This is a genomic window from Bacillus capparidis, assembly GCF_017832095.1.
In the GTDB taxonomy this organism is placed as follows: Bacteria; Bacillota; Bacilli; order Bacillales; family Bacillaceae; genus Bacillus; species Bacillus gobiensis.
The window spans coordinates 1-57,671 of record NZ_JAFDST010000006.1 but is presented as its reverse complement, the minus strand read 5'-3'; the positions used below and the strand labels follow the sequence as shown (position 1 = coordinate 57,671).

Sequence of the window (57,671 nt, the reverse complement as noted above, 5' to 3'; positions counted from 1 at the left end):
GCTGAAATATTTCCTAATCCTGATTTTTGCGGATATACCTTTGAAACGAGAAAAACATCGTCGCGATTTTCTTTAATAGCTTCGCCAACGACTCGTTCAGAATTTCCCTGGCCGTACATTTCAGCAGTATCGATCAGCTTCATGCCTAAATCAAGCCCGAGCTTCAGTGCCTTAATTTCTTCTTGTTTCTTTTTAGGGTCTTCTCCCATATACCATGTCCCTTGCCCAATAGCGGGAAGGCAAGTTCCGTCCGGCAAAGTAACGTTCCGGTTTTCTAGCTTGTTTCGTAATGCTATTTTTTTATCGTTACCCATCTCGAATCAGTCCTTTCTGAGGGTGAAGCAAAAAGCCAACGATTAACCGTTGGCTTTTGCTTTTAGACTATACTTGTTGTTTTGTCGGAGGAGCCATAAATTCAGGACCTACATGCTCGTCAATTGTGGTATCTAAAATTTTGTCAATTGTCGCTTGATCTTCCTCTGTCAGCTTCCATCCGACGATTTCACTTACTGCCTCAACTTGATCAGGACGGCGCGCTCCCCAGAGAGCAATGCCTGTACCCGGCTGGTCTAAAATCCAGCGTACAGCTAAATGAATAACGGACTTTCCGTAGTTTTCTTTAGCTAATTTATCTAATTGATCAACTGCATTTAAATATTGTCTGAAACGAGGGTTCTGGAACTTCGGATCCGAGTTTCGTAAATCATCACCATCAAATTTGTGACCAGGGGTCATCTTTCCAGATAATAGCCCACGGCACAGGCTTCCATATAAAATTGTGGTGATATTATTCTTTTCTGTATACGGGAGAATATCCTTCTCAATATCACGTTCAAAAAGATTATACGGCGGCTGGGCTGTATGCAAAGGAGCTGTTTGACGGAACGTCTCCATTTGATCCGGAGAAAAGTTGCTGACTCCAATGGCACGTATTTTCCCTGCATCATAGAGCTCTTTCATCGCCTCAGCGGTTTCTTCAATCGGCACTGTCGGATCCGGCCAATGGATCTGATAAACATCAATATAGTCCGTTTGAAGCCGTTTTAACGAATCGTCTACTTCCTTCATAATTCGTTCTTTGGAGGCATCTCTGAATGGTTCATCGTTTTTCCAATTCAGTGCGGCTTTTGTTGCGATAAGAATATTATCCCGGTTTCCATATTGCTTCACAGCTTTTCCGACGATCTCTTCAGATGTTCCGAATCCATAGACTGGTGCTGTGTCTATGAAATTAATATCGCGATCCAGGGCAGCATGAATGGTCTTAATCGAATCCTCTTCATTCGTTCCACCCCACATCCATCCGCCAATCGCCCAAGTGCCCAGGCCAATGCGTGAAGCTTTCATGTCTGTGTTTGCTATTTGAGTGAATTCCATGTCTATGCACTCCTTTAAGTAACGTATTTCAGTAAACAAGTTATCATTTACGAATAGATATCGCAAAAATTTTGTTTGCCTCTTATTAAAGTACCCATACTATATATTCTGATTCTTTTATTTACTTCTTTCTTCTTGCCACCACAAGGCTTCCTCAGGATCTTTTAAAATCTCCTTTACTTCTTGCTTCTCTTCAACTGCAGGAGGTGAACCTCTTAGAGATTTGCCGGAAGTGTCTTTAACAAAGTATGTCACTACCAAAATCCCGATAAGGGAAGCAGCAACTAAATAATAAGCAGGAATAAAATTGTTCATCGTTAGATTAATCAGCCATGCCACAACCAGCGGGGTCGTCCCGCCAAACAATGAAGTCGAAAAATTATACGTAATCGATAATGATCCGTATCTTACATCAGTAAAAAATAGTGATGGCAATAACGACGGCATTGTTCCTTGAAAACAAGCTAAAAAAACAGCTAATATCATGACTCCAATAAAGACAAACCAATTATTACCGGTCCCGATTAATAAAAACGATGGAATCGATAATAGAACCAAACCGATCAGCCCGCCTTGGATAATTCGTTTATTGCCAATGCGATCACTGAAATAACCCATCATTAAGACAATTGGTATCATGAGAAACATGACTATCAGTATCAAAAGCAATCCTCTTGTTTCCCCGTAACCAAGTACGGCGCTTAAATGAGAAGGCATATATGACAATACCATGTAATTTACAATGTTATAGGAGAAAACAACTATCATACCTATCAACATTGATTTCCAATGATCGACGAAAATTTGTTTTAAAGATACTCGTTTTTTTTCATCCGTTTTTACTTTTTCCATTGCTTCAAATGCAGGTGTTTCTTCTAAATGGTTTCGCAAGTAAAGGCCGATGATTCCTATTGGCCCCGCGATTAAAAACGGTATTCTCCATCCCCATTCAACCATTTGCTCTTGTCCTAAAAGATAAGTGAGCAATGTGACAATACCGGCACCGGCAATATAACCAACTAAAGTGCCTACCTCTAAAAAACTGGCCATAACTCCTCGCTTTTTATCAGGAGTTGATTCAGCTATAAACGTCATTGCACCAGAATACTCTCCGCCCGTCGAAAATCCCTGAACCAGTCTGGCGATTAATAATAATATAGAAGCCGTCGTCCCAATGGCTGCATAGCTTGGTATCAATCCGATACTTAAAGTAGCCAGTGCCATTAGCACTAATGTAATGGCCAAAATTCTTTTACGGCCTAATCGATCCCCTAACATTCCAAAAAACACTCCGCCGATCGGACGGACCAGGAAGGCAACAGCAAAGGTTGCAAATGTGTATACTAATTGCACGGTACCGTTCATTTCCGGGAAAAATACTTTTCCTAACGTCACAGCCAAATAGGAATAAATTCCGAAATCAAACCATTCCATGGCATTGCCGATGCTTGTTGCCATAACAGCTTTTTTCGTGGCCTTCGTGTCAACAATGGTAATATCATCTTTATGTATTGCCCGATGTGAGTTCATAAAATCCACTTGTTTTTTACTGCTGCTTATTTCATCCAAATTAAATTTCCTCCTTGCTTGTACGCGAACACTCTCCTAACTTCGTTGTATTCTTCCGTATTAGTTGACAAATATCTTCTAATCGAATTTTATTTACTATGCTCTAATCACTACCCCATACTCTGACAAAACAAACTACATATAGAACAGATTTTCATAGAAATTTTATATTAATTCTTCGGAACCCATTTTATATTCTAAATAGAAAAACCCCAACACGAATATTGAGGTTTTAATTCTGCATATACATATGATCGAAAAAGAATGCTTTCTACTGATCTCCGCCAATATCCCACTTGTGATAATCTATGCTGGCATCCAACAAATTTACTCCACCGTATGTAACATCCTTCGAAATGGCTGTAAAATTATAATCTGAATAAAGGGTGAAGACCGGTAAATCCTTATTCCAAATTTCCTGAAGCTCATTATAAATGGCTTTTCTTTTCTCCGGATCTGCTTCTGACTTCCCTTTTTCTAAGAGCTCATCTACCTTAGGATTGTTATACTTCATCAGATTCCAAGTCGCGGTACTTGCATAGATAGCAGATACATCAGGATCTATAGAAATCGCATTCCCCAATAAATATAAATCAAAATCGCCTTGCCTTGCCTTTTGCAAAGAGGTTGGGAAATCGTAAGTCGTTACCTCTACTTTCAAGCCAATGTCTTTTAAATTTTGCGTCAGAATATCTGCTGATTGTTCACGGACCTTATTTCCAGTTGGTACAACAAGTTTTATCGGTTTCGCTACATCCCAACCTGAATTGTTCAGTAATTGCTTCGCCTTTTCAGGATCATATGTATACTGCTTTAATTCCTTATTCAAATATGGACTTAGCGAAGTATACGGTCCATCTATAATTTCACCCGTCCCTTTTAATAGATCATCCACGATAGACTGGCGATTGATCGCATATGCAATTGCTTGTCGAACCTTGGCTTCTTTTATGCTATCTGTATTAAACACCATCATCTGAAAACCAATTGTTGGTTGAATATCAGTGGTAATGTGATCAAAGCCTTCAACCGTTTGATAGTCTTGTACCGGAATTTTTCCCAAGGCAGCATTCATATCAATTTCACCAGTTTGCAGCTGGGATACGACATTTGCACCCACCATGATTTTAATAAACATTCGATCCAGCTTCGGCTTTCCTAAGTAATAGTCAGGATTTTGTTCAAATTCCGCGTACTGATCCTTTTTATATTGTACAAACTTAAACGGACCGCTCGTAACATTCGGTTTTTGCATAAATGGGTGCTGCGATAATTTGGATGGATCAACATTTTCTAAAACATGCTTAGGCAAAATCATGAGTTTAACACCCAGCTGTTCTTTGATTAGATTTGGATCAATCGGTTGTTTTGTTTTTAATTGTAATGTTTTGTGATCGATCACTTTTACTGATGGAATTTCAGTTTCTCCCTCCGGCAGCTTCCCGTTTTCCAGCCCTTCCAGAGAAGAAAGATATGTACCAATATGTGTTTCTACTTTAGGGTTGGCGATTAAATTCAATGTGAAGGCTGCATCTTCCGCTGTTACCGGTTCACCGTCCGACCATTTTGCCTTATCATTCAATTTGATTATATAAGTTTGATTGTCCATTGTTTCAAATGTATCTGCAAGCTTCGGAGTAAACTCCAGGGGACTTGGCATGTCCAAAAGGGAATCAAACATATATCCTTCAACATATTGGGACGCGATGTCAGCCGAATTAATCGGGTTAAAAAGAATTGGAGAATTCACAATTCCGATATACATAGTCTTGTTTTTTTCTTGACTGGAGGATGCTCCACTATTGCATGCGGTAAGTATCAATACTAGAATCATCACTAGAGTAATTAATCGCCTATTCCACCTCATCTTCTTCCCCCCTTATAAGGAATATTTTCTCGTTTATAATCTCACATGATCTGCCAAGGGACTTTCTGCTTTTTCCACGAGATAATGATGCACGATACTCAGCATTGCTTTTCCGGCATTCACCATTGCTCTTTCATCAAAATCAAATTTCGGATGGTGGTGAGGATATATGGCATTTATATTTTGATTACCTGCTCCCGTGAAGAAAAACATTCCCGGCCTCTCCAATAAATATCGACCAAAATCTTCACTGACCAATAAGGGCGGAGCTTCTGCTAACTTGAATTCAGGCAGTGTAGCTTTAATGCGGCTGCAAAAAATATCTGTTTCTTCAGCATGGTTGTATACTCCGGGAACCCCGTGATAATATTTGAATTCGTATTCCGCGTGATGTGCCGCGCATATTCCTTTAATAATTGAATTCATTTCATCCTCTATTTGCATCTGTACTTCTTTATCGTAGGTTCTTACAGTCCCTTTGAGTTCGGCGGAATCAGCGATGATGTTAGCCGCATTTCCTGCATGGAATGATCCGACTGATACAACTGCCGTTTTTTGCGGATTGATTTTGCGGCTGACAATAAGCTGAAGCTGATTAATAATCTGATTGGCAACGATAATCGCATCGACGGTTTCATGAGGCGAAGAACCGTGTCCGCCCTTCCCTTGGATCTTTAGTTGAAAGCCATCTCCGGAAGAAGTCGTGTACCCTTTCGTATAAGAAATCGTTCCTGTCGGAATCGGCGTCCATAAATGATTGCCGAATACAACATCCACCCCATCAAGACATCCATCTGCGATCATTTCGTTTGCACCGCCTAACGATTCTTCAGAATGCTGATGGAGCAGCACAACATTCCCCGATAACTGGTCACGATGATCATTCAATATTTTCGCAACAGCGAGTAAAGTTGCCGTATGCCCGTCATGACCGCAAGCATGCATCACGCCATCAACCTTTGATTTATAAGGAACCTCTTTTTCATCTTGAATAGGGAGTGCATCAAAATCTGCCCGAAGTGCGATCGTTTTTCCAGGCTTTTCTCCTTTAATTGTTCCTACAACACCCATTCCGCCTACACGAGTCCGGATATCAATTCCAAACCCGGATAAAATACCGGCTATCATGTTTGAAGTTTCAATCTCTTGATTTGAGAGTTCAGGATACTGATGCATATGCCTTCTCCATTCAACCATTTGTTCATACATTTCTAGTAATTGCTCATGCCAATGAAAAAGCTTGATTTCTGATTGTCTCTTCATTTTTTCCCGCCTCTTAGTTAATATTCTTAATTTTCATTATTATCTGAATTCATAAGTTAGTATACTTAAATTTAAAATATAAAACAATATAATTTTTTCGAAACACGAAATACTTTTTTTAAAAAATAAAATTTTATTTTTTTATCGAGCTTGAACTAATAATTCTCTTGACATAAGATGACATGTCATTTAATAATAAAATAGTTCTTTGGCCCCACTCAACTCTTTTAATTCTGAAACGTTGAACGCAAAATTATTACTATAAATTCACAACTTTAGTAATGAGGTATTGTTGTAATACCTAGAAAATCTTAAATTTTACAAACAGTATGCCTACAAATATGAATCCTAAAACAAAAGCTAAAAGAGAAAATAATATCTTATTAAGCAAATGAATATCATGTAACCGTTTATTCACCTTATCAATCAAACTGAAAATGAGCATTACACTAATAAATACTATAACTACTGCTATTAAATCAACATGTGTAAACGGCTTATTTATAAATTCATCAGACAGATAAAAAGTAACAATAATTATGCTGATAAATACGAATTGATAAATAAAAAATAGAAAATGCTTCATAAAGCCTCCTTGATTCCTGTATTAATAGTACTTTATGAATAAACTAGTAAATATGAAAAGAGAACTAACAACACAAATAATTCCTGTAGCTTTCTTTTTACTTCTTAAACTTTCAATCCCCATAATAAGAATTGTTACACCTAAGAAAAATTGCAGCAATGGAATTAACATATCATTATCACTTATCAAAGAATAGATTGATAAAATTGCACAAATAGACGCAACCAATAGATAAATTGTTTTGAGCATATAAACCCTCCTCACAAATTATTTATAATCACCATACCCTACAAAATGAGAATCAATGTGACCCGATAAAACGTCGCTTTAACTTTATAATAAAAAATACTAATAGAAAACATTAACTATCTTTTTTCTTTCCAATATTCCTCCACAAGTAATATACAGTCCAAAAACCCATAACTGAAAGCATCGCAAAGAAAAATTTATGTTTTGGGAAGATAGTAAAGCAATGAAATGCCAAGTATTAAGAATGGCGGTATGAGAATGAAGTATTTCTTTTTATCCATAAGAAGTTCCCCTTATTAAGTAATTTGATCTTAATTTTTATTACGGTTTTGGACACTTAAAGTTTCAGATAATGTAGCGAATTCTAATAGTAGTTCTTTATTTTATTATTACTTACATTCCCAGCATATGAACTGTTAGCATGACAATACTGGTATTGAAACATGAATTGGAGAAACAATAGAATCGAATTAGCAAAAAACGGATCAAATCCTAAGGTTTTAGCAGGATTAAAAAACGGGTATTTAGTCATTGTAAATACTAAATTTTCACCCGGATATTGTATTCTGCTTGAATGTGTTTATTACAAATAATTTAACGGTTTCAGAAAGACTAATTTATCCGACATGAGTTGGATAGGTCATGCCGTTTATTTTTATTTGACGATACAAAAATGGTATTTTTTCAAGAAAGGAAGAGATCTATGACAGAACCATTTAGACCCCAATATCATCTAACACCTGTTTCAGAATGGATGAATGATGTTCAACGCCCTATCTATCTTAATGGAGAACATCATCTTTATTATCTTTATAACAAAGATTTTTCCTCAGATGGGAATGGTACAGAATGGGCACATGCTGTTTCTACTGACTTAGTTCACTGGGAGAGAAAGCCCGTAGCGATTGAAAAATATAAAGATTCTGCTGGTGATGCGTGGTCAGGGAGCTGCGTAAGAGACACTGACAACACAGCAGGATTCGGCCATGATGCAATTATTGCAATATTAACGATGCCTCACCCTACATATCAGTGCAATCATCTTTGGTACAGCACAGACGACGGTAATACATTTACACACTACGGTACCGACCCTATTATGCCAAACCCAACAGGAGACTCAGATTTTCGCGATCCGAAAATTATTTGGCACGAACCAACGAAAAAATGGGTAATACTAATGGCGGAAAGTGATAAAATCGGATTTTACACTTCGAGCAATTTAAAAGAGTGGGTATACGTATCATCATTTATAAGAGATGATATAGGTCTTATTGAGTGCCCCGACTTGTTTGAACTTAATGTGGATGATGATCCTAACAATAGAAAATGGGTACTTATGGTCGGAGGAAACGGCTTTAACTATGGACATACTACTGGTTCCTGCTACTTCATAGGCAGTTTTGACGGAACAACATTCCACGCAGAAACTAATGTAGAGTGGTTGGAAAACGGAGCTGACTCTTATTCAGGAGTCACTTGGGATACGCCAAACACGGAGGGCAACTTTCGATATTATATTTCTTGGATGGGCAACTGGGAATATGCGACCAAGGTTCCTTGGGAAAATTTCATAGGAAATGCAAGCATTGTTAGAGAATTAAGATTAAGGTCAACATCAGAGGGGATGAAGCTTTTTCAAATTCCCGTCAGCAGCTTGAGAGAGACATTTGAAGAAATTGCGTTTTTCGATGATCAAACCATACATACCGGAGAAGAAAACATTTTGAAAAATATTCATGAGACATCCTATTCAATTGAATCGACATTTTTTTTAGATGATTCAACTAATGCCAAGTTTGGTATTGCATTAAGGGATGGTATCGGTGAACATACCGATATAGTTTATGATAAAGAGCTCAATGAACTGGTCGTAGATCGCAGTCAAAGCGGGGAAGAACAATTAAATGAATCCATCGCTAATATGAACGTCTACACTAAGACTTATAAAGCTGCAGTGAAACCTATATACGGAAAAATAAAACTCGACATCTTGGTGGATAGAAGTACGGTTGAAGTGTTTGTCAATCATGGCGAACATGTTTTTAGTCTTACCATCTATCCTAAACTAAGTTCAGATGGTCTTCGATTGTGGACAGATGACTGTCTGCACATAGAGTATCTAAAAGTAAAAGCCGTTAAGGAATCTAAGATCTCTTAGCGGAAATATTGAAGTCACTTTGGGGAGGCGAATGTCTCCCCTTTTATTTTGAAAAACTTTTCATAGAATACATTTTTTATGACTTTCACATGAAAAAATTCCTCTTGAACACTAATTTCGTCATCAATTAAAAATCACTTAACAATTCCCATTTTTTTCTTGCATTTACCCTTACCCATAATCGATCTTTCCTTTACCGAGTTTTTACTTTATAGAAACAATTTTAATATTTATGTGTAACCCATTCATTCGATTTGAACATAGCCGCGAGTCTTGCACGTTCTTATCTAATTCAATATGACAAAAAAGAAGTAAAAACAGAGATTAAATTATTAAAGCATATGCTATAATGCAAATTGTTACAGGTATTGTGTACCATGACGTTTATAGCCTTTCGCCGCTCTAAAAAACCTAGAAAATTTTGTACTACTCTATTGACCTAATACCATTATAGTAATGATTGGTACATTTTTATCAGAGAGGAAGAAATTTATGACAGAACATTTTCGGCCGCAATATCATCTGACGCCTTTAACAGAATGGATGAACGACGTACAAAGACCTATTTATATTGATGGAGTACATCATCTTTATTATCTCTACAACAAAGATTATTCTTTAGAAGGAAATGGTACAGAATGGGCGCATGCAGTTTCTACTGACCTAGTACATTGGGAAAGAAAGCCAGTTGCGATAGAAAAGTACAAAGATTCTGCTGGAGATCCCTGGGCAGGTAGTTGTGTTATTGACGTTAATAACACAGCAGGATTCGGCTACAACGCGATTATCGCAATTGTAACGATGCCAAATCCTACATATCAGTGCAACCACCTTTGGTACAGTACAGATGGCGGAAACACATTTACTCATTACGGGACCGAACCAATTATGCATAATCCAACAGGATACACCGATTTCCGTGATCCAAAAATTATTTGGCACGAACCCACAAAAAAATGGATTATGCTAATGGCAGAGAGAGATAAAGTCGGATTTTACACGTCGTACAACTTAAAAGAATGGACATACGTTTCGACATTCGTTAGAGATGATATAGGGATCATTGAATGCCCTGACTTGTTTGAACTTAATATCGACGGTAATCCAGCCAATAAAAAATGGGTGCTTTTGCTCGGTGGAAATGGCTTTAATTATGGTCGTACAACGTGTACATGCTACTTCTTAGGAAACTTTGACGGAACAAAGTTCTATGCGGAAACGGAGATAGAATGGCTGGAAAACGGAGCTGACTCTTATGCTGGAGTAAGTTGGGATGCACCTTATACGAATGGTAATTACCGTTATTTCGTATCTTGGATGGGCAACTGGAATTATGCTTCTGAAGTTCCTTGGGAAACCTTTATTGGAAACGCAAGTATAGTAAGAGAATTACATCTAAGATCAACCTCTGAAGGGATAAAACTTGTCCAAATCCCAGTTGGGAACTTAAAAGAATCACTTAGAGAAATTGCTTTTTTTGGAGAACAGGTCATCTACACAGGGCAAGAAAATCTCCTGAAAAATATTCATGCGACCTCCTTTGCGGTTGAAACAATGATTATTTACGACTCAACGAGATCGAAATTCGGATTCTCTTTGAGAGATGGGTATGTTAATGGAGAACATACAGTATTAATGTACGTTAAAAGTAACAATGAACTTGTCATAGACCGCAGTAAAAGCGGAATCGTTCATATGAATGAATATCTCGCTAATATGAATGAATTCGCAAGGCAGTATAAAGCTACTGTTAAACCAAGAGATGGAAGGATTAAATTAGAAATTTTTGTTGATCGCAGCACTGTTGAAGTGTTTGTAAATGAAGGAGAATCTGTTTTTAGTCTTTCGATCTTTCCAGATATAAGCTCTGACGGCCTTCGTTTGTGGACGGATGATTGTGTCCATATAGAATATTTAAAAGTAAGAGCCGTAAATGAAGCTGAAGCTATGATCTATTAACAATGGAATGTATCCTAATAGTAATATTCCAAGTAACTAGGTTAAGTATCGATTTGCCGATCGAAATTGCAATAAATACATAATAAAAAACGAGTGATGATGAAGGAAGCAAAATAATCAAGGCTGGGATCAAGCAGTACACTTTTTAAAGAGAGCTAATGACAGTTTCTAATACTATTTGTTAGTATACTTGGTCCCAGCTTTTCGGTTTTAGAATTAGAAAGACGTACCTGGACTTCAACATTTTTCATTTCTGCAGTAATTGAATCAAATCTCCCTGCACAAGTTGGACCATCAATCTCTGGAGTTGGATAAAGTCTAAAACGCCAGCTAATTTCATCGGGTATAAAGGCAAAACCCTCGAAACTGTCATAATCGCCAAAAGAAGATGGACGAGGAAGGTGAACAGCAATAATACTAATACTCGTTCGAGGAAAACTCGGTGTTAATTTTACCTTATAGACCAATGCTGCCCCCTTGGCATTAATAAGATTTTTATCGACAGGTTCTAGGACCATACTGCAAGGCATTATAATTGCACTGGTTTGTATCGGATAAAAAATAACGGCAGCCGTTAGGAATATAAATAAAACTAATCGCTTCATAAAGCACCTCCACACAACTTCTTTGGAGATTAATTTGTCCTATTTATCGACTGATTATTATTATCCTTCAAGATTGCATGTAAAAATTTAATCTGAAATTTATCCGTTATTCTAGACATGATTTTAAAAATAAAGTATCCAATACAAAGTGACACAAGAAAACCAAGTAATAAAGTAGACTTAAAATGCTTATATTTTTTCGATAAGATTGGTACTAAAAAACCTAAAGGGATAAACAATAAAATGTTTCCACCTACATTTTTTATTAAGATTTCAATCATAAATATTATATCACCATCGTAGGCTTTACCTATTTGACCAAAATCTTTTAAAATTGATACAAGCGGTATAAGATTTAAGCAATATTTAATATGTTCTATATTATAATCAATCCATAATGCCAGTGGAAATAATGTCACTGAAACAACCATAAGTATGTATAAAACAAAGAGGAATTTAAACTTCCTTCATCCAAGCTGGTTTTTGATATTTGTAATTAACCCCGATTAAAATACTTGCCAAATTGATATAACATATAATTCCAAACACGATAATTATGCTTCCATTTATTAAAAACAATTCTTTCACTACTTTCGTAAATAAGTTTTATTTACAGCTTACACTTCACTTCCTCTATTTTAACATATTTTCCATTATATTAATGGTGGAAGCAGGCAATTAAAGTGAACCTATAATCAGTGTTTTTTAAAATAAAGGAACTAATAAGTTTATCTTTAAACAATGGGAGAGGTATGTATGCAAAACGTAATTGATCATTTAAATCATTTTTTGGATTGTTTTTTGACGTATTAAGAGCAAAGAAAAAAGACCTCAACATATTCGTTGAAGTCTTGATTCTAAAGGATTTTCGATACCGGTGGTCGGGGTCGAGAATACGGGAAAAGCGTTGATTTATCATGGTATTAATCTTATCTAGTGTAAAATATGTGTAAAAAATTTTCTTGTGTAAAAAGGCAGCTAATCGGATTATCAGATAGCTGCCTTTAAGCGTGTGTACCATTACTGTCTTTTTCATTTTATCTACATCAACGAATCTTCACCTACATTAACTGCTTTCATGCACTTCAAACACTCAAGGAAAACGGATAACTTTTTTGTCTCTACATCATAAACGCTTCTTGGAATCATTGACTGCCCACAGCAATATATTTTGTCGATCTCAACTTTCAAGTAATTGATCCCCTTTCTAAATTCGTTAAGCGGTTATACAATTTAGACAGCTTAAAACATAGGAGGTACGCATAGCACTCCGGAAAGGAAGCTGCCGCTTATCAGAAATACTCAAATCTCTTCAAATGAGCCCAGCAGAATTCTCACGCCGCATGTGTCAAAAACCACAGTATCCCGTTGGATCAGCGGCGAACGAAGATGGGTTTTAACAATGCGGATTTTGCTGCACGTATCCTCAACTGCCATAGTAGAGGACTTGTACGATTGGATTCCAGTAAGCGCGCATAAGGTGGAACACAACCTCTCCCCGGGGAGAATCTTATATGGAAAGGCTAGGCTTATTTTACCATGTTTTTCACATTTTTGGCATGAAAAAACTGACCAATACGTGCCAAAAAACGGCACTAAAGAACCCCTCTAGCTTCAATACCAAAGGGGCTGTAACTACTCAATCGAAATCGACAAATCTTCTTCGGATTTCACATCCAAATATCTAAAAGAATGTGTCATTTACCCACTCCGTAAGAAACCAAAAAAAGTAGGCAATTAAAACCTACTTTTCTTAACTATTCTTATTTTTCCTTTTAGGATGATTGAAATAATAATTAACAATTGAAGCTATGGAAAGAACAATAGCACTTATCAAAATAACCACGAAACCCAAATTTTTATTAGATGAACTTAAGCCAAATATAAAACAACCTATATAGATTAAAGTAAACAATATATTTAATCCTCTATACAGTTTGATCCCCCCTTTTTCCATAATTCAATATAAGTTAATTTTCATCCCTTACTTTAGTCGTGGTATTTCCTCTGTAATTAGTGAACTCATAATATACAGTTTTAATTCTAAACTTCTTACCCTTTACAGGGCTCCTTTTAATATATTGTTTAAATGACATATTACCATAAAAGATTTCTCTATAAGAATATGCAGTTCCTCCTAAAAACGCAGCAACCGCTCCAATAGTACCTCCAAAAAATCCAAGACCACCAACTACTACTCCTCCTGCAAATGAACCAGGCCTTCTATCAGGATTTTGATAATAAAGTTTATAACTATCTGGGAGAGAAGTATTAGACATACATTTATAAGCAGGATAACACGCTTCAGCTTTTTTTGACTCTCCAATCATAGAAGTGTTAAAAAGACTAAATACAATTGCAAAAACAATAGCTACCTTTAAAAATTTTTTCATTTAATTTAAACATCCTTTCAAATTTCTGTCTCTCTTAATATATTAACAGAAAATATAGGATATTCAACTATTAATTGGAATTTATAGAATAATTTTCAATTCGAATTATCCAAAATTATATAATGTACACTTCTTCAAAAGTATGTATTCTCCATTAAAAAACTCGTTTTGTGGATCACATAATATTTAATCTCCCCTTTATATTGTTTCAAAAAGTAATTTTTCCAAAAACAAAATAAAGGATTCAAAAAAGACCACCTGTGCAGGACCACTGGACGGTCATACATTAACATGATTCCTCAAGGGGATCGAGGACGCATAATACGGATAAATAAGTTATACGTGAGCCGCAACTCAAAAGTAGTTATTTTATAGATTTAGAGAAAGACAACTCAACTAAAAAGTTGAATAATAACAGAGATGACAAAGTAAGTTAACAGACCCAACATAAAAAAGAAGATATTCTTTTTAATTATTAAACACTCCTATCAAAAAGTTAGAGAATTTAATACGTAACATAAGACTGATTATGACATAGAAACTCCCTAAAGCATATCAATACTTTATGATCCTTCGAAAAAATATTATGAATTATCTATATTAAAAGCGTATCATAGTAAAAATTGATTTACAATAAATAGTATGTTTGGAATAAAGTAATACTCTCATAAACCTTCCAAATACCAACGTTTTGCACTGTAATTTTATTGTAAAACACTGTAGAGCTTCACGAATTTACTATCCCGCTCCGTAGTCTAACAACAAAATCAATAAGATTCTTTAACTGAACCTAAATAATAAAGGCAAATTAAGATTTCTTATATAAGTTTGATTGAAAATCGTGTTTTTGCTTAGAGGAAAATGTCATTTTAGTCTCTTTTATCTCTCTCAAAATACGATTTTGCCGTTTTTATGTCCTTCTCCTTAAAGCTTAGAATAAGCATCATAAATTTGGAGAGGATGATATTTATGAAAAGAAGGATGACCATTGTTGACTTAACTCCTACAGCAAAAGATAAGAGCAGTAAAGTATTTAAAATTTCATACCATGTAAAAGGAGAAACAATTGAAGGTCACTATTTAGAGGTTCAAATGGGAAATGAGTTCGAATGGGTACTTATCCTCAAGAATTGGAAATACATAAATTTGAAAGCTTATAAAAAACACTTAAGGTTCCTTAGCCGCCAGCTCAATTCATTTCTTGAAAGTAAGTATGGATTTCAACGGAAACGAATCATTATTAACCACATTTCAAATTTAAAAGATCCTCATAATACCGGTGGTCTTTCTTTCTTGAAATAGGAACATACGTTCCTATATACAAAAAGGAGATGTGTGAAGTGAATGACATTGAACGTAAAGTCTTTCGAATCATCTTCAATAAGACCTTATCTCACCAGCCAGTAATTCAAACCAAAACTGGTCGGAATGAAAAAGAGCTACGGTAGATCGTAAAGAGCTTGATTGTGCAAAAAAGGATTAAATGGGACAAAGAAAAGAATAAGTGGATTGTATATACGGAAGATGGGTTTATTTTTTGAGGCGGAAAAGATAAAATGAAAAAAATTAGAGGAATTTGAAGATTTATGTAGAAAATCTTGATACAACAAACTGATAATTTTTGACTTTTATAACGGGGGACAATTATGACTAAAGATGCTTATTTTAAATCAACTTCTACATTTATCGAATCAAATCTTTCTTTAAGAAAACCGCAACGAGTAGCTCACAAAAAACTTAAAGAGTCGTTTCAAAATGATTACTACACACACAAAATTATAGTGTTACCAACTGGTACAGGAAAAACAGGATTAATTGGGATTGCACCATTTGAAATAAGTAATGGCAAAGTACTAGTAATAACGCCTAGTTTAATCATCAGGGAAGGAATTTCTGATGATTTTGATACCCGTACTCAATTTAATTTTTGGACAGAACGAAATGTGATAATAGATGATGAAAAATTGCCAAATGTTTATAGATATGCAGGTTATTCAACAAATGGAGATAAGAAAAGAGTAATATCCTACATGAATAACGCTGACATTGTAATTGCAAATATACATAAGGTATACAGTTCTAACTCAAAGAAAGCCTTAGTAAATATTCTTGATGATGATTTTTTTGACATGATAATTATTGATGAAGCACATCATTCTGCAGCTGATTCTTGGTTGAAAACACTTGAGCATTTTAAAGCTAAGAAAATATTAAAGTTAACTGCTACCCCATTTAGATCAGATGAAAAAGCTTTAAAAGGAGATATTATATATAATTATTCAATGGCAGATGCTATTAACAATGGCTATATAAAAAATGTATTTGCTGAGGACTATACAAACGAAAAACTGTCCTTTATTGTAGATGGTAATCAAATTGATAAAGAAAAAGCACTTGAAATAATGGATAAGACATGGGTTACAAGAACGGTAGCTTATTCTAGAGAGTGTAGTAATACCATTGTTGAAATGAGTATAAAGGCTTTAGAGGAAAAAAGAAGGATGGGCAAAGCCCACCATCAAATAATTGCAGTTGCTTGTAGTATAGAGCACGCAGAACAAATTAAGGAGCTTTATGAAGAAGCTGGTTATACTGCCGACTATGTTACTAGTGATCGACCTGATGAGTCTGAAAAAGCAATAATAAATTATAAAAAGGGACAACTAGATGTTCTAGTCAATGTAAATATGTTAGGAGAGGGATTTGATCATCCAAACATAAGCATTGCTGCAATTTTTCGTCCTTTTAGAACTCTTCCGCCATATGCGCAATTTATCGGTCGAGCTTTAAGAAAAATTCCGGGAGACGGAGTAATTGATGAAATTGATAATATAGCTCATGTTATTTATCATAAGGAATTAGATTTAGAAGATTTATGGGACTATTACACTGGTCAGCAAAAAAAGGCATCGATAAGACGAATCATTGGTAGAGAAGTAGAAGATGGTTATTTTCAATCCCGTGATATCGGAGAGGTAAGCACAACAGGCGAGATAATAAGAACTACGCGTGATTTTTTAGGTGACGGATCAGATCTAAAGTATAGCGAATCATTAAAGAAAATTCTTCAAGACAGAGAACGTCTTTTAGAAGAAGAAACAAACAAAATGAAACAAGCAGGAATTTCCGACGAGAGTATTGAAGAATATAAAAAACTTCAAAAACGCAAACTAGAAGGTGAAATTAATACAAAACGTGAAGCTTTGCGCGAGGAGTTAATACGTGAAGAAGTCCGTGTTGCTCACCATGAACATATTACAAATATTATAGTGCAATTATTTGAATCTTCTCCAATTGAATTGGGAGGTAATGAACTTCCAGAAAAATCAACTAGCAATATCTATAAATCAGCTAATACAAATGAAGCTTATGTCATTAAGTACATAAATTTTAATCTAAAACAAAAATTAAAACGTGGGATCGATGAATGGGAAACTTACGATTTTGAAGAAGCACGCAAACTGTTACCCAGTATGACAAAAAAACTCGAAGATAAAATTAAAGGAGCAGAAACTAAATGAAAAGTATACTAGAAAGAGCGGCAGACTTACTAATGTATAATGGACCAACGCTAAGAGAAATTACTAATAAAGCTTTTGAAAGTGGAAATGATTATCGAATCGATAAGGTTAATGGTTTTGATATATTACAAGTAACCACTGTACTCCCTTATGGCATCAAAGCAATTGATAAATACTTTTTTAATAATGAAAATCAACTTGTAAAACAGATATTACTAATAAACAATAAAGAAAAATTAATATTTGATAAATTTGCTGAAGTGCAAAATTTATTAGACCTCAAGGAAATTGAAGATAAAAAAGTATCCTAAATAATTATAGCCCCTCCAACCGGAAGGGCTTTTTAATATCAGGAAGGGAACCTTTTTTTATTTAACTTACGCATATGTCTTCTTCGTTTTCTGTTTGATGGTATTTTATTGTTATTTTCATTTACTTTTTTATTTAATATCTCTCCCCATCTTCCAACTGCTATAAAAATTGTAGACCCCGCAACCAACCAGTAACTTATTTGCTTTGCTAAAGATTCTTGATAAAGAGCATATTCTGTACCGGTAAATAAATAATGCCAGTTAGATACTAGTTGGTTATGTTCCTCTAACAATTTATCAAAATCTTGATCTTCAAGGTATCTTAGTTTATCACCTTCAAATTGCCATAAAATATTTAGTTTTTCGTCTGTGATATAATTCTGTGTATCCCCAAAAGAATTTGTAATAAGAGCCCATGCAACTGATACCAATAATAGAAAATATCCACCTAATTCTATAACCTTACTAACCTTTGGAAAAATTTTAAATAAAGAAGTTAAATATTGAAATACAACTAAAGCTAAAACAAGAAACAACACAAACATTACTATCATTACTAACACGCCATTACCTCCGTTGTTTTTTAATCTTTTTGATTATATTTTATTTTGTTTTTAAAAAACTATATTTTGGAGGATTTTTTAATAAATTATTCTTTGTTAGACACATTTTTATATAACCTATTTTACCCTGATCTTCTTTCCAGCAATAATAACATTTGGATTCTTGATGTTGTTTAAAGACTGCAATCTTTGAACGGAAGTGCTGTATTTCTTGGCGATCTTCGTCAAATTGTCGCCAGCCTTAATGGTGTAGTATTCCTTTTTTGCCATTAGCTTGCTGACTGTTCCAGAAACCTTCAACTCTAGACCAGGATGAATGAGGTTCGGATTCGTGATGTTATTTAAGCTTTGCAGAGCCTTCACAGACGTTTTGAAGCGTTTGGCAATTCCACTTAGGGTATCGCCTCTTTCAACTATATAGACACTGACTTTCGGTGAATAAGGTGTCTTTTCTACAGATGCCCGCTTGATAGAGCTGTTATCCTCAGCTTTATCGACTGAACCTTTGTCGTATTTCGTGAGGTCGTTGGCCTCAATCGTTTTGATCAGCTTCTCCGCATATTTCGGGTCAGTCGCGTACCCAGCTGCTTGGATGGCTGCTGCTGCATGAACATAATTGGTCTCGCCGATGACCTTTTTATATTTATTCCTGTCCCAAGAGACCCCGTTATTGTACAGTGTCGCCAGATCCTTCAATGATTCGTACCAAGACGGATATTTCCGAAAGGCGGCATTCACTCGATAGGGATTACCGTTTTTAAATTCTGTCGTCGGCATCTTGACACTTGAGCCATTATATGCTCCTTTAATACCGAAAAGGTTTTTTCCGCGCTGAGCAAGACCTGATTTTCCCCAATTTGACTCATGAATTGCTTGAGCAATAATGATAGATGCCAGGATGCCGTCTTCTTTATAAATTCGTTTCGCATGTGGTGCGATCTCGTTAATAAATGACATAAAAAACACTCCTTTTATAATTGTAATGAAAAGAACGCCTAATTAAAGGCGCTCATTTTGCAATATCATCTTTCTTTTTTTCCTTATGATCATCTTTCAGCTGGCTAAACCGATCAGAAAGGATTTTTGGGACCTTTATATCCAATCGACCAAGGTTTTCGATCAAGCTAATACCTTCTGTACCAATCAGAAACATGAGTATAGCATACCTGACAAACTTTCCTTCGTTGCCCAAGATAATATCCAGCTGCGTAGCCACAATGACCAAGGAAAACATAGCCCCTTTTTTCATCAAGCCGCGAAATGCACTCTTAGAGGAAACTTTTTTGTCATATAATGCAGCCGAAACGCCTGTTAAATAATCCAAAGTCATTAAAATCACGAACGCGATCAACAAATTATCAATGCCCCCAAGTAAATAAGCGATGGAAGAAACTCCACCGCCTGTAATCGCAACCCATAATGTATCTGTGTTGTGTTTCATTTTTTCTCCGCCCTTTCAATGTTTGTTTGGTAGTGCCCCCGTTTTCGATCCACCTCCTTATTAAATTATTAAAGGTAAAATAAAAAGGACTCAATGAGCCCTTAATTTTTAATTATTTGTTTTTTTACCCTATTCATCCTTAATGAGTCCGCCAGCAACGCCAGTAATAGCTATAACTTCTATTATTTTGTCTGAACTAGTAGGATCGTTACCATCACCATAATATTCATCTAAAGCTTCAATAAACCACTCAATATCAAAGTCTACAGTTTGCCCACCATTACTAACATTCGTTAATATTTCATTAACTATAGAATATTTCGTATCATCATCATAGCCAACCCAGTCAGTTCCATCAGCAGTCTCCAAATTCCATTTTTCCTCTTCTTCTACCTCAACTTCCTCTTCCTCTGCTGTAGGATCTATATATTTTCCATCTTTGGCGCTATCGTCATATACAATTTCATCATCTACATATAATAGATCTAGAGAACTGTCAGAAGAATATTCAACACCATATTTATGCTTGGATGTAGTTAATTCAATAAGGTTAATAAAACATGTGTTTTTTTCACCACAAAAAAAATCACCGTCTTCATATGAGATTCCGTTTGGGATTCCGTTTTTCTGTACTACTTTCACTACAGAAGCCAAAAATTGATACTGCTCTTTTTTAGAAAGATCGTCAAATTTATCCACAAGAGTTCCATTTAAATCATATTCATGATAAGTGGATTCATTACCTTTTTCGGGTAGTTCTTTAAAACCATAGTCTATTGAAACAATAAATCTTTTCAATGTCTCATCATTTGAAATATCAGTAATTACCTGATCAAGGTTCTTAGTGGTAAAACCACATCCCGTTAAAATAAGCAACCAAACCGCGGGGAGCAAATAAAATATTTTTCTCATACATCATTCTCCTATATAATTTTCACCTCTTCTTTTATCGGTTAAATAACATCTATTTTAAAGCTTATTGTTAAATTCTCACATATTTTTTTGTTATGGCATTCTTTAGGTACATCTATCACGAACCACTTTCTAATGCAGTTAACCTTTGCTCGATACTGACTAATCTTAGCTCTAACGCGTCTCTTTGCTCCTGTGTCCAATGCGCAACCTGATTGGCAGTATGCTTGCTGAAACTCATCCTTTGTCGCCTGCTTGACGTCATCCACACTGCCTAAGCCGACTTGCTAGCTGGTCGAATTGTGTTGCATTCTTCTCCGTTCGAGTAATAAAAAAAGAGAGCGAGAATTCGCCCTCTGTGGTTCGTTTTCGTTTGACTTCTTCAAAGTCTGTCAACGGTTCGATGCTGCCGTTTAAGGCGTGTAATGTGAGTTCTGGCATGGTATCACCTCTTTTGTATATAGAAAAAACACTCTATTAAGAGTACTAGAATGGTTAATATCTACTTATTCCAAAATTTCAGCAGCTAACCTTTTTAATTCTATACTGTTACGTGTATATCTGTTTATATTACCTAAGTAAATTCCAGTACCAATTGGAATTTGGGGCTCTCTTCCTATCATAATACCACATTGTAAATTCCTAAATATATTTCTACTAAGTCTTTGATTTTCATCGCCAACAAGTAATCTATCTCCCTTTATTAAAAGTTCTATTCCATTATAAAGTAATCGAGCTTTGTCTATTATCACCTTATTAGGTGAATCAAAAGTAATATTTAATAAAATTTTCCGGAATTTTTCTCTTATGGTCAAGGTCTTTCCAACAAATTGAATATCCCATGGATCAGTACTATACATTAAGCGATTCTCAGAGATCACTAAAATGAGATTATTAAACTGATCGAATACTAGAGCACTTAGCAATAAATGTCCTTTGTCAAGGATAAAACTAAATAAAGGAATTTCATCTATCATTATCGGTATCATTTGGTTTGGAAACTCTTGGGAATCCATTTTAAAAGTATTTCCTCCAATAATGAATTCACATGAATCTCCTTGATAGTATAAAGGCGTATAACTACTCTTTCCATTACGTAAATTAAATGGATTTTTATTATGTTTTTGAATCAATTCTATTGGTAAACGCCCTGCTGTTTTTTCTCTATGGTGTTGAGGACACAGGAGAGTAATATCCTCTGCGACATGTTCCTTTACCTTTGCCCACTCTTTCATATGCTCATAATCATAAATTGGAAGTCCACACATAATACAACCAAAGCCACATCTTTGTCTTACTTCTCTTTGTATTTGATTTGGAATCTTTCTTTTAGGATCGTTTGACATAAAGCATACCCCCAACTCCCATTGTTTACTATATAATGGTAGTACACATAACTATTTCCATATCCGTATAGCTTTATCTCAATTAAATGAACCTCGTTACTGCTGACTAATGCTGTGCAGGATTAGTTCAGGAAAGGTATCACCCACTTTATTACCTAATATGTTCTCTTAATCTTGTAAATTCTTGATTTTCTGTTTGGAACTATATGTCTAAATTCGTTAGACCTTTTATGAACAAAATCTTCACTTCTACTTACGACTTTATATTTTTGATCAGAGCTTGACCATGAATCCTCTGTTATGATTAATATGTTGTCATTTTTCGTCAAGAAATCCCTGATTTGTAATGATGTATATACCTTGTTTACTTCAAGATCCCTTGGTATTTCATCATCATAAATAGACATATCACCATCTCCTTTTCTGTCTATATTCGTCAGAAAAAGGAATTGTCCTTCTTTTGGACTATTACATAGAAATATAAATTTTCTCATTAAAAAAGTAGAAAATTTTTTCTGAAATGATTATGCCTATTCCACAGGCTCGGACTTCGGTGTAATCCTCATCACCGAGTAACGCTGTAGAACAATATCTCCAAGTGCACTCATACTCTTTGAGTTATCATTTAACAAATCCGCAATTTCTTGTGGAATATAGTTGTCCACTTGCGCTGTAATAGTAGTCCCATCAGTCAGCCGCACTTCAACATTTCCTGGTGCCTCACGTTCAGGTACGACTCTAGCGACTTGTTGCCGCTGCACGACAGAACTGCCGATCACAACCACGACCTTTTTTTGATCATTTAACATGTCAGCAAGGGCTTGAACAGAGTAATTTTCAAATGAATCTTTGATTTCGTTATTATCGAACAGTTTTATAGTTACATCCATCGTTGATTCCTCCTTTGATTTTAGACAAAATAAAAAAGCCCTTATTCAGCGCTTTGTGGTTCATTAATAATCTCTGCAGTTGTTAAACCTTCCAATTTCTTTTTCAACTCTTCATATTCGTTTTTCAGTGTTTCCAACTCACGCTTCAGTGTTTTCAAATTCCTTATTTGTGGCCATACCTTTGAACAGTGCTTTTTCATAGCTTAACTTTGATATTTGTTCTTGCAAATCTTCCATCATAAAATCAACTGTACTTTTTTGAGCCATTATTATTTTCCTCCCTATTTCATCACCATAATGTCAACGTAGATATATTCTGAACCGCTGAAGGTTCGATTCCCAGCGACCACAATATCGAATGTGCTTGCGTTGACATTCTCGGTATAAACTAAATTTATATTGTTTATGGATACACATCCTGACTGCCAGCTTGCAGTACAACTAACTCGAGGAACAAAACCTAATCCATGGGATACAGTTCGTCTCATTCGGTTAATCCCGTTTGTGCCATATACCGTATAACGTCCTGACCGTATTGTTCTTTCGGTGTGAACTGGAGACCCATTAAGATTCATCCAACCATGAAAATCGTGCCCTGCAGCACTATAGTCTATTACACCTTCGTAATAAGTGATTTGACCAATAGTATAAGGATCACCACGCCATAAAATAGCTCCATATTCTATGTCTACTAGTCCTGCAGTAAGTTTTCCTGAGAAAGTTCCTGTTGCCCCATTCAATGTTACTGCATTTAAAGTTCCGGCATTGACCGTTCCCAAATTAGCTGTAATCGCTGATAAGGAACTGACGTTTATCTTATCTGCTGTCACGGCATCTGTAGCTAGTGCATCAGTTGTAATAGAACCGTTGACGATTAATTCAGTATTTGTCATCCGCCTGATTATAATATCGTCTATCCATGCTGAACCAACCGTGTTATTGGAATTTAAATCAATAATTAAGTCTGTTGTCTCATTTACGGTAATGACGCCTGTCCTTTTCACCCATGTTGTGCTATATCCATAAGCAACAGCCGCTATTAAAACATTTGATTTGTTTCCAAATCTTAATTTAGAGTTATCCTCTGTTCCATTCCAATCCGAAGTACATTTAAACCAATATTCCACATAAAATTTTTCGCCAGAATTCACTTTTTGTGTTCCTAATAATCTAACTCCTTTATTTCCTGTTCCCCGAGATATTTTTAATGACTTGCTGCCGGAGTGTTTGTCGTACGAATCGATTGTGTATCCTGATGCCAAGCCCCATGGAATAGCATTAGTGTCTTCAAAATCCGAACCAGCAGCTAAATTTGTAAAATCTCCAATAAGCAATTTGTTTGATTTAATCATAACGTTTTCCGGTGAAACATTTATTGCGGATATGACCCCATTTTTCTCTACTCGTGCGGCAATCTGTCCGGCTTGAACGGTTAAGCTTGATTCCGCACTGCTCATCCGACTGGTGAGATCGTTCATGTCAATGTCATAGTCCACTTGTTTGACGCGGATATCGACCTCGTTCGATAATTGATTGATCAAAGATTCAGAAGTCGATAATCGAGAATCTAATCCATCTACCTGACTTTGTGGAACAATCTTAGAAACTCTTACATTTGTAAATCTCCATCTCCCAAAGTTATCCCAGCCGTTTTGTAATACCTGAACTTTAGCACGAACCCATCCGTCAGGTATAGTAATTATGGCAGAAGTGGTGCCCCATGTCGAAGTAGCTTTACGGTACGCTGAATGTACCCATACATTAGTTCCGTCAGCTTTTTGTCCCCAAAAGCCTAACCCTATATCATATTTTCCGTTCTCCATAACAGCACAGGAATCCAGTGATACAAAGAACTTATCGCCTGATTTTACTGGAAAGAAATCACCGCAATTGATGTCACGCCTTTTAATCTCACCAACATACGTAGTAGGGTTCCCGTTATTCGGATTTCCTACCCAATTCAATCCACTCCATCCGACAGAAGAACCTCCTTCGAATGAAGGATTTATGCAATAATTAGTTGAGTCAGAATTTAATGTTACTTTATTGTTCAAATTATTGAAGTCGGATTGAGATACTTTACTTGTAATCTGTCCAGCTTGTACAGATAGGCTTAATTCCGCCTGACTGACTCGTCCTTCAACACTATCAACATATGTCTTATCAGCTTTCAAAGCAATCGCGTTACTGTTTACTGTAATAGAAGCATTCGCTTTATTAATACGCTGATTTACTGAATTAATAGAAGACTCAACTTCTGTTTTAGTCGCCCTAAGCTGAATTTGTTGAGCTGTCTCCGTGAGGAACGTTTCGGCAGAAGAAAGACGAGTATCAATACCGGATATAGCAGCGTCAGTGTCCTCGGGTGCTGGGGTCCAATCGGTAGCACGGTTCCCTTTTTCCAATTTTGGCCGATAGATTGAGAGCGAACTAGGGAAAACTCCAGTTGTATTCTTGTACCTTAGAGTCAAGTACATCTTAACTGTATTTTGAGGAACAAGGACCGTACCGTTTATTCTATACCATTTATCATATGTTACAGATATTTTTCCAAAATCACCTGCGGTGGCAATATCATTATTACTTGAATCAGTGAACTTAACAGCAAAATATATTTCTCCTGTGTGATTAGTATTGAAGCTGGAGGAAAAAGAATATTCTTCTCCAGGGACAACATTAATCATCTGACCTCGATGGTGAAAAGCAACGAGTCCGTCAGAGTTGTTGTTTTCTCCGTAAAGAACCTTTCCAGGAGCGCTAGAATCAACTCGAACTTGTACAGTAGTATTAGAAGTAAAAGCGCCCCATCCGCTTTTGCTCGAAAAAGTTCCAGAGCCGAACAATAAGTTTCGTCCGCCAATCGTTAAATTGGTAAACTCACTCTGACTAACCTTCGTTGCAATCTCATTCTCACTCTGATAAATCCGGCTAGAATGATCATTTAATTCCTGAACAATGCCGTTTTTATCCGTTGTATACGAAGTAACGGAAACCTTATTATTTAAAGCACTGTCCACGTCTAATTTGGTGTAGGTGTTAGCTTTATCAGCCTTAGAAACAAGCTGTCCGTTGACGTAATCCAGCCCAGCTTTCGCGGCAATATCTTGTGTAATCTCTTGCACTTTTTGATTGTACGTATTGATATTGACCTTGCCATCCACAGAGCCAATACTAGGTGTTAATTGCTCCCACACTGAACCAGTCCATCTGTGAAAAGTAAAATCGGTTGTTCTTAACCACAATTGCCCGACAGCAAAGCCGCCACCAGTTGGCTCTACATCATGCCTAACGATGGACAATTCACGTTGTGAAACTTCATTTTCGATTTGTCCGATGGTCTCTTCCACTTGATCCAGTTGATCATTGGTATATTTAATTGCCCCAGAATCATCGGTATACTTAGATGCTTTCGACCAGTCAGCAGAAGAAAACGGCTGCCTTGCTGCTTTTGCAGCTTGACAACGCATGATATCTCCAGAATTACCTTGTGTCCACAAATCCCCTACCTCGTAAGGAGGAATAGGCTGGTTAACAAATACACGCCTTTTTGAATCTGCTGTATCCTGTGCTTTAGAGGCATCCGAAAGTGCTTTTGTAACATCATTATCCGTGAGCCTAGTCCATTGATAATTGGATCCCTCGAGCGTAAAACGATAGGAATAACCTGTTGATGTATTGTAAAACAAGTCACCAAGATGATTATTTTTCTGATCGTTGGTTGTCCAACCACTGGCTGGCACGTTCATCAATGACGGCTCATAATCATAAAACCAAGATGTGATATTGCCGTCTATTTGATTCTGGATTTCTGATAAATCTTGATTATATGTGATGGCATCTACATAGTTTTTGAGCTGTGAATCTGTGTAATGATTTGCCTGATCTCTCGCATAGTCAGCCTTATCTTGTGCGCCGACCGGTGTTTCTGCATTGATATCCTCAGCTTTTAAAGGAGAAAATGGGATCCATCCACTACCGTCCCAGCTGTGTGGAATATCAACAGGTCCACCTGTCTTAATCCAAATAATAGTTGGTTTCCCAGCCGGAGGAGTCGGGCTTTTTATAACCCTTGTCGCATAAAGAGACTGCAAATCTTTCCACAGCCGCATGACATCCTCTTTTTCATATTCAATCACTTCACCAAGGGTGTAGACTTTTTTCGACTCATCAAAAATAGATCGGTCTATTTGGATTACTCTTGAATCCAGGTACATTTCGGGCACAAAGGATTCATCTTTAATTTTGGCTGTATCACCGATTCTAGTTATCTCATGTTCGTAGCCTAAAATATGTTCAAGGGATGCGCCTTCTACCTCATAATTCACAGCTGCGGCGATCCGTTTTTTAAGCTCTGTTTCTCCCAGCTGCTTTAATCGATCCATCGTCATATTTTGATCGTAGGACTCAGGCTCATAAATTTCTATCAGGTGCTGCCCTTTTCGGTTCCAATTCTGAAAAGCTTCGTTGTTTGTAACTGTGACGGTCAGCCGCGTGCCGTCCTCCCGTTCTGGACCGATACAAAATAAAGCCGTAACCACCCGGCTAGGATCAATGGTTCTATTGATATCGATTAAATCTTTGCCAAATGTGATTTCTTTCCCGCGATTCATTCCTTGTTTTGTCAAGAAATCAACATAACGGCCAGTCACTTTATCGCCATCCGTTGTCACCCGAAAGACGAGCTCACATTCAAATAATGAGGCGATCGCTTTCAATGCCTCATAAGCGCTCAAATGCTTTTCTATCGTCCATTTCCGGATGCCGGAATATTCGACGATTCCTACTTGCCATTCAAGTCCTTCGAGTACAAAATCCGCTGCACTTTCTAACGTTTGTCCGTCCCGTTCTGCAGGAGCAATGACTTTTGACTTCTGCAAATCCGTGTAGGAAGCAATCGAATATATTTCTGTTTGCTTGCTTACGCGACTTTCATAAATCTTATCAACGATAAATTCCCTGTAGTCGCCTTCTTCGGCTGGAATTAGCAGGCGGGAACGACCTTGAATCTTATCCATATCGTCAGCATCGGTAGGAGCAATAAAATCGAGGGTTTCGTTATTGAGCGATCGAGAATGTGTGTCCTCAAAGGCAAAATCGACCCATCCGATGAGATTGTCTGTTTGATGATGTAGTACATGTATCATTTAAATCGATCCCTCCACCTGACTTTCACGTGATCGATGGTCTCTGCCGGATTGAAAACCAATGTATTCATCCCTTTTGCCAATTCAAAAAAGCGAGCGCCAAAGTCTTTTCGCATGAACAGTTCACCATTTTTAAAAATTCTCGATGCTTTGTGATCGAAAGTAAACGTGTCTCCGGATTCCCCGATATATTCGACACCATTTTCTTGTTGATTGACGGAAGATACCTCTGCTCCCCGAAATCGTGCTTTACCGGGAGTATTTTTATTGTTCGCTCCAATGTGTAACCCGACTGCCGCTAAATCTTCTTGATATTCGTTATTTAAGTCATTAAACGTAAACGCATATTTTTCACTTGTTAAAATTTCTCCGTTTTCGACTCTTTGCTGTGCAACATGTGCTGTAAATCTTGTCCCCACTTTTTCAATATCGATATATCCTAAGAAACTGCGAAATTTCCATTTTTGGTTGACGAAATAGGTTGATTTACCACCGCTTCTGATATTGACCTCGACTTCAACTTCTGAGGAAGCATGCCTCACTAGTGCCACAAGCTTTCCGATCGGCTGACCAGATGTATTAAGCAGATAAGCTTCGCATCTTGTGATCTGTCCATGATTCGAACTCACATTAAAGAAAACTCGGAAATAGTAATCGGATAGCACCGACCCGATGGATTGCATGACAGCTGGACCATGCCATGCACTTCCCGTTCCATAATCAGTTGCAACAAAATCGCCATTTTGAATGCTAATTGTACCTGTTTTCACACCACCGTCCGGTACATATGAGGCAGATGCCCACCCGGTCATCGTAGGAGTTGATTCCCACACTTTTTGATATTTTTCATATGGTGCTTCTTCTGTTGATTCGGATTTCCCTATCCGCATATAATCCTTTTCGCCAATAATGTCGAGATAAGTGGTCTTATCTTTTAGTTCGACCTCGAACATAGGGGGCGTTGGGAGTGTACCAGTGTTTTCAATTAAGATTCCACTTTGCAAGGTCTCCTGATTGTAGTAGCCAACCGCTTCTGCTGTCCGATATTTATAGGGGTCTGGGCAGATAAATGAAATGACACCTGTTCCATAATAAACTAACTCATCTAAATCAAAACTCCCGTCTACCTGAGCATAATAAATACGGTTTGGCTCATCATCAAAAATGAGTTCTACCGGATCATCGGTTATCAGCCAATCTGCCAAATCTTCTTTCAATAATTGCAAATCCGTCATATTCTCTGCTTCAATAAAAACGGGAATATCTAACGGTCTTGGCTCTATATCTGGAAGTGAATTTAATCCACCCGAGAGCCCAGGAACAGTTAGAATATTTCTCCGAATTGGTGCCCATCCAGGGCGTTTCCTTCCACGTAAAACAGTGAGGTAAGAACGACGTTGCCCGTTAAATGTGAAACTTCCCATTTGTCTTACCTCCCTCTTAAAATGTTTTTAAGCGCATTTCTTTAAAATCTTGCATTTTTGTAATATCATCCAACAACCACCGGGCTAACTCTCGTTTTTCAGGAGTGACAACTTGAATAACGACTGGTTGTTTAACATCGGATTCCGAAGGCTGGCTAGATGGGAGTGGAGATGTCGCAGCTCCTCTCAAATCCAACATTTCTGGACCTTCTTCCCCGACCATTGCCATTCCTGGCGAAAGTGTTACACCACCGCTTGCAAGCATCGGAATGTTCCAGTTGCGTAGGATCGCTTCTGTTTCCGGATTCGGGATGACCTTAGCTCCCTGAGGTAGATGCACCAATTCAGGTCCCTCTTCTCCAACAACCGAAAGTCCACCAGGAGCATTCCTTGTACCTTTTGCAAAGAAAGGCAATGCTGCCCTCATTCCTGCCGTTACTCCTTCCCAAATCGCTGCGAGGGTTACTTTTTTCTTCACGGATTTTCTGACTTTTTCGTTAAGATCATCTGCTTTTCCGTTATCATCAACGTCTACGTTTTTATTTACGTCTTTACCCAATTCACCGGTAAGGCTGGATGCCTTGCCGGTCCCTTCGTCAATCTTCCTGTTCACAGACTGTTGCTCGCCTTGTATGTTTCGAATTTCACCCTTCGCACTTTGGTATAGGCCTAATGCGCTACTTAAATTATTTAATTCCGTCTGCTGGGCCTTATTTAATCCGCTCTGTTCCCGTTTGGCGTTGTTTAATTCATTGATTCGGTTTTGAGTTTTTTCTATAGCTTGATCTAGCTGGGCGATACCTTCTGCACCGGACGCGTTAATGCCCACTTGCTCCAAATGTAGATTAATCATCTTGTCATAAAGCTCTTGGGTCTTCCCGATTTCTTCTTCCGATTTCGTCACACTGTTTTGTTTTTCAGCGACCTCATCGGCAAGCAGAGAAATTTTATTATTTTGTTGATTCAAAAGGAGTTCTGCGTTTGCAATTTCATCAATTGTCTTTTCTGCTTCTAAATCCTTTCCGGCGTTCAGCTCGTTTTGAGCCTGGATTTTCAAATCTGCAAGACGCTTTTCGGTTTCATCTCGAGCCTGCCTGACCTCGTCTCTTTCTGCTTCTTTCTCACGTAATTCATCCAATGCATTGATGTAATTCCGGATGTTCTCGGTCAAATTCGCCTCAGCTTTAATTCGTTGGTTCTCTAATTCGAGCGCAATATTTTCCCTTAGTTTCTCGTTAGCTTCACCGAGTGCGTCTCTGTTTCCAATAATCGAATTTCCGTGGTCAGAAAGGACGGTGGCAGCGTCAGGTACCTTATCAATAAGTTGATCATTCAACGAGAGCATTTCGCTCATTTCTTCATTGGACAATCCAGATTTTTCACGGAGCCTGTCCGCCTCATCAGTTAGACTTTTAATTTCTTCAGCTGATTTGGCAAATTTAAGCTCACTCTGAATGTCTTTAAAACGGAGGAGCTCATCGTTGGAAAGCTGATTTTTCTCTCTCAAAACATCGTATTTGCCGGTCAATCCTTCCAGCTCATGCTGCTGTTTGATCATTGATTCCGCATGCTCTAGGTTTACTTCTTTAGATTTATTCATCGAGTCCGCAATAGCGAAACCGGCCGCAGTTGCCAGCCCAAGACCGGTTACGACTAAGCCCATCGGACCTGTCATCGCACCCAACGCTACCGTGAGAGCCCCAAAGCCGGAAATCGCCCCGCCAACAACGGTTAGCCCGACACCAAGGGCGGCCGTTACGCCGGCAATCCCGGTTGCAACAAGAGCAGTAGTAGCGATAGTATTCTGTGTCTCCTTGTCCAGGCTGTTAAACCAATCCGTTGCATCCTGGACACCGGCAACCACCTTATCGAGGGTTGGGAGGAGAGCATTCCCAAGAGAGATCGCTGCAGTTTCCACGGATCCTTTCAGCTGTTCCAATCGCCCTTTTACGTTATTAAGCTTTTCAGCTGCCACGTCGGCAGATTTCACTTTTCCCATAGCCGTAGCCATGTTGTTGATTCCATTCGCGCCTTCTTTGTAAAGGATGTTAGCCGCACGAATAGCGTCCGTTCCGAACATTGTTTTTAAAGCCATCTGACGTTGCTCATCAGTAAGACTTTTCAACTTGTCTTTTAATAGTTGAGAGATATCTGCTAAGGACTTAACGTGTCCTTCCGAATCATAAAAAAGGCTATTCCCTTTTTCGGTAATAAGCCCTAAATCTCTCATTTGATTTGTCGCTTCTTTAGTCGACGGGGACAAATTCAGTAACATGGTTTTAAGTGAAGTACCTGCATCGGAACCTTTTAACCCGTTCTGTGAAAACGCCGCAAGGGCAGCTGTAGTATCCTCAAATGTTAAACCTATCCCGCTTGCAACAGCTGAGACGGCTGAGAGCCCGAATTTCATCTCGGAAACGGACGTAGCCGAAGCATTGGCTGCTCCAGCTAATAGGTCAGCCGCTTGCATGACAGATAAGTTGTCATCCTTAAACGCATTTAGCGCAGTAGAAGCTATTTCCGCAGCGTCTGCAAGCTCAAGCTCACCAGCTGTTGCAAGAGATAGGGCGCCGTCTAACCCGCCGTTAATGATGTCGGTTGTCTGAACGCCGGCTTTGATCAGCTCTTCAATACCTTGTGCAGCTTCAGTAGCAGAGTATTTGGTTTTTGCGCCCATCGTAACGGCCAACTTTTCAAGCTCTCCTCCAAACTCTTTTGCTTCGTCTGGAGCCATGACAGATTTGACAGATGACATTTGAGATTCAAAATCCATAGCGCTTTTGGCTGCAATAGCTAGCCCTCCACCAATTGCGGCTGTAGCGATTCCGAAGGATTGCGAAATATCCGCGCCGGTTGACTGCATACGCCCGCCAACCCGCTGCATGTTTTCTCCTGTGTCGTTTAGACTTGTCCGAAGCCGACGAAATGAGTTCGACTGCTCATTAATCTGCCGGTTCACAGCCTCTAACCGCTGTTCCATTCTGCGCATTGAAGTAAGCGCGCGGTTATAGGCAGATGCTGCACGGATGGTTTCTGTCGCGTCTTCACCTTTCGTTCGTTTGCTCTCATCATACCTACGTCGAAGCTCTTCAACTTTTTGTTGATGGACGCCAAGCGACCGTGTCAAAACGCCTGATTGTCGGCCAAGTGCTTCTAAACTATTATCAAATCGGGCAGATCCTGCTGTTATTGCCCTGAATTCATTGTCGAGTGCTCTTAAACGAGCATTTGCATTCTTCATGCCTCGAGTAAAATCAATATCTTCTAAACCGAGACTAATACGTAGTACCCCGACTTCTGCCATTTTGTCACCTCCTTATAACCACGAGACTTGATCGGCGTAAACAAGTACTTCATCTTCTTCATCCTCGGAAAGAAGATCAAATAAAAAAAAGATGTCCGATTCATCAATTTGCGTAAGTGACCATCCTTGTTTCACAAGATCGCGATAAAGTTTTTTATTCGTCTTATGCATTTCCGAAAACGTTACTTTTTTCCGTTTCCCTCAGCATCACCTTCGGTTGGTACAAAAAGACCGTCGATTGTACTCATCACTTGGTCATACGGTACGCCTGCATAAAACTCCTCTAGGCTAAATTTATCGCCAAACGCAAACACTACAAGTCCGGCAAACTCGTCCAACTCTTCCGGTTTTAAATCGCTAAGATTTTCTGTTTTTCCGCGAAGTTCAATGAACTTTCTCCACACTAAGCCATTGACAAATGGAATAGTAAAGTTTTTTTCTTCTCCGTTAATCAGTAGAGTTAATTTTTTCAAGCGTATTCCTCCTTTAAAAATGTAAAAAGAGACGGAGAAACCGCCTCTACATTAGACTTATGGTGTAGTTTCAGGTGCAGGTGGGGTTGGTTTGTAAACAGAATCAAACCAAATGTCGGCAATTGGATTCTCAACTTTCCCAGGGGCATCTAAATGAGCACGCCATTTCCCATCATCGCGGGGCATAAATTTGCCGGAAATCGTTGGTGTTTGGAATTCTGTGCTACCGCCCCTTGTATTGTGGGTCAAAGCAGGTGGCTGGAATTTCCCTTTGTAATAGCAGTAGTAGCGAAAGCCTCCTTGTTCAAATGGCAATCGGAATAATAGTGCTCCATAAGGAGCAACGTCATCCACGGAATCCTCAATGACCCCGTCAGTATTTTTGGATGTGCCCATAAGCAGGTCATATTCATCAGCCGGTAAATCTTTTGGATTGATCTGAACATCGATATCCCCAAGCGCACTTGCAACGTTAACAGCACGGTCATCCGCATACAACGTGGTAACTGTATAGTTAGGTGTGACTGTTGCCGAAATAGCTTCAGACAGCTTGACAGGAGTCTCGTATGTCCCATCATCTTTAAATTTAGCGAAATGCAAATCTCTAAGTCCGATCGTTGGCATTTCTTATTCCTCCTTCTTTATTGGACAAAATGAAAACGAAGCACCTTGTGATACAGTTTGGTGTCCGTTTCGTATAATTCGGTTTCAAATGTACGCGTGAAACCTATTCCTGTTAGCAATTCTTTTACTTGTTTCACTAGACTGCTATAGTTTCCTATGCTAAAAATATCAACTTGAATAGAATGGGAAGAGTTCAATTCCTTATCATCCCCATGTAAAGCACCGGATTGATGGTACTCAAAAAACTTGATATAAGTTGGAGGATTCCCATCTGATTCAAGCAGAGTTTGGAACCGAACAGGGACACCTATAGGTTTAAGCGTGTTAATAATAAATGAGCTTAAGCTCATAAACCTAAATTCCTTCTGATTTCGTCAGCCATTTCATCTCTTATGGTTCTTCTTTCACTCTCTAGAGTAGGACCGTATACAGGACGGGCTTCCATTTTCGATGTTCCGAATTCATGAAAATAGCCGTAAAAAGCGTCCCCCTGCTGATCTGCACCAACATCAACTTTGTCATTTTTAACGTCAGACACAATGATGTTATCGCGCCAATTCCCAGTGACCACAGGTACGTTTTCTTTTAGCTTACCCTTCAAATAATTACCTCCTGCTTTTAGCGCCTTCTCTTTTGTTCGACCTTCCGCCTGCTGGCCCATCCTGGTAATTTCACTTAGCAGTTGATTAAGCCCATCAACTTGTGCGCTCATTGAACCGCCTCCTTACAAACAATGGTGAGGGTCTTCCTGGCTTCATCATCCGGCAAAATCGCCTTGATCTCAAAAATTCTGCCTTGGTATTTCACCCGCATATCCTCTGAAATTCCTGTTCGGTATCGGATGATCCACCGCGTTGTGCGTTCATTTTGCGTGGCAGATGCCTCGTGATATTCACGGCCGCTAACCGTCTTAGCCATAGCCCAGGCTTTCATCACATCAGCCCACTGACCGTCTGGTAGAGGGAAGCCTTCTTCATCAACAGCTCCTGGGTTTATTTGTTGAAAGATGATCCTGTGTCTAAATTTACCTGGATTCATGTTGACGGCTCACCCTCTTCATAACAATGCTGTAGCTGTGTGATCAAGCTCTGCAAACCAAAAGCGAGTTTATTTCCTTTCCCAATTGGTTCTCGGTTTTCATACCAGTGGATAGTCAACATTTTCACAGCTAATTTGGCCATCTCATCATCTGGATTAAGCATACATCCAGCATTTTTAAGATATTTTTCTGCTGCACTAATAAGAGCTCCTACATCCTCATTATCTTCAGTGAAATCCTCTTCAATTCGCAGATATCTTTTTGCTTCATTTACAGTAATAATCAAGCGATCTCCTCCTTATCGGAGAGGGGGCGATAAACCCCCATTAATTCCTAATCCCTGCAGCTTTAAGTTTAGCCAGAAGGGCATTAAGATCATTTTTCAATCCTGTTACATCCGTTGCGGTACTTTCAGCTTGTGCTGCTACTTTTGATGCTGTTAGTTTTCCGTTTAGCGTAGTCTGCAGGTTTGTTATATCTGAAATGGGATGTGTATGAGAAGACGGAGCAAATGTCGAAGGTTTCCCTTGAACATTGTTCCAATCAACTGCTTTTGTTCCACCCAGCTCGATCTCCTGGCCATTTTTAGTGATCTTGCCAGGAGCGTTAATGGCAAGTTCACCTTCAACTACCCACTTATCCGGCTCCCTGTAGTTCTTAGTTGAACGATTGCTCATTTCTTACCCTCCTCTTATTCCGCTGCTACTTCGACTTCGCCTTTAATAACAGATTCCGTATCGACGGTTTTAATATCAAGGCGTTCTCTTACTTTTACGCCTGTTAAATCTTTACCCCACAGGTCCCCGGCTTCTGTAGAAAACTCGATAGACAAAGTTTCACGGTCAAAAATCGTGATAGCTTCTTTAAATCACCAAGATAGAAAGGATATTTATACCCTGTTGGTGCTTCAGGGTCGCCTACAGTAGCAGATTTTAGCACCTTGTTAGATACAACTTTTAGAGGGTACGTGCCAAACAACAATTTTTGAGTAGCATTAGTTGGGTTTGGCTGAAGAATATATTTACCGTCCCCGTCCTTTTGTTTGTCTAACCAGTTGAATCCATCTTGATTCGTAAGCACACCGGAAGAGACTGCAATAGCTGGATCGAGCGTTACGTTAAATACATCTTTAAAATCGTCGATATCCGCTAATGCTTTCGTTTTAGATCCTCCAAAACTAGCATCAAGCTCAGCAAGGATCATAAAATTACGTGTAACCCTAGCTTTTTTCTGGATCCAACTTGTAAGGTAACTGATAATTGCTTCCGATGTGTCTTGTGTGAGCTCACGGGTTAACTTAAGGATGCCGCCTTTTTTCAATACTTTGTAAGCAATATTGCGGAACTTAGGTGTTTCGGCATCAGGGAATTGTGCTGCCTCATCCACGTTATCAAACGGAACATGATCAGCTGTAACTTCCAACACACGAGAACCGCTTAAAGTGGAAACCGGCTCAACATTAACCAGTGGTTCAAGAGCATCAAGAGCACGACGAAATTCTTTAACCTGCGTTCGAATATCCTGAGGAACAGTCAGACCGCCATCTGATTCACCCTCAGCGTTTGGATCAGCCTCAGTCATCATATTGTAAATTTCCATATCATCCTCATTAACGGCTTTCTTCAAAAGGGAAGCCTTGATGATATTAACAAAAGCCCCATGCTGAGATTTCTCATTGTTAACAGGCTTTTTGACTTTATTTTTGACTGCTGCCTTTTCTTGCTCCTCCTGTTCATCAAATAAATCCTTAGCAAGATCAAATTTATTTTGCAGCTTTACCAGTTCTTCCTTTACTGCTTTTGCCTCCTCAACTTTATCTTCAGCAATCAATTTTTTAGCTTCAGTTTTTTTAGCGTTAATCTCATTCAACATTTTTAATAATTCTGGATTCACGATGTAGCCTCCTTAAATTTTGAAATAAAAAATAGAATTAGATTAAATCCAATTCCAATAATAGTTTTTCTTTTTCTGTTTTCTGATTGTCCACTAAGTTTTCGGGTGCCCATGTCTGTTCCTGTGCTTTTTTAAAGTTCAGCAAGCGTTTCATGGACTCATTTGCACTGTTTTGTATGGCAAATCGATTAAAAGAGAAATTGACTACCTCTTCTGCTTCCTGTTCCTGATACAGGACTCCATCAGCAAATCCTTGTTTAACTGCAACATTTGCAGACATCCAGGTTTCATCATCCATCATGGCGGATATTTTCGCCTTAGACCTTCTCGTTTTGACCATATATGCATTAATGATAGTCTCCTTTACCGTGTCTAAGACATCCGCAGTTTTTCTTAACTCTCTCATGTCTCCTTGTGCGGTAGTAAGTGGATTGTGAATCATCATGACACTAACCGGCGACATGAGTATCTCATCTCCAGCCATGGCGATGACACTTGCAGCTGACATAGCCTTCCCATCAATTTTAGTTGTGACCTTGCCTTTATGTTCTTTAAGGGCATTATAAATACCGGCTGCGGCAAACACATCTCCGCCGTATGAGTCTATCCAAACCGTAATATCCTTTTCGTTATAATGAGCAAGCTCATCTTTAAAAATGTTCGGAGCAGTAGCTTCAATACCAAACCACTCATATAACCACACATCCTCATCGCTTACGATGTCTCCCTCAATTCTCAATTCAACGGTTTCAGCTTGATCTGGTGTCGCAGCATTTACGCTGAAATTCCAAAACCTCTTCATGTTTGATCACCCCCTTTATCGTACTGCTTTCCAACATCGGTGGCTGGAATATAATTGCCGTTTACCATTAACACATCCCCACCCTCAGCAATAGGTAAATTTAACAATTCTCTTGCCTCGTTTGGCTTATAAATGCCATTATTCACACCTGAAGCCAACGTATCCATTTGCGTTTTGCTATCAGTACGAAGAATTACTTTCTCGTTGAATTTAAAAAAGAAGCCCTGCTCGACTTCTTCTGGTGTAAGAATCTTATAATTGATCTCCTCTTCATATTGCTTTAGGATAAACAACTCGGTGTCCACATAAAAAGAGAGCTGCTGCATTTCTGAATTTGCATAGCTCGACTTTTCATAATCATTAATCTGATTTGGTTTAATTCCAAAAGCGCCGGCGATCTGAAGAGCGCTGAATTTTTTCAACTCGAAGAATTGACTATCCGTTAACTTGATATCTAATGGTATCAGTTTCATTCCAAGTGGAACAGGAATAATTTTTCCGCTATTTTCTGATCCATTTGCAAACTGCTCAAAACCTGCAACAAGCTTTTTCTTTGCATCTTCGTTTAAATCTCCAGTATATTCTAATGCGGCTTTAGCAGTAAGCCCGCTTTTATACAAGTTATTCATAAAATTCTGGCTCTCGAGTCCGCCCTCAACTGTAGATTTTAGAATGTCTTTTACAGGTACCCCTAGTACCCCATCAAAGCTATATGAGGTCTTAAAGTGTAACACTTCATCTGAACGCAATGTATATCGTTCGCCACTATATTTATCCGTATAGACATACCAGATTTGCTCTTTAGCACCAAAGTATCCGGCATCGTCAATGTAGACTTGAACACTTTCTGTAGGCATAACCCACATGTCTTGTATTTCATAGCTGCCACCGAACCTCTGAGGCTTAAAGACTTTTCTAAGCCAAACATACGCATTCCCATTATGATTTCTATTTTGCTCTACTGCCGCCCAAAAAATGGATGGTGTCATTACCGGATTAGGCCTCAGTTTTAATAGCTTATGAGCTGCATTTGAATTTGCTTTTTCAATACCTTTTTCCGTTTCCTGATAATACTTTAATGGCATTTTTCCAAGCGTCTCAGATAACATCTTAAGGCAGGTGAAATATGTGACCTCGCTGAGCATATTCTTAGAAGTCTTGCTAATCCCTAGCCACTCTAAAAGTGTTTCGCTCTGCATATCTGCAGCTTGTGGAGCTGGGGAAAGCATGTTTTTAAATTTTTGATACATCCTACTGAAAAAATTCAAATTCTCACCTCCCTCACCATCCCATCATTTTGAGATATTCTTCCGCTGATTCATTGATATCAATATTATTTTCTTTATTCATTAATACGATTTTATGGGCATCAATGATCGCATCGATCGGGTCGATTCGTTTAATGCGGTAGTTCTTATCGATTTTACATTCTCCAAAACTATTCCACGTTAATTTTGCATTTGTTACGCTCCAAGTCAAAAGACCGTTTACCTCGTGATAGAGGATATTGCCGGCATCAACTTCAAGTTTAAAATCCTCTGTTGCCTGGTGAAGACTCTTGGCACTTTGAACAATTTCAATGCAATCGCAACCGAATTCTTCAAGATCAACCAGGAACGTATCCGCATTATGTGGATCATACGCGATTGCTTTAAATTTCAGATCGTATTCCTCTTTAAGTTTTTTCAAGTGTTGAACGATGTACTTATAGTCAGTTTTCACACCGCCTATCGTCTCTGTGACTGTTAACAATCCTTCCTTAAGCCAAATGTCATAAGGAGCCTTGTCAGTCTGTATATGTTCCATCAGGCGCATTTTAGGTATGAATGAATGCGAATAGATAAAATATTTTTGTTGATCATTGAATCTAACAGGAAACTCTAGCGCCAATGAAGTTAAATCGCCTCCGCTTGATAAATCCAACCCGACAACACATTCATTCCCTCGCATGTCTTCAAGGGTTAATTCGGTAGCACACTTTTTCCAATTTTCGATATTGATATAATCATCATCAGTTAATTGGAACCAGGCGTTAATCCGTTTTGTTAAAAAGTCACGTAGCTCTTCGCCACCGATTCTTTTTGCCTTGGCTGCGATATCCTTCATTCGGTCCACACCGTCAGAATCTGCACACACTAGAGGATTGGCTTTTATCCAGTTTTCTGAATCCCAAATATCATCATCTTTATCCAGCTGAGCGATGTAAACAAATTGGGTCTCATTCGAAAATGCGCCTTCTAAAAGTTTGCAGCAGTCGTTATACAACTCATAACATGGACTGTTTAAATCAAAACCAGCTGTTGTTATGACGCTAATAAGTGACTGTTTGAGCTTCCCAGTACCGCCTTCCAAAAGCTTGTACATTTGGTTGTCTTTGTGGGCGTGGTATTCGTCCACGATGCCGAGGTAGGGGCGAAAGCCATCAATCGATTTAGTATCTCTTCCGAGAGCTCGCACTGTTGAATGAGTCAGATGGCTAATAATCGTACTTTCATAGTCTTTGACTTTGAATAACTCCTCAAGGTCGGGATCCGCATTGATGAATTTCACAATCTCATTAAAGACGATTTTCGCCTGATCGGACTTGGTCGCTGTACAGTAAATCTGTGCGTAATTGTACCCATCAAATCCGCTGCAGTACGTTCCAAGAATGCCATTTAGCAAGGACTTACCATTCTGCCGGCCGAGTTGAATATAACTGTTACGGAAACGGCGATATCCGGTTTCTTTATCAACCCAACCAAAAAGACTTCCAAGGATAAATGCCTGGAAGTCTGCGAGTTGTAATTGTTCCTTACCTTCTCCCTCTGCAATAACAAGGGTTTCAGCAAATTCGTTAATCCGATTAGCCTTTTCCTCATCGAAACGATAACGGAACGAAGCTAAGTTTTCACTTTCAAGATCATGTAAATGCCTTTCACAAGCTAGTCTTGCATACTTACCAGTGACAATTCTGCCCTCATCGACATCAAGAGCATATTGTGTAACGCGATTCATGGACCAAACTTACTAAATTTATTCTTCGGTTTCTCATCTTGTTGCTTAGGAACAACAAGTTTACACCGAGAGCTTATAGTTAATCCTAAATCACTGGCAGAAGCCCTGGCTTGTTTGAAAAGTTTTTCTTGAATTTTTAAAAGGTCCATGTATCTCTCACCAACTGACTTCATTTTCATCAGCTTGACGCTTACTTTTTGGTATTGATTTTCAGCCACAATGAATCGAGCGAGGGCTTCACAGTCCAAATTCGTCATGATTTCGATGGCTAATAGCTCTAAGGAAATACGATCGAATTCAGCTTTCAATTCATCGGGCAAATAAGAAGGCGCCTCAACTTTATCAGCCGGCGCCCAAACTTCTTTTGATTTTCGATCTTCAATTTCATCCTTGGTCAAATGTTTTTTACCTTTCACCACGAGTAAATCTGTCGGTTGTCTTGGTCTGGCCATCGTCAGGCGCCCTCCTTTTCAAAAAAATTCATTTAGGGAGTTTTTACGAGAAAAAGGGCCCACCTGCGACCCCATAGGCTTTATCTCGTACTTTTTTGGTACCCCCTACTCACCAAATCCATTCCATTTTGCTACCAATTGCTGAAGCTCTCGTTGGGTTCGTTCTTGATCATTCTCGTACATCTTGTGAATCTTCTCATGTATACTGTTTGTCAGAGGGATGAGGTTATATAAATGCAACCTCATATTCCAGTCCTCTTTGATTGGCACAATGTGGTGGAACACATCGTAAGGTACAATCCGATCATAGATGTAGTACGAATAAAGACACAATCCTTTGTACTTTGAATCTAGAAACTGCTTCATTTGTTTCCATCCTCGAGAGTTATAGAACCGTTGCTCTTTATTATCGTTACGTTTAGCTTTGTATATCTTATGTCTTTGCTTCTGCTGCTCATTATACATCGCCTGACAACCATCACAGTATTGCAAACTTGCTTCAATTAAGATATTGCATCTAGAACACAATTTTTTAAGCATGATTAATCTCCCTTCTTATCATAGAAAAAGACACCCGATTATTGGGTGCCTCCTGACTTTATTAATTTAACTATTACTTGCTACAACATCTAAGTTCTCTAGTGTAATGAGGCTTATTTTCTAATAAAACAGAACACTTTCACTATATATTAATAAAATGATACTTTGCTATTGATATATATTGCTTACAATGGTCACAATTCACTGCCCATTGATATTGGATTTCCTCTATTTGATCCTTGTCAATTGCGGTAACTTTTTTGCAATTTAGACAAAATAACGGAAGTGAACCATTGGATAATAATCCTAAAAAGTACTTCTTTCCAGCTTTATCTTTAATTCTACTGAACCACTTAGTAATTATAAAAAAATTATTATATATTTTTGTGTTTTTCGGTAATGTCTCAAAGAGTTCTTCATATAACTTAATCACAATTCCTGTTGAATAAAATAATAAAAGTGGTATTTTGCTGTAGTAATAATCCCATCTCACTTTGTAATCTTTTTCTTTTAAAAATATATTATTAAAGTCAACACTTCTTATTGGTTTAGCTGTCGTGACAAGATGATTTGCTTTATTCCACATTAATTCAAGGCTAAATGGCTTATTATATTCGTACCTAACATCATAAAAAAAGTCACTAGTTATCTTATTGTTTTGTAATATAGGTTGAAACTCATTAATATTGTAGGCGTTTGTAATAATCCTTTTCATTTTTGTTTTTTTATTCTTTCGAAGGGACCCTATTTCATAATATTCTAATTTATTTTCAGCTAATAATTCTAATAATTCCTCATTATTAAATAGAAGCCATTCTAAATAAAATAAATTATCTTTGAATGGTTTTCTTAAAAGAGTGTATGCAATTGCTGTTTTTCCTTTCATTGAAGTTTCTAAAGATTCATATATATAACTTATAAAGTCAGCTAATATTGCATGGAACAATTTTCTTTTTAAGATTAAATTTGCTTCTTCTGAATAACCGTTAGAATTTAACCAACCTATAACATCATTAGTATCATTCAACCCGGATAAACTTGCCCGGCCTTTCTCTTTTATATCTAAACTCATCTTATAATCGTCTTCCATACACTCTTCAAATATGCTTAATATTACATCGTGTAAATACCAACAGAAATTATGATCTATCCAATATTTCTCTGGAAAATCATAATAGAAGTAATTTTCACTTTTATTACCGGAAATAGTCATTGAACCTCCATTCAAATTTCTAATTTAGTATAGTTTACAAATATGTAAAACTTTTATCTCTTCTTGATATATCTCTGTAAAAATGAATTTCATATGCTTTATTCCCCAAATATGCTATTATATTTTTATAAATTATCAGCGCTAACATTATATCCACTAGATTTAAGACCTTTAACTAAATTTAATTTCCAACCATTTGAAATATCAAATTGAGTGTAAATTACACCAACAATATCAGATGGAATTTCTAATTGGCCTGAAGGATCATCTTTTAGTAGCGCTAACACATTTTTTCTACTTAATTTCCCTATAAAATAACCTAATTCAAGTATTACATTTTGCCTTGCTCGGAAGTTATTTAATAATGGTTGTTGTTCTGATCTTTTAAAGCCAATGTCATCTGGTGAGAGAAGTACAACAGCATAATTACAGTCTGATGCATGCTTTTCGAACTTTTCAATAACTGTAAAACCTTCATCGTCCTGTTCGCTCAGAATAATAGATTCTAATCCAAGTTTTTCTATAGTACGAGCAACCGCTTGTTTCATTGCCTGATCTCAGCGTCTTGTCTAATTGCATCTAATTTAATCTCATCTTGGAATGCTAATTGTTCAGTTCTTTCAATCAATTCTTTAATTAAATCAATGTTCCTTTTATGGTTCATTTGAAATCCCTACTTTCACAATATAATCTTTTAATTTTTCTACATTAACTGGCTTTTTTCTTTTTATTACAAAATCCAGCTAAAATACATTGCTTACAATTTACCCGAAATTTTTGCACACATGAAAAGTGCCTTGGACGATACTATTACCAATCAATAAGTTCTTCTTTATCAATCTTGAAGGAAGTCAAAAATAAATCCAATAAATAATTGCACGCTTCTTCTCCCCCACAATATTCTGGGGACAAGGCTACAGTTATAACGTCCCAATTAGTCAATTGTTTAAGGTACTGTAGATTTTTTATTATTTGTTCTTCACTTCTCAATTTAGGATTCGAATCAAAACTATCCGAATCATTAAAATAATCTAAATCAATATCCAGAATAGTCTTACTAAGCTCTAGATTTAAAAGGAAATCATTAATACTCTGCTCAAAGTCTTCGATAGATTTTAAACGAGAAATATTTTTATCATACCTAAGAAGGTTTTCAAAGAGTTTTCTAACAATTGGTTTGTCGTTCTTAGGATCCTTTTCAATTTCAAGTCTTAATTTTTTTTTATTTAATTCAGTTTTGGAATCATCTGATATATAAATTACATTACCCACCGTGTTTCGCATGATAGCCGGCCAAATAAAATTATCAATGTGCATATAAATCCGATCTGGGGAAGTGCCTCTTGAGTAATCAAATTTCTCCCCAAGTTTTATGGCTTCTTCAAAAGAATTTATTTTATCTAGTATTCCAACTATTTCAATCGCTTCTGGAAGATCATCCAAATGAGAATCTACATGTATAAGTGTAGAATTAAGCTCTATTTTCCCCTTTAATCTTTCAATTTCCCATGAAGAGAATGCATAATTATGATCTCTCATGAAATAAACACTTTTGTTTTTTTGCCTTTTCCTCCATGCAGGATTGTTCTTCCATTCATTCAAAAGAACCACTCTCCTTCTAAATCATTATACCAAAAATTGAAATTGAAGGGAGGAAATGCAGTTTTGAATATTTTGATTTAAAGAAATATTTCACATTGAGTAAAACCATGAAATAAAATAAAACTTTTAAATGACCGTAAGTCGGGTCTTTCTATCTTCTTCTTATTCTGCAATTCACACGTTTGTAATCACCTTTATTAGTACCCATGATTTCTTGCCACTTTCATTCTTTTCTTTCTCCTCAGGAACTGCAAATGATCTCGTATTTGCACATCGTATCTCCTTACTGAATAATCCCCACCTTATGCTATTTGCTTGATTATTTTTTTGCAATCCCAAAATACTCCGAGAGGAATCCCAAGTATAGTAAGAGCGCAGGGTAAAACGAAATTACTATTCTCCCGATGCAGCTGCCGCAAGACTAGCGCGATCCAGGCTCAGAATGTCCTCTCGTATGGCTTCATTCGTCAGCACCCTTGTTCCACATCCGGATGCGCCATTGATAAGGGAAAGGCGCGTCTCCCGTCCGTCCGTTCGTTATCTGATAAGTAAAGCTTACCTTTTCGCAACAAAAAAAAAGGTACCCAAAAAGGTACCCAATTTGTTCGAAAAATGTCCGAAATCTAAATGTATCCTAACCTTGTTAAATGCATAAGCTGTAGTAAATTGAATAGCGGAGGTGATTTTCTTTGTTTAAGTTAGATGTTTCCATTACCTTAGATTTAAGGTTGATGGAGTTACTTCTAATTGTCATGTTTTATGTTATCTTTGTGTAAATCCCTACCCGGCAACGGATTTTCGTTGCTGGCAACTACAAACGCAAAATAATAATATAAACATGGATTAAACAAAGAAATCTCCTCCGGACGATTTAAATAATTCCCAAAGCAGTCGCCAGCCGAAAAATGGCGGCTCTTTTCTTTTCGTAATACTTTCCCTTTTTGAGACCGAGTTCAAGGTATATGTCAATATCATTAAGGTGTTTAAGGGATAGGTACTTTAATTCAATGATTTTCCTTTCCTCTTCGTCCAATCCGCAATTTAATGCTCTGTCAACCTGCTTGACTTTTAAATTATTATTTATTTTTATTCGTCTAAACTCTGGGAAAAGGTTTGTAGTGCCGGCTTCTTTTTGTTCTTTAAGGTTTTCTATTTGAACTTTTAATGCTACATACTGCCGTAGTTCTTGAACTACAAGGGACCTAATTCTCTTTTCATCGATGTCCGGAAAGAAAGATGATTGTTTAACGATCATGTTTCCCTCCATTCGTTGTTATTTTTATTTATAAAAGATATCAACAGTGCAGTAATTAAACACCACACATTCCCTCACCTAACCAACCCCTGTATCATTATTTAACCCTCTGCATTTTCGTTTCTCGGTTAACATCTTCGAAATTCATTTGATGTTCTGCCTCACGAACGGCAGCTGCAAATTGTTCAATGCCTGTTTCCCACAGCCCATGACGATCAATAATATCTGAGAATTCTTCCACATCATGTTCACGAATGCTCCAGCTGTCCGGATCATCAACGGTGCCATACACAGTAATCCATTTACCTTCAATTTTTGGATCCGGTTCTTCCCAAGATGTTCGGCTAAAATGGCAAAGTTCATGATCAACTAATTCTTCACGCTGTTCTGAAGAAAACAGTTTCCAAGCTTCTTTATTGATAAATAAAAATAACATGTAGTCTGTCATATGACGTTCGAATGTGGTGCATTTTTTGCTTTCCCTGCCCACTTGCTGCTACCTTCACGGATGTAAAAACCAATGTGATCTTTCGCATCTTTCAAATGCGGGTGATTCTCATCAATAATTTTTTCAGCAAAATTGTTTTACTTCAATTGATTCTTCAAAGCCTACAAATGCCATGATTATTTCCTCCCTTTAACTAACTGTTTTTTGTAAATCTTCTGTAATTCCGAAAGAGTCAGCTCGTACAATTGCCTGCCCTCGGGTGTTTTGTAATATCCAATTTCGAGCAATTTTGACTTGATATCATCTTTTTTCCGTTCCAGATACATCGATTTCATTAGAGGGTTCATAGCAAGCCTCCTTTCAATAGCTCTCGGGCCATATATAAAAAGTGATGGTAAATATAATTTCCGGTTGTGCTTGCTGAAAGGAAAACCGTTGAAAAATTATATCTGACTTCAAATGATTTAAGGCTGCCAAGCAACGCTTTCGGATCGTATTTGCTACGATATTTACCGTTCAATATTTTTTGGTACCCTTCTAGGTCCTCAACGATGAGAACAAATGGGTGCTTGGTGCTTCGAATTAATTCATTCTCAAACCTGGACCTATCCTTAATGGATTGAACAAGCTCGTCCACTCCGTTTTTTCTTTCAATGGCTGCGAACAAATACATATCGCGGGATATTCCAAAATCATCATTTTTGGGAACCATCGCCGAGTAATCACCGGTTTTCATCGTTTTAAATTTGAATGGAACATCTTTCTTTCGAAAGTAATCAAGTACATGCTGGTTCTTCTGCTCCCTGGTATCCACAGTGATGATCATACTATCTAAGATTTTCTTTAATTCAGTATCCGTATAGTTATAGTGAATGATGTTCATACTTTATTCCCCTTAAAATAAGACATTGCCCTTTCATAGATTTCTAAAGAAAGCTTGTCCGTTTCCTCATCCTCAAAATTGGAAACAGAATGATCTAAGTTACGCCATCCATTCTCCCAAAAAATACTCAATAGTTTCATAAGTTTAATAAGAGATTCTTCATCATGATTAAGCCAGACATCTATTTTTCTATTCATATCCTGCTGCTTCCCCATAATATAATTAATGACTTTATCGATCGTCTGTTTTACAGAATGATCGTGTTCCGAATAACTACCCTGTAGATATTGAATGATTCGTTTTTTATATGTCTGAACAAACTCTTCTAGCTCCGGATAAACATTTTCCGGCTTCTCGATGTAAAGATCATTTCCATCCAGAACTAAAGGCGATCCCAAGGATGCAAGATCGATGCAAATTTGTTTAGGGTGCAAATTTTCCACCTCATTTTAAAAAGGGTTATCGAAGGGTTATCGTATAAAAATTTTAGTAACCCATTAAAAACTCAATCATATCAAGGGGTTAAGACTCATTTGGGTTACTGGGTTATCAAAGGTTATCTATTTTTTCTATTTAACTCTATATACTTATATATATATTATTTTTTATTATTATTTTTCATGGGAATGAACAGAGAAAATTCAGTAACCCTCAGTAACCCCTGAAAAATGTAACTTCTCTATAACCCTTATATATCAATGGTTAAAGCTTCTTTCGATTAATAGAAGTAACGTTATTTGGGTTACTTTTTGGTGAAATTTCAGTAACACTTTCAGTAACCCCACAACCTTCTTCTTTCAAAAAACTTCCATCTACGAACTGATTTAATGTAATTCCATGAATAAACGTTTTGTTTTTCGCACCTTTTTCTTTTTTGAAACCACGTATTTCCATTTGGCGATAGAAAGCACGATTTTTCAGCTCCATTTCATTATTGGAATAGCACCAGTTTGCATAATTTTCATATAGAGATTTAGCCTCTATTTTCGCTTCTGAATGGAGAATGCAATTTTCGTCTATGAATGGACCTAATATATCCATATCCTTTCGGTAGCCTTCTGTCGCTCGTCTAACAGCTTCTGCTTCGCCGAGCCCTTCCTTCTGCCACTTCAAACAGCCTTCTACAGCCCAACGAAGGATGCCAGGCATTTCTGCAGCAAGTTTTTGAGGAAGCTTTTTATCCACTTTGTCTTTAGAGATTGTTACTGTAAATGGTACAAGACGTATCCGGCGCCATATCCCTTCATCACTGCCTTTAATGATTGGCTTGTGGTTGGTAGTAAAGAAAACTTTGAACTCAGGCGTAAATTCAAAATACTCTTGTCTCAGGAAGCGAGCTGACATCTTTTCTCCCCCAGTGATCTGTTTCACTAGAGACTCCGACAGCTGCTGCCCTTCTTCACTCTCAACAGCTGAGACAAAACGTGCACCATCCAGCCGGGCAACATCATTGTTTATGCCTGAATCGTTTTTCTTTTTGATGAAAGTGTCGCTGTTTGTCTGCCGACCATAATCACCTAACAAGTGCTGAATTGTATTGATGAATGTTGATTTACCGTTTCGTCCGTTACCAAAAAGAAAAAACATAACCTGTTCTGTAGTCTCGCCGGTAAGAGAATACCCAATGGCTTTTTGCAAAAACTCAATGATTTCATAATCCGGCTCGCCTTCATCAGTAATAAAAATACTTTCAAGAAAGGAAATCCAGTTTGTGCTATTAGCATCCATCTCATAATCAATTGGAGATATTTTGGTGAACAGCAAATCTCTATCGTGCTCAAGCAGCTCACCGGTCCTAAGATCAATAACACCATTGTTACAATTGAAAAGATATTTGTTTGAATCCAAATCCTTTTTCCTCACGGCAACCATCGGCTTAACATCAAGAATGCTATTCACCCGGATAGCGCGTTTTTCGCATTTCTTCGCCCATTCGTAAAGCTGTTTTTTTTGATATTTATCTTCTTCTTTCTGCGACTCTGTATAAAGAGATCGGAGCGTTTTGGCAGTGATTGCTTCAATTTTTCGTTTACTGTCTTCTTCCCACTGCTTACCGTTCCAGATTAGCCATTCAAGTTCGTTACAATATTTGATGTTTTGGCCGTGATAGTAAACAATCCGTTCAGCATTACCTAACTCAGTCAAATGAAAAGAAGGTGGCTTATCAATAATTTCTTCCGTATCTTCCACGGTTGATTCAACTTCATCCGAGATATAAATTTCATAAGGCTTTTCTTGCTGCTCAAATAAATCTGAGATCGTAGAACTTGCTGAAGCAATTGCGGTCATGATTGTCATTTCTCCGTATGTACGACCATCAGAACTATGCTGCCGATCCCATTTCTTTCGATAAAGGTTTGACTCTCTGAACATTTCATCCATTTTGCTCTGATTCTTATCGGTCCAGAAGGCTAAATGATTACAAAGGGCCATGTCAGTTGATGAATGATCATCATTGATAAGTTGACCATCGAATAATGATTTGATTGTGGAACCGTTCTTGCTACTAAACATTCGATCCCACAATTCTGAGTTAGAAAGCTGACTGAAATCTGTATTTTCTCTTGGAACGGATGTTTTTTTCTTTACTTTCTTTTCTGTTAAATATTTTTCAAACAGAATCTTTAATTCTTCCGTTCGTTCCTGGACATCATCAACATCAAGACTATGGCCAGTAAAAGTGAAATATCTTCCGTGTCGATATACTTCCAGGCCTTTATCCGGATTTTTCCGTCCGGTACCTGGTCCTCTTAATGGAAGCTTACCTTTTGCAATAATGTGGATTCCGTCTCCACTTGGTGAATACTCTGCATAACTGTTCATTATCTGAACAATGTCCTCAGCGAGATCGGACAGAACTCCATCAGTGACACATGAATCAATATCGATACCAATGAATGGATCATCTTTAAAGAACATAAAGCCTATACCGTCATATCCGCCTTTATTATAAAAATTAACGGCAGTATGAAACGTTGACCAAGTTCTTTTGTCATTTGATCGGGCCATGCTGCCATCGATCTGATAAGGCACCTTTGTTTTCTTTCCTTCACGTTCTTCAGACCGCCACAAGATCCACTGAGGAGCATTTTTTAGTTCATCTGGTATGTTCTTAAAATCGTAGTTCATGTAAACTCCCCTTTAAAAGAGGGGAAGCTTTTTACTCCCCCAGTGTGTCTCTAAATTAGAACGGCACGTCTTCATCGCTGATATTAATTTCATTGGCTGCCGGTGCATTTACCTCAGAAGGTTTGAAGCTTTTTACCTCCGGATATTTTTTACCGTTATACTCTCGTTCGCCGACAACTAAGCGTACTGGCTTATTGAGAAAAGCGTCTGCCCACTCTTTATATGATTTGAAGCTTACTCCATTGGGGAAACCGGCAGCCTTGGAGGCTTGATGGAATCTCCACATTGCATTATCAGTAACAGTGAAGTTATCAAAGAGTATTTTTTGGCCTTGGCAAGATTGCTCAACGTCAGAACGGATCTCATAGTCCACAATGACACGATTATTTCCAGAACTGGCTTGTTTCAATTCATAATTAACAACTGTTACTTCATATTCACCTGGCTTGATTGGTTCGAATGATTCACCTTTGCTGTGATCGACTGTAAACATTTATTTTTCCTCCTTGGTTTTAAAAACTTGTAATCTATCAAGTGCTGCAGTTGCAAGTTTGATAGTAAAATCATCAAGCATTTTATCTGCTTTGAATTCAAACTCAGCAACCTTTTTAGTCGCTTCATCATTTCCATTTGCAATTGCCTTAATCTGATCAATTAGGGAAACTCGTTTGGATTCTTCCTCAGCTTTTACATCAATTCCAAGCTCCAGCCATTTATAGAGATTACGCCCAACGTCTGCATTTATCTTCTGTGGATGACCCTCAAACAACTGGGTGTTATCCTTTGATGTTTCGGCAACATGATCGATGTCAATTTGGAAATTAAGCATAAATTCATATTCCATTTCATCTTTCTGCACCGGCTTAGTACCGACTTTTCGAGGAGCCATTTTCCCTTCATTATTTGGCTCAACAACATATTCTTGTTTGGTCCTAAGAGTTGCCAGGATGTGAACATCATTTTGGGTTAATGTTTTTACCAGCTTAGTTGTCTCAGGTGCCATCTTGCCCCAGTTTTGAAATGAGTTACCCTGCATTTGACCATGGGTTTCAACTATGCCGCCTTCACCCTGCCAATTGTGGGAAAGAGAATCGATAATAATTACTTCTGCCCCAGCTTTTTTCATGGTTAGAACGGCCAAGTTATATCGCTCTGTTGTATAAGGTGGCTGAAAATTAATGTGTTGAAACCGTCCTATTTTTGTGTCATCAAATACTAATCCAACATGAAGCTTTGAACGATTGTGTTCTGTATCGATTAGGCCGATCTTCTTCCACACATCTGCCTCTGTTGCTTCCGGATAAGCTTCCCGCATCATGCCGTAAGCAGTTAACAAGGCGCCGGCTGTTTTTCCAGATCCACTGCAGCCGATAAAGCCAACAACGGCTTTCAGTTTCTCCCGTTGGGCCTCTGTTACTTCAAACATAATCACACCTCCACAGAATAGGAGATAGATTCTGGCTTAATAGAAATACCAGGAATAAGTTGTCCGTTTTCGTCCACAACTACTTTCTCACCACTGATTTCCACAATCTTGAGGGATTTCTTCAAATCAGCCCATTTCACACTGTTCTTGATGTAATTATCCATGCCATTTTCAATAACATGCTGCAGAATAGCTCCCTCATCTGATTTCTCAGGAGCTTCCTTAGATTTGCGACTCTTCGATTTCCCATAGGGTGTGGAGAGAGTCTTGGCTTTCGGATCTGTATCCAGCTGTTTAGCATGAAACCCCGATACAAGGCCTTCAAAGAAAGATAGGGAATCAGTAATAGAAGAAGTTTCACTTGCTTCCCATTCCGCAATACGTTGTCTTTCTGTCTCAGCAAGTGCTCTAATATCTTTCTCCTTTGTTTTCAATGCAGCAATTTTACGGAAAACCCAGTTCAGGCTGTTCATATCCGTAATTTCAAACTGAGGACGGTCCTGCTGCATTTCACCATTAGATATTTCATTTAGTTCAAAGTCCTGTAAAGGATTCATATATGGCACCTTCCTATGATTGATTTTATGAATGCTCCCAGTTAGAATGGAAATGTTAAATGTTTATAATATTTTAGTCCACTTGGCAGAGTGGGCTAATTTTGTTTAGCCTCATCTTCCTCGTCTTTACCTGTGTCATACTGTAAATACTCCAATGGATACCCGTATCGATTAATTTCTGAGATAATTGGGTGTTCAAGATTCATGGTCAGGCACCCTTATCACGTTGACATTGATCCCTTTTTGCAGAAACTGTGAAGCTAGTTCATGCATCTGCACGACCTCTACAGGATGATGCATTCTTTTTAAGTCTCTGAACATCTGAATTGCCGATTCACAAAGCGATATACATTCCTCAAAGTTGTTATCAGCAATTTCTTCTGGTAAAAGTTCCTGCATCAAGAACTCAGCTGAAACAATCTTTCTGCGTGCAATCTTCCTATCAGGTGTTAAAAACTCATTTAATGCCGATGTATTTTTGACGCGAGTCAGTTTAATCACCTCCTTTTAAGTTGGCTATTTTCCAATAGCGCTGACGCTGACGTTTTGCAAACTCCGAGATATTCTTTCTTCCTTTGATGGCCATATCGATTTCGATCTGGATGAAAAACGTGGTTAGCTCATAGGCTTTATCCTTGGTCAATTTGTCACTCCCTCTCATTTTTGAAATATTTCACTGAAATGCTTATCAAGGAATGCAGCCATTTTATTCGCTTGAAAGCTCCATGCTTGTCCTTTGGCATTTGGATAAAATACAAATCCTCCATTTTCAATATCAAGCATTTTTCGAAATTTTGAAGGATAAAGAATATTTTCTTTTATCCACTCTGATTTTCGACGGATGCGATGCTCCAAGTCTTTCATGTTCCAATAAACGCCGGCTAGCTCTTGCTGTTTCAATTCCAATAATTCAACCTTGGAAATGATCACCGAGTCCTCTGGAACCGGGATCGTGAGATTGACATTAAGCTCCTGCACAATTTTCACCTCTCTTTCCTTCCTACAACAATCAAGCTGGATACTGTTCTCCTTCACTGAAAAGATACTCTACAGTTAGACCGGGGAAAAAATGCTTCTGAATTTTAAATATTTCAGAGCGGGTAAACTCCGACTTGCCTATCATTTTGTTACTAAATGTTTTTCTTGCTATGCCAAGATGAGCAGAAACTATCACGCCATCGATGCCTTTTCTCGCCATTTCTGCCCGTAAGTTAGGAAACATTGAATCACCCCCTCTTTATTTACCATGCGTGGTAGGTACGTGTCGATAATATACCACACATGGTAACTTGTCAACCGAAAACATTTTGGTTAATTACGTTACGTGGTATATAAGTGCTTTCTTTTTGACTGTAGCTAATGTATAATAGAATAAAATTACTACGTAAGGTAAAAATATTTACCATAGGAGGTAAAACAGAGATGAAATTTACGGATAAACTCGATGCGCTCATGGAAGAAAAGAATATTTCGAAGATGGGTCTATCAAAAAAATCAGGAATACCTTACACAACTATCGTTAACTTTTACAAAAAAGGATCGGAGAACATCAAATTATCCACTTTAAAAAAGTTGGCTGACTTTTTTGAAGTGAGCTTGGATTATCTTGTAGACGATGAAGAGGAAGATCGTCAAGTATCCAGCATTGAATTGATTAACCTACCGCTTGTAGGGAAGGTCAGCTGTGGAAACGGTACCGTGGTCATGGAAGAAATCGAAAAGTACGAAGCTACACCAAAGGAATGGCTGAACGGAGGTGAGTATTTTTACTTGAGAGCAAAAGGTGATTCGATGTCTGGCGCTAGGATTAGTGACGGTGATCTATTGCTCATTAGGAAACAAGCTGATGTTGAGGATGGGGAGATTGCTGCTGTCGTAATTAATGAAGAAGCAGTTTTAAAACGTGTATATAAGCAAGAGGGTACTTTAGTGCTTCAATCAGAGAATCCTAAATACCCTCCAATCGTCCTGACTGACGGGCGCGTTCAGATCGTCGGCAAGTTGAAGAAGGTTGTTATTAGTTTTTAATTTGCCTTAAGTTAACTTAATTGAGGTTATTTTACCTTGAGAGGAGGTTTTTTATTGTGAAAGAAAGTAACTGAAGTTATTGAATCCTTAGTTAAAGGCGATAAGGTTTTGATGGACAATGGCACCAACCCCTATCAAGGATTTCGCGTATCACTAGATGAAAAGACTATCACAATTTATATTTATGTATCCATATTGACGTTACCTTTCAGAGAACTGAAATTGTAGAAATTTCAAAAATTTAATTGTAAGAAAAGAGAGGATGAGCAACTAATGGCCAGCTATCAAAGAAGGGGAAAGACCTGGCAGTATACTATTAGCGCAAAGCCCAAACCAATTCGCAAAGGTGGTTTTAAAACAAAAAAAGAAGCAGCTATCGCTGCCGCAGAAGTTGAAGCTAACTTAAATAAAGGGGTAAGGCTTCAGCTAACTCCAATACCGTTTGATGAATATTTCGAAAAGTGGGTTGCATTATATAAAAAACAGCTCAAGGGTCCAACCAAGAAGCATTATGAAGATACTCACAAGGAAATCCAAAAATATTTTGGAAATAGTCCAATTCAAGAAATTATTAGAAGCGATTATCAAGCGTTTATAAACAAGTTCGGGTCAACTCGAGCAAAAGAAACAGTTGAAAAATTACACGGCCATATAAGATCCTGCGTCCAGGATGCAATCGAAGACGGGGTTGTGCATGTGGATTTTACAAGGAAAGTAAAACTGTATTGGACTGTGCAAGCAAAAAAAGCGAGCGAAAAACATCTTAACTTTAAAGAAAGTGAATTGCTTTTAAAAGAATTATACAAACATTTATCAGAAGGTTTAGGTTATTATCTATTATTGCTCGGCCTTACATCCGGATTACGTTTTGAAGAATTAGTTGGCTTGACTCGTAAAGATTTTGATTTCGTCCACAATAAAATTCGAGTTAATAAAACTTGGGGATATAAGAAACAATCTCCTCTAGGATTTGGGCCAACAAAAAATGAGCAGTCTAATCGTATTATCAAAATTGACAAAAATACTATGGCTGCATTTAAACATTTATTTGATATCATGCCTCCTAATTTACACGGGCTCGTATTTTACAGTCCAGTTTCTAAATACAAAGTCATTAGCAATACAAATGCGAATAAACTATTAAAAAAAGTTTTATCCGAATTAGAAATTCAACCAATTACCGTGCATGGATTACGTCATACTTACGCAAGTGTCCTACTTTATAAAAGAGTTTCTGTCTATTCTGTTAGCGAACGTTTAGGACATAAGGATGTTGAAACTACAAATAAATATTATGCCCACGTTCTCAAAGAACTACGTGAAGAAGATGATGAAATAGCTGTAAGTGCATTTGAAGAGATGGCTGTGTAAAAGATGTGTAAAAAAGATTTAAATTATATCTTCTTCTATCGTTTTCTTCCAAAAAAGAAAAAACCCACAAAACATTGATATATCAACGTTTGTGAGTTAATTCCCTGCTTATAACTTTTTCAAAAAAAACCTAAAGATACCGGTGGTCGGGGTCGAACCGACACTCCAAAAGGAACACGATTTTGAGTCGTGCGCGTCTGCCAATTCCGCCACACCGGCAAGATGTGAACTAAATAATGTTGGTGCCGAGGGCCGGACTCGAACCGGCACGGTAGTCACCTACCGCAGGATTTTAAGTCCTGTGTGTCTGCCAATTCCACCACCCCGGCATAAAGGCGACACCCGGATTCGAACCGGGGATAAAGGTTTTGCAGACCTCTGCCTTACCACTTGGCTATGCCGCCACACTAAATTAGCAAGTTGGAGCGGAAGACGGGATTCGAACCCGCGACCCCCACCTTGGCAAGGTGATGTTCTACCACTGAACTACTTCCGCAAAGACTTTATATATATTATATGCAAAATAATAAAAAAAAGAAACTGGGCTAGCTGGATTCGAACCAACGAATGACGGAGTCAAAGTCCGTTGCCTTACCGCTTGGCTATAGCCCAATAAATAAATGGGGCGATTGATGGGAATCGAACCCACGAATGCCAGAGCCACAATCTGGTGCGTTAACCACTTCGCCACAACCGCCATGGTAAGAATATGAAAAATAATATGGCAGGGGCAGTAGGAATCGAACCCACACCGGAGGTTTTGGAGACCTCTGTTCTACCGTTAAACTATGCCCCTTTAATAAAAATGGTGGAGGGGGACGGATTCGAACCGCCGAACCCTGAGGGAGCGGATTTACAGTCCGCCGCGTTTAGCCACTTCGCTACCCCTCCGAAAAGCAGTGCCGGCAAGAGGACTTGAACCCCCAACCTACTGATTACAAGTCAGTTGCTCTACCAATTGAGCTACACCGGCAAAATAAATGATAGGAACTTGCTTTACACAAGTGGTGGCTCGGGACGGAATCGAACCGCCGACACACGGATTTTCAGTCCGTTGCTCTACCAACTGAGCTACCGAGCCGTATTTTATTGTCTTATATGAATGGCGGTCCGGACGGGACTCGAACCCGCGACCTCCTGCGTGACAGGCAGGCATTCTAACCAACTGAACTACCGGACCATATTTGGTTGCGGGGGCAGGATTTGAACCTGCGACCTTCGGGTTATGAGCCCGACGAGCTACCGAACTGCTCCACCCCGCGATGATAAAAATTCCACTTGCTTTATTCAGCCTCTCAATCGGTGTGATAATTACTCCGTAATGAAAAGCTATAACATTGTATTAAGAACCAATGATGGAGGATGACGGGCTCGAACCGCCGACCCTCTGCTTGTAAGGCAGATGCTCTCCCAGCTGAGCTAATCCTCCGAAAAACTGAGACTAAATGGTGACCCGTACGGGATTCGAACCCGTGTTACCGCCGTGAAAGGGCGGTGTCTTAACCGCTTGACCAACGGGCCCCTTATATAAAGTATGTATGTATAAAGATCCAATATGGCGGAGAGCAAGGGATTCGAACCCTTGAGACGGGAAAACCGCCTACACGATTTCCAATCGTGCTCCTTCGGCCACTCGGACAGCTCTCCAAAAATGGCTCCGCAGGTAGGATTCGAACCTACGACCGATCGGTTAACAGCCGATAGCTCTACCACTGAGCTACTGCGGAATATGTCTGCCTGGCAACGTCCTACTCTCACAGGGGGAACCCCCCAACTACCATCGGCGCTGAAGAGCTTAACTTCCGTGTTCGGCATGGGAACGGGTGTGACCTCTTCGCCATCATTACCAGACAAAATAGGGACAAAATCAATTATACTATGTATTATATAAATTTCAATAGAGAAAATAAATATTCTCTCAAAACTGGATAACGTTTTAAGCAAATGACATTCATATTTGGTTAAGTCCTCGATCGATTAGTATCTGTCAGCTCCATGTGTCACCACACGTCCACCTCAGACCTATCTACCTGATCATCTTTCAGGGATCTTAC

General features: G+C 38.1%; 55 protein-coding genes, 16 tRNA genes, 2 rRNA genes and 2 pseudogenes (1 of these 75 running past the window's edge). 7 read left to right on the top strand and 68 right to left on the bottom strand.

What is annotated here, in order from left to right; translation table 11 throughout:
- The 6 genes from JOC74_RS19595 to JOC74_RS19570 form a co-directional block, all read right to left on the bottom strand.
- A protein-coding gene (locus tag JOC74_RS19595; RefSeq protein WP_053602204.1) for an aldo/keto reductase crosses the window boundary here: on the bottom strand, positions 1–314 show its start. The gene continues 577 nt to the left of window position 1, outside the view; the window shows 314 of its 891 coding nt (coding positions 1–314); its start codon is at positions 312–314; its stop codon lies beyond the left edge, outside the window.
- A gap of 67 nt (positions 315–381) precedes the next feature.
- Positions 382–1,377, bottom strand: a complete 996-nt coding sequence (locus JOC74_RS19590; protein WP_053602203.1) for an aldo/keto reductase — start codon at positions 1,375–1,377, stop codon at positions 382–384.
- Between the two features lie 117 nt (positions 1,378–1,494).
- Positions 1,495–2,907 carry an MFS transporter gene (locus JOC74_RS19585; protein ID WP_053605947.1) on the bottom strand — a complete coding sequence of 471 codons (1,413 nt, stop codon included), beginning with the start codon at positions 2,905–2,907 and terminating at the stop codon, positions 1,495–1,497.
- Between the two features lie 310 nt (positions 2,908–3,217).
- Positions 3,218–4,813 (bottom strand): ABC transporter substrate-binding protein, encoded by a 1,596-nt coding sequence (locus JOC74_RS19580; protein ID WP_053602202.1) that lies wholly within the window; start codon positions 4,811–4,813, stop codon positions 3,218–3,220.
- 33 nt (positions 4,814–4,846) lie between these two features.
- A complete protein-coding gene (locus tag JOC74_RS19575; RefSeq protein ID WP_053602201.1) occupies positions 4,847–6,076 on the bottom strand; it encodes a M20 metallopeptidase family protein in 1,230 nt (409 codons plus the stop codon).
- A gap of 607 nt (positions 6,077–6,683) precedes the next feature.
- Positions 6,684–6,911 (bottom strand): DUF3953 domain-containing protein, encoded by a 228-nt coding sequence (locus tag JOC74_RS19570; protein WP_053602199.1) that lies wholly within the window; start codon positions 6,909–6,911, stop codon positions 6,684–6,686.
- 703 nt (positions 6,912–7,614) lie between these two features.
- Between JOC74_RS19570 and JOC74_RS19565 the strand changes: the two genes are divergently transcribed.
- On the top strand, positions 7,615–9,072 hold the full coding sequence (locus JOC74_RS19565) for a glycoside hydrolase family 32 protein (RefSeq protein ID WP_053602198.1): 1,458 nt from the start codon (positions 7,615–7,617) through the stop codon (positions 9,070–9,072).
- Between the two features lie 492 nt (positions 9,073–9,564).
- A complete protein-coding gene (locus JOC74_RS19560) occupies positions 9,565–11,031 on the top strand; it encodes a glycoside hydrolase family 32 protein (RefSeq protein ID WP_211086293.1) in 1,467 nt (488 codons plus the stop codon).
- Between the two features lie 155 nt (positions 11,032–11,186).
- Here JOC74_RS19560 and JOC74_RS19555 read toward each other — a convergent pair whose 3' ends face one another.
- From JOC74_RS19555 to JOC74_RS19545, 3 genes are all read right to left on the bottom strand, one after another.
- Positions 11,187–11,636, bottom strand: a complete 450-nt coding sequence (locus JOC74_RS19555) for a YoqH family protein (RefSeq protein ID WP_053602196.1) — start codon at positions 11,634–11,636, stop codon at positions 11,187–11,189.
- A gap of 29 nt (positions 11,637–11,665) precedes the next feature.
- Positions 11,666–12,073: a VanZ family protein gene (locus JOC74_RS19550; RefSeq protein ID WP_225970366.1), complete on the bottom strand. Its 408-nt coding sequence runs from the start codon at positions 12,071–12,073 to the stop codon at positions 11,666–11,668.
- Between the two features lie 1,533 nt (positions 12,074–13,606).
- Positions 13,607–14,029: a hypothetical protein gene (locus JOC74_RS19545; RefSeq protein WP_053602193.1), complete on the bottom strand. Its 423-nt coding sequence runs from the start codon at positions 14,027–14,029 to the stop codon at positions 13,607–13,609.
- 969 nt (positions 14,030–14,998) lie between these two features.
- On the opposite strand from JOC74_RS19545, the gene JOC74_RS19540 reads away from it, so the two are divergent.
- The 3 genes from JOC74_RS19540 to JOC74_RS19530 all read left to right on the top strand — a co-directional run bounded on the left by JOC74_RS19540 (position 14,999) and on the right by JOC74_RS19530 (position 17,861).
- Positions 14,999–15,331 carry a hypothetical protein gene (locus JOC74_RS19540; RefSeq protein ID WP_211086292.1) on the top strand — a complete coding sequence of 111 codons (333 nt, stop codon included), beginning with the start codon at positions 14,999–15,001 and terminating at the stop codon, positions 15,329–15,331.
- Between the two features lie 344 nt (positions 15,332–15,675).
- Positions 15,676–17,550: a DEAD/DEAH box helicase gene (locus tag JOC74_RS19535; RefSeq protein ID WP_211086291.1), complete on the top strand. Its 1,875-nt coding sequence runs from the start codon at positions 15,676–15,678 to the stop codon at positions 17,548–17,550.
- Entirely contained in the window at positions 17,547–17,861 is a 315-nt protein-coding gene (locus tag JOC74_RS19530; RefSeq protein ID WP_211086290.1) for a hypothetical protein, read from the top strand. The genes JOC74_RS19535 and JOC74_RS19530 overlap by 4 nt, the downstream gene beginning before the upstream one ends.
- A 38-nt stretch (positions 17,862–17,899) precedes the next feature.
- Here the strand turns inward: JOC74_RS19530 and JOC74_RS19525 are convergent, their stop codons facing one another.
- The 41 genes and pseudogenes from JOC74_RS19525 to JOC74_RS19335 form a co-directional block, all read right to left on the bottom strand.
- Positions 17,900–18,424: a hypothetical protein gene (locus tag JOC74_RS19525; protein ID WP_211086289.1), complete on the bottom strand. Its 525-nt coding sequence runs from the start codon at positions 18,422–18,424 to the stop codon at positions 17,900–17,902.
- A gap of 492 nt (positions 18,425–18,916) precedes the next feature.
- A pseudogene (locus JOC74_RS24445) lies at positions 18,917–19,381 on the bottom strand (glycoside hydrolase family 73 protein); the annotation flags it as partial.
- Between the two features lie 52 nt (positions 19,382–19,433).
- Positions 19,434–19,865 carry a phage holin family protein gene (locus tag JOC74_RS19515; RefSeq protein ID WP_211086287.1) on the bottom strand — a complete coding sequence of 144 codons (432 nt, stop codon included), beginning with the start codon at positions 19,863–19,865 and terminating at the stop codon, positions 19,434–19,436.
- A gap of 129 nt (positions 19,866–19,994) precedes the next feature.
- Positions 19,995–20,777, bottom strand: coding sequence for a hypothetical protein (locus JOC74_RS19510; protein WP_211086286.1), 783 nt, complete (start codon positions 20,775–20,777; stop codon positions 19,995–19,997).
- Positions 20,778–20,895: 118 nt separating this feature from the next.
- On the bottom strand, positions 20,896–21,018 hold the full coding sequence (locus tag JOC74_RS24025) for a hypothetical protein (RefSeq protein WP_280882917.1): 123 nt from the start codon (positions 21,016–21,018) through the stop codon (positions 20,896–20,898).
- A 20-nt stretch (positions 21,019–21,038) separates the two neighbouring features.
- Positions 21,039–21,218, bottom strand: coding sequence for a hypothetical protein (locus tag JOC74_RS19505; RefSeq protein WP_211086285.1), 180 nt, complete (start codon positions 21,216–21,218; stop codon positions 21,039–21,041).
- Positions 21,219–21,283: 65 nt separating this feature from the next.
- Positions 21,284–22,123, bottom strand: a complete 840-nt coding sequence (locus JOC74_RS19500) for an HNH endonuclease signature motif containing protein (protein WP_211086284.1) — start codon at positions 22,121–22,123, stop codon at positions 21,284–21,286.
- Positions 22,124–22,653: 530 nt separating this feature from the next.
- Complete coding sequence (locus tag JOC74_RS19495) at positions 22,654–23,013, bottom strand: hypothetical protein (protein ID WP_211086283.1); 360 nt, start codon at positions 23,011–23,013, stop codon at positions 22,654–22,656.
- Between the two features lie 138 nt (positions 23,014–23,151).
- Complete coding sequence (locus tag JOC74_RS24020; RefSeq protein ID WP_280882914.1) at positions 23,152–23,280, bottom strand: hypothetical protein; 129 nt, start codon at positions 23,278–23,280, stop codon at positions 23,152–23,154.
- 14 nt (positions 23,281–23,294) lie between these two features.
- Positions 23,295–28,157: a phage tail spike protein gene (locus JOC74_RS19490; protein WP_211086282.1), complete on the bottom strand. Its 4,863-nt coding sequence runs from the start codon at positions 28,155–28,157 to the stop codon at positions 23,295–23,297.
- Complete coding sequence (locus tag JOC74_RS19485) at positions 28,154–29,581, bottom strand: distal tail protein Dit (protein ID WP_211086281.1); 1,428 nt, start codon at positions 29,579–29,581, stop codon at positions 28,154–28,156. Before JOC74_RS19485 ends, JOC74_RS19490 begins: the two co-directional genes overlap by 4 nt.
- Before the next feature lie 16 nt (positions 29,582–29,597).
- Positions 29,598–32,885 carry a phage tail tape measure protein gene (locus tag JOC74_RS19480; protein WP_211086280.1) on the bottom strand — a complete coding sequence of 1,096 codons (3,288 nt, stop codon included), beginning with the start codon at positions 32,883–32,885 and terminating at the stop codon, positions 29,598–29,600.
- 182 nt (positions 32,886–33,067) lie between these two features.
- Positions 33,068–33,358 carry a phage tail assembly chaperone G gene (gene gpG / locus JOC74_RS19475; protein WP_211086279.1) on the bottom strand — a complete coding sequence of 97 codons (291 nt, stop codon included), beginning with the start codon at positions 33,356–33,358 and terminating at the stop codon, positions 33,068–33,070.
- A 57-nt stretch (positions 33,359–33,415) separates the two neighbouring features.
- The gene (locus JOC74_RS19470; protein ID WP_211086278.1) at positions 33,416–33,982 is read right to left on the bottom strand and encodes a major tail protein; all 567 of its coding nucleotides are present in this window, start codon (positions 33,980–33,982) and stop codon (positions 33,416–33,418) included.
- Positions 33,983–33,999: 17 nt separating this feature from the next.
- Complete coding sequence (locus JOC74_RS19465; RefSeq protein WP_211086277.1) at positions 34,000–34,332, bottom strand: hypothetical protein; 333 nt, start codon at positions 34,330–34,332, stop codon at positions 34,000–34,002.
- Positions 34,329–34,694: an HK97-gp10 family putative phage morphogenesis protein gene (locus JOC74_RS19460; protein WP_211086276.1), complete on the bottom strand. Its 366-nt coding sequence runs from the start codon at positions 34,692–34,694 to the stop codon at positions 34,329–34,331. The genes JOC74_RS19465 and JOC74_RS19460 overlap by 4 nt, the downstream gene beginning before the upstream one ends.
- Positions 34,691–35,020: a phage head closure protein gene (locus JOC74_RS19455; RefSeq protein WP_211086275.1), complete on the bottom strand. Its 330-nt coding sequence runs from the start codon at positions 35,018–35,020 to the stop codon at positions 34,691–34,693. The genes JOC74_RS19460 and JOC74_RS19455 overlap by 4 nt, the downstream gene beginning before the upstream one ends.
- A complete protein-coding gene (locus JOC74_RS19450; RefSeq protein WP_211086274.1) occupies positions 35,017–35,307 on the bottom strand; it encodes a head-tail connector protein in 291 nt (96 codons plus the stop codon). Before JOC74_RS19450 ends, JOC74_RS19455 begins: the two co-directional genes overlap by 4 nt.
- A gap of 40 nt (positions 35,308–35,347) precedes the next feature.
- The gene (locus JOC74_RS24440) at positions 35,348–35,698 is read right to left on the bottom strand and encodes a hypothetical protein (protein WP_211086306.1); all 351 of its coding nucleotides are present in this window, start codon (positions 35,696–35,698) and stop codon (positions 35,348–35,350) included.
- Between the two features lie 14 nt (positions 35,699–35,712).
- A pseudogene (locus JOC74_RS19440) lies at positions 35,713–36,893 on the bottom strand (phage major capsid protein).
- A 58-nt stretch (positions 36,894–36,951) separates the two neighbouring features.
- Entirely contained in the window at positions 36,952–37,716 is a 765-nt protein-coding gene (locus tag JOC74_RS19435; protein ID WP_053602172.1) for a head maturation protease, ClpP-related, read from the bottom strand.
- A complete protein-coding gene (locus tag JOC74_RS19430; protein WP_211086273.1) occupies positions 37,713–38,966 on the bottom strand; it encodes a phage portal protein in 1,254 nt (417 codons plus the stop codon). Before JOC74_RS19430 ends, JOC74_RS19435 begins: the two co-directional genes overlap by 4 nt.
- 31 nt (positions 38,967–38,997) lie before the next feature.
- Positions 38,998–40,713, bottom strand: a complete 1,716-nt coding sequence (locus JOC74_RS19425) for a terminase large subunit (protein WP_211086272.1) — start codon at positions 40,711–40,713, stop codon at positions 38,998–39,000.
- Positions 40,710–41,165, bottom strand: a complete 456-nt coding sequence (locus tag JOC74_RS19420) for a phage terminase small subunit P27 family (protein WP_211086271.1) — start codon at positions 41,163–41,165, stop codon at positions 40,710–40,712. Before JOC74_RS19420 ends, JOC74_RS19425 begins: the two co-directional genes overlap by 4 nt.
- A 105-nt stretch (positions 41,166–41,270) precedes the next feature.
- Positions 41,271–41,531, bottom strand: a complete 261-nt coding sequence (locus JOC74_RS19415; protein ID WP_211086270.1) for a hypothetical protein — start codon at positions 41,529–41,531, stop codon at positions 41,271–41,273.
- A gap of 316 nt (positions 41,532–41,847) precedes the next feature.
- A complete protein-coding gene (locus JOC74_RS19410; RefSeq protein WP_211086269.1) occupies positions 41,848–42,918 on the bottom strand; it encodes a hypothetical protein in 1,071 nt (356 codons plus the stop codon).
- 125 nt (positions 42,919–43,043) lie between these two features.
- Positions 43,044–43,466, bottom strand: coding sequence for a TIR domain-containing protein (locus JOC74_RS19405; RefSeq protein ID WP_211086268.1), 423 nt, complete (start codon positions 43,464–43,466; stop codon positions 43,044–43,046).
- A gap of 262 nt (positions 43,467–43,728) precedes the next feature.
- Positions 43,729–44,520, bottom strand: coding sequence for a peptide arginase family protein (locus JOC74_RS19400; protein ID WP_211086267.1), 792 nt, complete (start codon positions 44,518–44,520; stop codon positions 43,729–43,731).
- Positions 44,521–45,391: 871 nt separating this feature from the next.
- The gene (locus JOC74_RS19395) at positions 45,392–45,775 is read right to left on the bottom strand and encodes an ArpU family phage packaging/lysis transcriptional regulator (protein ID WP_211086266.1); all 384 of its coding nucleotides are present in this window, start codon (positions 45,773–45,775) and stop codon (positions 45,392–45,394) included.
- A gap of 97 nt (positions 45,776–45,872) precedes the next feature.
- On the bottom strand, positions 45,873–46,265 hold the full coding sequence (locus JOC74_RS23705; protein WP_312883848.1) for a putative metallopeptidase: 393 nt from the start codon (positions 46,263–46,265) through the stop codon (positions 45,873–45,875).
- 134 nt (positions 46,266–46,399) lie between these two features.
- A complete protein-coding gene (locus JOC74_RS19385; RefSeq protein WP_211086265.1) occupies positions 46,400–46,570 on the bottom strand; it encodes a Fur-regulated basic protein FbpA in 171 nt (56 codons plus the stop codon).
- Positions 46,567–47,106: an ERCC4 domain-containing protein gene (locus JOC74_RS19380; protein WP_211086264.1), complete on the bottom strand. Its 540-nt coding sequence runs from the start codon at positions 47,104–47,106 to the stop codon at positions 46,567–46,569. The genes JOC74_RS19385 and JOC74_RS19380 overlap by 4 nt, the downstream gene beginning before the upstream one ends.
- Complete coding sequence (locus JOC74_RS19375) at positions 47,103–47,540, bottom strand: hypothetical protein (protein WP_211086263.1); 438 nt, start codon at positions 47,538–47,540, stop codon at positions 47,103–47,105. Before JOC74_RS19375 ends, JOC74_RS19380 begins: the two co-directional genes overlap by 4 nt.
- Positions 47,541–47,808: 268 nt before the next feature.
- Positions 47,809–50,235, bottom strand: a complete 2,427-nt coding sequence (locus JOC74_RS19370) for a phage/plasmid primase, P4 family (protein WP_211086262.1) — start codon at positions 50,233–50,235, stop codon at positions 47,809–47,811.
- A 55-nt stretch (positions 50,236–50,290) separates the two neighbouring features.
- Positions 50,291–50,728 (bottom strand): DUF669 domain-containing protein, encoded by a 438-nt coding sequence (locus JOC74_RS19365; RefSeq protein ID WP_211086261.1) that lies wholly within the window; start codon positions 50,726–50,728, stop codon positions 50,291–50,293.
- Positions 50,729–51,661 (bottom strand): AAA family ATPase, encoded by a 933-nt coding sequence (locus JOC74_RS19360; protein ID WP_211086260.1) that lies wholly within the window; start codon positions 51,659–51,661, stop codon positions 50,729–50,731. It abuts the gene before it with no gap.
- 2 nt (positions 51,662–51,663) lie between these two features.
- A complete protein-coding gene (locus JOC74_RS19355; RefSeq protein WP_211086259.1) occupies positions 51,664–52,218 on the bottom strand; it encodes a host-nuclease inhibitor Gam family protein in 555 nt (184 codons plus the stop codon).
- A gap of 195 nt (positions 52,219–52,413) precedes the next feature.
- Entirely contained in the window at positions 52,414–52,719 is a 306-nt protein-coding gene (locus tag JOC74_RS19350; RefSeq protein ID WP_312883847.1) for a YqaH family protein, read from the bottom strand.
- Positions 52,712–52,861, bottom strand: a complete 150-nt coding sequence (locus JOC74_RS19345) for a hypothetical protein (protein WP_211086258.1) — start codon at positions 52,859–52,861, stop codon at positions 52,712–52,714. The genes JOC74_RS19350 and JOC74_RS19345 overlap by 8 nt, the downstream gene beginning before the upstream one ends.
- Before the next feature lie 14 nt (positions 52,862–52,875).
- On the bottom strand, positions 52,876–53,199 hold the full coding sequence (locus JOC74_RS19340) for a DUF771 domain-containing protein (RefSeq protein WP_211086304.1): 324 nt from the start codon (positions 53,197–53,199) through the stop codon (positions 52,876–52,878).
- 28 nt (positions 53,200–53,227) lie between these two features.
- Positions 53,228–53,440 (bottom strand): hypothetical protein, encoded by a 213-nt coding sequence (locus tag JOC74_RS19335; protein ID WP_211086257.1) that lies wholly within the window; start codon positions 53,438–53,440, stop codon positions 53,228–53,230.
- Between the two features lie 200 nt (positions 53,441–53,640).
- Between JOC74_RS19335 and JOC74_RS19330 the strand changes: the two genes are divergently transcribed.
- Positions 53,641–54,246, top strand: coding sequence for a helix-turn-helix domain-containing protein (locus JOC74_RS19330; protein WP_211086256.1), 606 nt, complete (start codon positions 53,641–53,643; stop codon positions 54,244–54,246).
- A gap of 273 nt (positions 54,247–54,519) precedes the next feature.
- On the top strand, positions 54,520–55,617 hold the full coding sequence (locus tag JOC74_RS19325) for a site-specific integrase (protein ID WP_211086255.1): 1,098 nt from the start codon (positions 54,520–54,522) through the stop codon (positions 55,615–55,617).
- Positions 55,618–55,754: 137 nt separating this feature from the next.
- On the opposite strand, the gene JOC74_RS19320 is transcribed toward JOC74_RS19325, so the two are convergent.
- The 18 genes from JOC74_RS19320 to JOC74_RS19235 all read right to left on the bottom strand — a co-directional run.
- Positions 55,755–55,836 (bottom strand) — tRNA-Leu (locus JOC74_RS19320).
- Between the two features lie 21 nt (positions 55,837–55,857).
- A tRNA-Leu gene (locus tag JOC74_RS19315) sits at positions 55,858–55,946 on the bottom strand.
- A gap of 4 nt (positions 55,947–55,950) precedes the next feature.
- A tRNA-Cys gene (locus JOC74_RS19310) sits at positions 55,951–56,021 on the bottom strand.
- 17 nt (positions 56,022–56,038) lie between these two features.
- Positions 56,039–56,113, bottom strand: a tRNA-Gly gene (locus tag JOC74_RS19305).
- Positions 56,114–56,157: 44 nt separating this feature from the next.
- Positions 56,158–56,229: transfer RNA gene (locus JOC74_RS19300), tRNA-Gln, on the bottom strand.
- Between the two features lie 9 nt (positions 56,230–56,238).
- Positions 56,239–56,314, bottom strand: a tRNA-His gene (locus JOC74_RS19295).
- 25 nt (positions 56,315–56,339) lie between these two features.
- A tRNA-Trp gene (locus JOC74_RS19290) sits at positions 56,340–56,413 on the bottom strand.
- A 10-nt stretch (positions 56,414–56,423) separates the two neighbouring features.
- Positions 56,424–56,508: transfer RNA gene (locus JOC74_RS19285), tRNA-Tyr, on the bottom strand.
- A gap of 9 nt (positions 56,509–56,517) precedes the next feature.
- Positions 56,518–56,590, bottom strand: a tRNA-Thr gene (locus JOC74_RS19280).
- Positions 56,591–56,622: 32 nt separating this feature from the next.
- Positions 56,623–56,698: transfer RNA gene (locus JOC74_RS19275), tRNA-Phe, on the bottom strand.
- 22 nt (positions 56,699–56,720) lie between these two features.
- Positions 56,721–56,797, bottom strand: a tRNA-Asp gene (locus JOC74_RS19270).
- Positions 56,798–56,802: 5 nt separating this feature from the next.
- A tRNA-Met gene (locus tag JOC74_RS19265) sits at positions 56,803–56,879 on the bottom strand.
- Between the two features lie 94 nt (positions 56,880–56,973).
- Positions 56,974–57,046: transfer RNA gene (locus tag JOC74_RS19260), tRNA-Val, on the bottom strand.
- Positions 57,047–57,063: 17 nt separating this feature from the next.
- Positions 57,064–57,138: transfer RNA gene (locus JOC74_RS19255), tRNA-Glu, on the bottom strand.
- A 35-nt stretch (positions 57,139–57,173) separates the two neighbouring features.
- Positions 57,174–57,264 (bottom strand) — tRNA-Ser (locus tag JOC74_RS19250).
- A gap of 5 nt (positions 57,265–57,269) precedes the next feature.
- Positions 57,270–57,344 (bottom strand) — tRNA-Asn (locus JOC74_RS19245).
- 8 nt (positions 57,345–57,352) lie between these two features.
- A 5S ribosomal RNA gene (gene rrf, locus JOC74_RS19240) occupies positions 57,353–57,468 on the bottom strand.
- Between the two features lie 106 nt (positions 57,469–57,574).
- Positions 57,575–57,671 (bottom strand): 23S ribosomal RNA (locus JOC74_RS19235); the annotation flags it as partial.

What these genes read in the sequence shown, in the direction of transcription:
- JOC74_RS19570 (WP_053602199.1), bottom strand. Translation starts at nt 6,911, where the DNA reads ATGCTCAAAACAATTTATCTATTGGTTGCGTCTATTTGTGCAATTTTA.
- JOC74_RS19485 (WP_211086281.1), bottom strand. Translation starts at nt 29,581, where the DNA reads ATGGGAAGTTTCACATTTAACGGGCAACGTCGTTCTTACCTCACTGTT.
- JOC74_RS19335 (WP_211086257.1), bottom strand. Translation starts at nt 53,440, where the DNA reads ATGTTTCCTAACTTACGGGCAGAAATGGCGAGAAAAGGCATCGATGGC.
- JOC74_RS19355 (WP_211086259.1), bottom strand. Translation starts at nt 52,218, where the DNA reads ATGAATCCTTTACAGGACTTTGAACTAAATGAAATATCTAATGGTGAA.
- JOC74_RS19325 (WP_211086255.1), top strand. Translation starts at nt 54,520, where the DNA reads ATGGCCAGCTATCAAAGAAGGGGAAAGACCTGGCAGTATACTATTAGC.
- JOC74_RS19490 (WP_211086282.1), bottom strand. Translation starts at nt 28,157, where the DNA reads ATGATACATGTACTACATCATCAAACAGACAATCTCATCGGATGGGTC.
- JOC74_RS19565 (WP_053602198.1), top strand. Translation starts at nt 7,615, where the DNA reads ATGACAGAACCATTTAGACCCCAATATCATCTAACACCTGTTTCAGAA.
- JOC74_RS19420 (WP_211086271.1), bottom strand. Translation starts at nt 41,165, where the DNA reads ATGGCCAGACCAAGACAACCGACAGATTTACTCGTGGTGAAAGGTAAA.
- JOC74_RS19385 (WP_211086265.1), bottom strand. Translation starts at nt 46,570, where the DNA reads ATGAACCCTCTAATGAAATCGATGTATCTGGAACGGAAAAAAGATGAT.
- JOC74_RS24020 (WP_280882914.1), bottom strand. Translation starts at nt 23,280, where the DNA reads ATGGCTCAAAAAAGTACAGTTGATTTTATGATGGAAGATTTGCAAGAA.
- JOC74_RS19540 (WP_211086292.1), top strand. Translation starts at nt 14,999, where the DNA reads ATGAAAAGAAGGATGACCATTGTTGACTTAACTCCTACAGCAAAAGAT.
- JOC74_RS19555 (WP_053602196.1), bottom strand. Translation starts at nt 11,636, where the DNA reads ATGAAGCGATTAGTTTTATTTATATTCCTAACGGCTGCCGTTATTTTT.
- JOC74_RS19395 (WP_211086266.1), bottom strand. Translation starts at nt 45,775, where the DNA reads ATGATCGTTAAACAATCATCTTTCTTTCCGGACATCGATGAAAAGAGA.
- JOC74_RS19360 (WP_211086260.1), bottom strand. Translation starts at nt 51,661, where the DNA reads ATGTTTGAAGTAACAGAGGCCCAACGGGAGAAACTGAAAGCCGTTGTT.
- JOC74_RS19545 (WP_053602193.1), bottom strand. Translation starts at nt 14,029, where the DNA reads ATGAAAAAATTTTTAAAGGTAGCTATTGTTTTTGCAATTGTATTTAGT.
- JOC74_RS19495 (WP_211086283.1), bottom strand. Translation starts at nt 23,013, where the DNA reads ATGGATGTAACTATAAAACTGTTCGATAATAACGAAATCAAAGATTCA.
- JOC74_RS19535 (WP_211086291.1), top strand. Translation starts at nt 15,676, where the DNA reads ATGACTAAAGATGCTTATTTTAAATCAACTTCTACATTTATCGAATCA.
- JOC74_RS19515 (WP_211086287.1), bottom strand. Translation starts at nt 19,865, where the DNA reads ATGAAACACAACACAGATACATTATGGGTTGCGATTACAGGCGGTGGA.
- JOC74_RS19590 (WP_053602203.1), bottom strand. Translation starts at nt 1,377, where the DNA reads ATGGAATTCACTCAAATAGCAAACACAGACATGAAAGCTTCACGCATT.
- JOC74_RS24025 (WP_280882917.1), bottom strand. Translation starts at nt 21,018, where the DNA reads ATGAGTTTCAGCAAGCATACTGCCAATCAGGTTGCGCATTGGACACAG.
- JOC74_RS19370 (WP_211086262.1), bottom strand. Translation starts at nt 50,235, where the DNA reads ATGAACTACGATTTTAAGAACATACCAGATGAACTAAAAAATGCTCCT.
- JOC74_RS19580 (WP_053602202.1), bottom strand. Translation starts at nt 4,813, where the DNA reads ATGAGGTGGAATAGGCGATTAATTACTCTAGTGATGATTCTAGTATTG.
- JOC74_RS19455 (WP_211086275.1), bottom strand. Translation starts at nt 35,020, where the DNA reads ATGAATCCAGGTAAATTTAGACACAGGATCATCTTTCAACAAATAAAC.
- JOC74_RS19330 (WP_211086256.1), top strand. Translation starts at nt 53,641, where the DNA reads ATGAAATTTACGGATAAACTCGATGCGCTCATGGAAGAAAAGAATATT.
- JOC74_RS19560 (WP_211086293.1), top strand. Translation starts at nt 9,565, where the DNA reads ATGACAGAACATTTTCGGCCGCAATATCATCTGACGCCTTTAACAGAA.
- JOC74_RS19430 (WP_211086273.1), bottom strand. Translation starts at nt 38,966, where the DNA reads ATGTATCAAAAATTTAAAAACATGCTTTCCCCAGCTCCACAAGCTGCA.
- JOC74_RS19510 (WP_211086286.1), bottom strand. Translation starts at nt 20,777, where the DNA reads ATGAGAAAAATATTTTATTTGCTCCCCGCGGTTTGGTTGCTTATTTTA.
- JOC74_RS19500 (WP_211086284.1), bottom strand. Translation starts at nt 22,123, where the DNA reads ATGTCAAACGATCCTAAAAGAAAGATTCCAAATCAAATACAAAGAGAA.
- JOC74_RS24440 (WP_211086306.1), bottom strand. Translation starts at nt 35,698, where the DNA reads ATGAGCAATCGTTCAACTAAGAACTACAGGGAGCCGGATAAGTGGGTA.
- JOC74_RS19480 (WP_211086280.1), bottom strand. Translation starts at nt 32,885, where the DNA reads ATGGCAGAAGTCGGGGTACTACGTATTAGTCTCGGTTTAGAAGATATT.
- JOC74_RS19460 (WP_211086276.1), bottom strand. Translation starts at nt 34,694, where the DNA reads ATGAGCGCACAAGTTGATGGGCTTAATCAACTGCTAAGTGAAATTACC.
- JOC74_RS19410 (WP_211086269.1), bottom strand. Translation starts at nt 42,918, where the DNA reads ATGACTATTTCCGGTAATAAAAGTGAAAATTACTTCTATTATGATTTT.
- JOC74_RS19365 (WP_211086261.1), bottom strand. Translation starts at nt 50,728, where the DNA reads ATGTTTACAGTCGATCACAGCAAAGGTGAATCATTCGAACCAATCAAG.
- JOC74_RS19425 (WP_211086272.1), bottom strand. Translation starts at nt 40,713, where the DNA reads ATGAATCGCGTTACACAATATGCTCTTGATGTCGATGAGGGCAGAATT.
- JOC74_RS19505 (WP_211086285.1), bottom strand. Translation starts at nt 21,218, where the DNA reads ATGCCAGAACTCACATTACACGCCTTAAACGGCAGCATCGAACCGTTG.
- JOC74_RS19415 (WP_211086270.1), bottom strand. Translation starts at nt 41,531, where the DNA reads ATGAAGCAGTTTCTAGATTCAAAGTACAAAGGATTGTGTCTTTATTCG.
- JOC74_RS19470 (WP_211086278.1), bottom strand. Translation starts at nt 33,982, where the DNA reads ATGCCAACGATCGGACTTAGAGATTTGCATTTCGCTAAATTTAAAGAT.
- JOC74_RS19435 (WP_053602172.1), bottom strand. Translation starts at nt 37,716, where the DNA reads ATGAAGAGGTTTTGGAATTTCAGCGTAAATGCTGCGACACCAGATCAA.
- JOC74_RS19575 (WP_053602201.1), bottom strand. Translation starts at nt 6,076, where the DNA reads ATGAAGAGACAATCAGAAATCAAGCTTTTTCATTGGCATGAGCAATTA.
- JOC74_RS19405 (WP_211086268.1), bottom strand. Translation starts at nt 43,466, where the DNA reads ATGAAACAAGCGGTTGCTCGTACTATAGAAAAACTTGGATTAGAATCT.
- JOC74_RS19465 (WP_211086277.1), bottom strand. Translation starts at nt 34,332, where the DNA reads ATGAGCTTAAGCTCATTTATTATTAACACGCTTAAACCTATAGGTGTC.
- JOC74_RS19530 (WP_211086290.1), top strand. Translation starts at nt 17,547, where the DNA reads ATGAAAAGTATACTAGAAAGAGCGGCAGACTTACTAATGTATAATGGA.
- JOC74_RS19380 (WP_211086264.1), bottom strand. Translation starts at nt 47,106, where the DNA reads ATGAACATCATTCACTATAACTATACGGATACTGAATTAAAGAAAATC.
- JOC74_RS19585 (WP_053605947.1), bottom strand. Translation starts at nt 2,907, where the DNA reads ATGAACTCACATCGGGCAATACATAAAGATGATATTACCATTGTTGAC.